Source organism: Mesorhizobium sp. WSM4976, from assembly GCF_029625685.1.
GTDB lineage: Bacteria > Pseudomonadota > Alphaproteobacteria > Rhizobiales > Rhizobiaceae > Mesorhizobium.
The window spans coordinates 1-56828 of sequence record NZ_JARTVT010000035.1 but is presented as its reverse complement, the minus strand read 5'-3'; the positions used below and the strand labels follow the sequence as shown (position 1 = coordinate 56828).

At 63.7% G+C, this 56828-nt stretch carries 50 protein-coding genes (1 of these 50 running past the window's edge); 24 read left to right on the top strand and 26 right to left on the bottom strand.

From position 1 onward, the window contains the following. The 5 genes from P9272_RS31300 to P9272_RS31280 form a co-directional block, all read right to left on the bottom strand. Positions 1-847 carry the 5' portion of a DUF2336 domain-containing protein gene (locus P9272_RS31300; RefSeq protein ID WP_278163857.1) on the bottom strand. 161 nt of this gene lie to the left of the window's left edge, so 847 of the gene's 1008 nt are visible here — the first part of the coding sequence; it begins with the start codon at positions 845-847; its stop codon lies beyond the left edge, outside the window. A 399-nt stretch (positions 848-1246) separates the two neighbouring features. Beyond that, the gene (locus P9272_RS31295) at positions 1247-1795 is read right to left on the bottom strand and encodes a DUF1254 domain-containing protein (RefSeq protein ID WP_278163855.1); all 549 of its coding nucleotides are present in this window, start codon (positions 1793-1795) and stop codon (positions 1247-1249) included. After that, positions 1788-2372 (bottom strand): DUF1214 domain-containing protein, encoded by a 585-nt coding sequence (locus P9272_RS31290; protein WP_278163853.1) that lies wholly within the window; start codon positions 2370-2372, stop codon positions 1788-1790. Before P9272_RS31290 ends, P9272_RS31295 begins: the two co-directional genes overlap by 8 nt. Positions 2373-2573: 201 nt before the next feature. Then, positions 2574-4730 carry a penicillin-binding protein 1A gene (locus P9272_RS31285; protein WP_128257560.1) on the bottom strand — a complete coding sequence of 719 codons (2157 nt, stop codon included), beginning with the start codon at positions 4728-4730 and terminating at the stop codon, positions 2574-2576. A gap of 215 nt (positions 4731-4945) precedes the next feature. Next, positions 4946-5584, bottom strand: a complete 639-nt coding sequence (locus tag P9272_RS31280) for a TetR/AcrR family transcriptional regulator (protein WP_278163851.1) — start codon at positions 5582-5584, stop codon at positions 4946-4948. A 111-nt stretch (positions 5585-5695) separates the two neighbouring features. On the opposite strand from P9272_RS31280, the gene P9272_RS31275 reads away from it, so the two are divergent. The 3 genes from P9272_RS31275 (at position 5696) to P9272_RS31265 (ending at position 10252) form a co-directional block, all read left to right on the top strand. Continuing rightward, a complete protein-coding gene (locus P9272_RS31275) occupies positions 5696-8107 on the top strand; it encodes an FAD-dependent oxidoreductase (protein WP_278163849.1) in 2412 nt (803 codons plus the stop codon). 12 nt (positions 8108-8119) lie between these two features. Then, positions 8120-9673: a trimethylamine methyltransferase family protein gene (locus P9272_RS31270; protein ID WP_278163847.1), complete on the top strand. Its 1554-nt coding sequence runs from the start codon at positions 8120-8122 to the stop codon at positions 9671-9673. Between the two features lie 138 nt (positions 9674-9811). Then, positions 9812-10252 (top strand): DUF3168 domain-containing protein, encoded by a 441-nt coding sequence (locus P9272_RS31265; RefSeq protein WP_278163844.1) that lies wholly within the window; start codon positions 9812-9814, stop codon positions 10250-10252. Between the two features lie 70 nt (positions 10253-10322). Here P9272_RS31265 and P9272_RS31260 read toward each other — a convergent pair whose 3' ends face one another. Then, a complete protein-coding gene (locus P9272_RS31260) occupies positions 10323-10709 on the bottom strand; it encodes an ester cyclase (protein WP_278163842.1) in 387 nt (128 codons plus the stop codon). 205 nt (positions 10710-10914) lie between these two features. Between P9272_RS31260 and P9272_RS31255 the strand changes: the two genes are divergently transcribed. The 13 genes from P9272_RS31255 (at position 10915) to P9272_RS31195 (ending at position 25298) form a co-directional block, all read left to right on the top strand. Then, positions 10915-11214 (top strand): hypothetical protein, encoded by a 300-nt coding sequence (locus P9272_RS31255; RefSeq protein WP_278163840.1) that lies wholly within the window; start codon positions 10915-10917, stop codon positions 11212-11214. Between the two features lie 64 nt (positions 11215-11278). Further along, positions 11279-11944, top strand: coding sequence for a response regulator transcription factor (locus P9272_RS31250; RefSeq protein WP_040991360.1), 666 nt, complete (start codon positions 11279-11281; stop codon positions 11942-11944). Between the two features lie 22 nt (positions 11945-11966). After that, a complete protein-coding gene (locus P9272_RS31245) occupies positions 11967-13355 on the top strand; it encodes an ATP-binding protein (protein ID WP_278163836.1) in 1389 nt (462 codons plus the stop codon). Beyond that, positions 13352-13522 carry a hypothetical protein gene (locus P9272_RS31240; protein ID WP_278163834.1) on the top strand — a complete coding sequence of 57 codons (171 nt, stop codon included), beginning with the start codon at positions 13352-13354 and terminating at the stop codon, positions 13520-13522. Before P9272_RS31245 ends, P9272_RS31240 begins: the two co-directional genes overlap by 4 nt. Then, positions 13519-13956: a hypothetical protein gene (locus tag P9272_RS31235; RefSeq protein ID WP_112125769.1), complete on the top strand. Its 438-nt coding sequence runs from the start codon at positions 13519-13521 to the stop codon at positions 13954-13956. Before P9272_RS31240 ends, P9272_RS31235 begins: the two co-directional genes overlap by 4 nt. Before the next feature lie 220 nt (positions 13957-14176). Continuing rightward, complete coding sequence (gene ccmI / locus P9272_RS31230) at positions 14177-15313, top strand: c-type cytochrome biogenesis protein CcmI (protein WP_278163831.1); 1137 nt, start codon at positions 14177-14179, stop codon at positions 15311-15313. A gap of 3 nt (positions 15314-15316) precedes the next feature. Then, positions 15317-15760, top strand: coding sequence for a cytochrome c maturation protein CcmE (gene ccmE / locus P9272_RS31225; protein WP_128257570.1), 444 nt, complete (start codon positions 15317-15319; stop codon positions 15758-15760). After that, complete coding sequence (locus P9272_RS31220) at positions 15760-17745, top strand: heme lyase CcmF/NrfE family subunit (protein WP_278163829.1); 1986 nt, start codon at positions 15760-15762, stop codon at positions 17743-17745. The genes ccmE and P9272_RS31220 overlap by 1 nt, the downstream gene beginning before the upstream one ends. Beyond that, positions 17742-18203, top strand: coding sequence for a cytochrome c-type biogenesis protein (locus P9272_RS31215; protein WP_278163827.1), 462 nt, complete (start codon positions 17742-17744; stop codon positions 18201-18203). The genes P9272_RS31220 and P9272_RS31215 overlap by 4 nt, the downstream gene beginning before the upstream one ends. Before the next feature lie 157 nt (positions 18204-18360). Then, complete coding sequence (locus tag P9272_RS31210; protein WP_128257573.1) at positions 18361-19914, top strand: Do family serine endopeptidase; 1554 nt, start codon at positions 18361-18363, stop codon at positions 19912-19914. 255 nt (positions 19915-20169) lie between these two features. Further along, positions 20170-20844, top strand: a complete 675-nt coding sequence (locus tag P9272_RS31205; protein ID WP_128257574.1) for a response regulator transcription factor — start codon at positions 20170-20172, stop codon at positions 20842-20844. Positions 20845-20852: 8 nt separating this feature from the next. Then, a complete protein-coding gene (locus P9272_RS31200) occupies positions 20853-22331 on the top strand; it encodes a HAMP domain-containing sensor histidine kinase (RefSeq protein WP_278163823.1) in 1479 nt (492 codons plus the stop codon). A 12-nt stretch (positions 22332-22343) separates the two neighbouring features. After that, positions 22344-25298: a bifunctional [glutamine synthetase] adenylyltransferase/[glutamine synthetase]-adenylyl-L-tyrosine phosphorylase gene (locus P9272_RS31195; protein WP_278163821.1), complete on the top strand. Its 2955-nt coding sequence runs from the start codon at positions 22344-22346 to the stop codon at positions 25296-25298. A 105-nt stretch (positions 25299-25403) separates the two neighbouring features. On the opposite strand, the gene P9272_RS31190 is transcribed toward P9272_RS31195, so the two are convergent. Together P9272_RS31190 and pepN are read right to left on the bottom strand one after the other, a co-directional pair. After that, positions 25404-27725: a PAS domain-containing sensor histidine kinase gene (locus P9272_RS31190; protein ID WP_278163819.1), complete on the bottom strand. Its 2322-nt coding sequence runs from the start codon at positions 27723-27725 to the stop codon at positions 25404-25406. Between the two features lie 179 nt (positions 27726-27904). Beyond that, the gene (gene pepN, locus P9272_RS31185) at positions 27905-30547 is read right to left on the bottom strand and encodes an aminopeptidase N (protein ID WP_278163817.1); all 2643 of its coding nucleotides are present in this window, start codon (positions 30545-30547) and stop codon (positions 27905-27907) included. A gap of 202 nt (positions 30548-30749) precedes the next feature. Between pepN and P9272_RS31180 the strand changes: the two genes are divergently transcribed. Next, positions 30750-31697 carry a DMT family transporter gene (locus P9272_RS31180; protein WP_278163815.1) on the top strand — a complete coding sequence of 316 codons (948 nt, stop codon included), beginning with the start codon at positions 30750-30752 and terminating at the stop codon, positions 31695-31697. A 1-nt stretch (position 31698) separates the two neighbouring features. On the opposite strand, the gene P9272_RS31175 is transcribed toward P9272_RS31180, so the two are convergent. From P9272_RS31175 to P9272_RS31165, 3 genes are all read right to left on the bottom strand, one after another. Continuing rightward, entirely contained in the window at positions 31699-32511 is an 813-nt protein-coding gene (locus P9272_RS31175; protein ID WP_278163813.1) for a helix-turn-helix transcriptional regulator, read from the bottom strand. A 91-nt stretch (positions 32512-32602) separates the two neighbouring features. After that, on the bottom strand, positions 32603-33526 hold the full coding sequence (locus P9272_RS31170; RefSeq protein WP_278163811.1) for a uracil-DNA glycosylase family protein: 924 nt from the start codon (positions 33524-33526) through the stop codon (positions 32603-32605). Between the two features lie 46 nt (positions 33527-33572). Continuing rightward, positions 33573-34229: a hypothetical protein gene (locus tag P9272_RS31165; protein ID WP_128257582.1), complete on the bottom strand. Its 657-nt coding sequence runs from the start codon at positions 34227-34229 to the stop codon at positions 33573-33575. Between the two features lie 226 nt (positions 34230-34455). Between P9272_RS31165 and P9272_RS31160 the strand changes: the two genes are divergently transcribed. Further along, entirely contained in the window at positions 34456-36159 is a 1704-nt protein-coding gene (locus P9272_RS31160; protein ID WP_278163808.1) for an electron transfer flavoprotein-ubiquinone oxidoreductase, read from the top strand. Positions 36160-36267: 108 nt separating this feature from the next. After that, a complete protein-coding gene (locus P9272_RS31155; RefSeq protein ID WP_128257584.1) occupies positions 36268-36870 on the top strand; it encodes a DUF922 domain-containing protein in 603 nt (200 codons plus the stop codon). Positions 36871-36901: 31 nt separating this feature from the next. Here the strand turns inward: P9272_RS31155 and P9272_RS31150 are convergent, their stop codons facing one another. The 6 genes from P9272_RS31150 to P9272_RS31125 form a co-directional block, all read right to left on the bottom strand. Then, a complete protein-coding gene (locus tag P9272_RS31150; protein ID WP_278163879.1) occupies positions 36902-37912 on the bottom strand; it encodes an endonuclease/exonuclease/phosphatase family protein in 1011 nt (336 codons plus the stop codon). Positions 37913-38117: 205 nt separating this feature from the next. Continuing rightward, entirely contained in the window at positions 38118-39575 is a 1458-nt protein-coding gene (locus tag P9272_RS31145; RefSeq protein ID WP_278163878.1) for an AMP nucleosidase, read from the bottom strand. 169 nt (positions 39576-39744) lie between these two features. Beyond that, the gene (locus P9272_RS31140; RefSeq protein WP_128257587.1) at positions 39745-39948 is read right to left on the bottom strand and encodes a hypothetical protein; all 204 of its coding nucleotides are present in this window, start codon (positions 39946-39948) and stop codon (positions 39745-39747) included. Positions 39949-40015: 67 nt separating this feature from the next. Further along, positions 40016-40150 (bottom strand): hypothetical protein, encoded by a 135-nt coding sequence (locus P9272_RS31135; protein ID WP_278163805.1) that lies wholly within the window; start codon positions 40148-40150, stop codon positions 40016-40018. A gap of 196 nt (positions 40151-40346) precedes the next feature. Beyond that, positions 40347-40688, bottom strand: coding sequence for a DUF2147 domain-containing protein (locus tag P9272_RS31130; RefSeq protein ID WP_128257588.1), 342 nt, complete (start codon positions 40686-40688; stop codon positions 40347-40349). Between the two features lie 71 nt (positions 40689-40759). After that, positions 40760-40948 carry a hypothetical protein gene (locus tag P9272_RS31125; protein ID WP_278163803.1) on the bottom strand — a complete coding sequence of 63 codons (189 nt, stop codon included), beginning with the start codon at positions 40946-40948 and terminating at the stop codon, positions 40760-40762. Between the two features lie 180 nt (positions 40949-41128). Here P9272_RS31125 and P9272_RS31120 point away from each other — a divergent pair, with 180 nt between their 5' ends. Together P9272_RS31120 and P9272_RS31115 are read left to right on the top strand one after the other, a co-directional pair. Beyond that, positions 41129-41395, top strand: a complete 267-nt coding sequence (locus P9272_RS31120) for a sel1 repeat family protein (protein WP_042639605.1) — start codon at positions 41129-41131, stop codon at positions 41393-41395. A gap of 370 nt (positions 41396-41765) precedes the next feature. Next, entirely contained in the window at positions 41766-42887 is a 1122-nt protein-coding gene (locus P9272_RS31115; RefSeq protein WP_278163798.1) for an ABC transporter substrate-binding protein, read from the top strand. 51 nt (positions 42888-42938) lie between these two features. On the opposite strand, the gene P9272_RS31110 is transcribed toward P9272_RS31115, so the two are convergent. The 4 genes from P9272_RS31110 to P9272_RS31095 form a co-directional block, all read right to left on the bottom strand. Then, positions 42939-44903: an acetyl/propionyl/methylcrotonyl-CoA carboxylase subunit alpha gene (locus tag P9272_RS31110; protein WP_278163796.1), complete on the bottom strand. Its 1965-nt coding sequence runs from the start codon at positions 44901-44903 to the stop codon at positions 42939-42941. Positions 44904-44952: 49 nt separating this feature from the next. After that, complete coding sequence (locus P9272_RS31105; RefSeq protein WP_128257592.1) at positions 44953-45330, bottom strand: hypothetical protein; 378 nt, start codon at positions 45328-45330, stop codon at positions 44953-44955. 119 nt (positions 45331-45449) lie between these two features. After that, complete coding sequence (locus tag P9272_RS31100) at positions 45450-45977, bottom strand: O-acetyl-ADP-ribose deacetylase (protein ID WP_278163794.1); 528 nt, start codon at positions 45975-45977, stop codon at positions 45450-45452. 2 nt (positions 45978-45979) lie between these two features. Beyond that, a complete protein-coding gene (locus tag P9272_RS31095; protein WP_278163792.1) occupies positions 45980-47587 on the bottom strand; it encodes a carboxyl transferase domain-containing protein in 1608 nt (535 codons plus the stop codon). A gap of 245 nt (positions 47588-47832) precedes the next feature. On the opposite strand from P9272_RS31095, the gene P9272_RS31090 reads away from it, so the two are divergent. Further along, complete coding sequence (locus tag P9272_RS31090; RefSeq protein WP_278163790.1) at positions 47833-48225, top strand: hypothetical protein; 393 nt, start codon at positions 47833-47835, stop codon at positions 48223-48225. Positions 48226-48242: 17 nt separating this feature from the next. On the opposite strand, the gene P9272_RS31085 is transcribed toward P9272_RS31090, so the two are convergent. The 4 genes from P9272_RS31085 to P9272_RS31070 all read right to left on the bottom strand — a co-directional run bounded on the left by P9272_RS31085 (position 48243) and on the right by P9272_RS31070 (position 51677). Further along, on the bottom strand, positions 48243-49406 hold the full coding sequence (locus P9272_RS31085; protein WP_278163788.1) for an isovaleryl-CoA dehydrogenase: 1164 nt from the start codon (positions 49404-49406) through the stop codon (positions 48243-48245). A 48-nt stretch (positions 49407-49454) separates the two neighbouring features. Continuing rightward, complete coding sequence (locus P9272_RS31080) at positions 49455-50102, bottom strand: TetR/AcrR family transcriptional regulator (protein WP_278163786.1); 648 nt, start codon at positions 50100-50102, stop codon at positions 49455-49457. A gap of 96 nt (positions 50103-50198) precedes the next feature. Continuing rightward, the gene (locus P9272_RS31075; RefSeq protein ID WP_128257598.1) at positions 50199-50480 is read right to left on the bottom strand and encodes an acylphosphatase; all 282 of its coding nucleotides are present in this window, start codon (positions 50478-50480) and stop codon (positions 50199-50201) included. A gap of 84 nt (positions 50481-50564) precedes the next feature. Next, positions 50565-51677 carry a pyridoxal phosphate-dependent aminotransferase gene (locus P9272_RS31070; RefSeq protein ID WP_278163784.1) on the bottom strand — a complete coding sequence of 371 codons (1113 nt, stop codon included), beginning with the start codon at positions 51675-51677 and terminating at the stop codon, positions 50565-50567. A gap of 116 nt (positions 51678-51793) precedes the next feature. Here P9272_RS31070 and P9272_RS31065 point away from each other — a divergent pair, with 116 nt between their 5' ends. Both P9272_RS31065 and P9272_RS31060 read left to right on the top strand, forming a co-directional pair. Further along, positions 51794-53467 carry a tetratricopeptide repeat-containing sulfotransferase family protein gene (locus P9272_RS31065; protein WP_278163782.1) on the top strand — a complete coding sequence of 558 codons (1674 nt, stop codon included), beginning with the start codon at positions 51794-51796 and terminating at the stop codon, positions 53465-53467. A 140-nt stretch (positions 53468-53607) separates the two neighbouring features. Further along, positions 53608-55287, top strand: coding sequence for a tetratricopeptide repeat-containing sulfotransferase family protein (locus P9272_RS31060; RefSeq protein ID WP_278163780.1), 1680 nt, complete (start codon positions 53608-53610; stop codon positions 55285-55287). A 410-nt stretch (positions 55288-55697) separates the two neighbouring features. Here P9272_RS31060 and P9272_RS31055 read toward each other — a convergent pair. Further along, positions 55698-56828: porin (locus tag P9272_RS31055; RefSeq protein WP_278163778.1), on the bottom strand; the 1131-nt coding region annotated here is incomplete at its 5' end.

Sequence of the window (56828 nt, the reverse complement as noted above, 5' to 3'; positions counted from 1 at the left end):
AGCGGTCGAGGAAAAGCCGGATCGCCCGCGGATGCGGAAACTCGCCGGGATAGACCGCGACCGCGATGAGAAAGGCCCTGTCCTCGCTGAGGTCCAGGGCGCGCAGTGCCGCAAGCAGTGCGGCATAACCCGACTGCCCGGTTACCGAGCGGGCCGTCGCGAAGTCGATCTCCAGCGCATCGGCAAGCGCGGTCTGGAAGAAGGCCGCGTTGCCGGTCAGCGCCGTCTCGCGCAGCCTCACATAGGCCGGCTGTCCGAGGAAGCTGTTGACATCGGCAGCGTCGCCGGCCGGACGCATCATCGACCGCAGGCGGCGCCGTGCGTTCTCCGCCCCTTCGCCGGACGCGGCACGGTCGGCGTCCTCCTTGGCCACGGGTTCCGGTTTCGGCGTGAGCTTCGTGACCGTTTCCGGCGGGCGCGTCTTGACCAGCGTCGGTCTTTCCAGCGCGCGGATCAGGTCGGCGATCGTGGGGTTGAGCTCCTTGCGGCGCGCGATGGCGCGCGCATGCGGCAGCCCGTGCCGGCCGATCAGCGCGATGAGGTCGACGTCGCTCAGCGCGTTGGAGCGGGTGAGCAGGGGGGCCGCGATCTCGACCGGCTCCTCGGCCAGTCGCCGCACCAATGCGGTCGGCGCATATTCGCATTCGGAGAGGGCGGCGGCGACATAGCGGCGCGACTCGACCGAGACCTCATCGAACAGCGGCAGCGTCAGGTCCTCGAGCTGGGCGATCTCGCGGCGCGACGGGCGCGTGAGCGAGCAGAAGGCCGACACCGCGGCGCGGAACAGCCTTTCGGCCTTTCCCGCTTCGGTCCGGATAGCGATTTGCCTGAAATCCGAAGATGACACGGTGGATACGCCCGACACTCGACACACGCCCGAACCGCGCAATCCGGCCGGGCCGGTTTCGCAACTTCAGGAAAAACAAACATCAAATTAGCCGCGATCCGTTAGCGCTCCGTTAACCCTCTACGCCCCTTAATCAACTTTGGAGGCGTTGCGTTGTGCTCCGGTCAAGCCGAGAGGAATGCGCGAACCATGGGCATGGTCCTGTCTTTTGTGCCGCGAACGGCACCTGTAAATAGAGCAAGTCACGACACCGCTAGGGCGGCGGCGGTCATCATTTTCCCCGGCGTCCGTTATGAATTGCATCCGCAGGCCGATGCGGGCCGGTCCGGCGACAGCGGTTCCGACAAACCGGGCTCCCCGCCACCCGCCAATCCGCATCACTGAACGGGCTGGTCTTTCTCAGTAGTCCTGCAAATCGCAGCTGCTCTGCTTGAGAAAGCGCGACACGATCGGCTTCCAGCTCTCGTCCGGCACGAAGGCGCGGACGACGAAGATGCCTTCCTCTATCGGCGCCTCGACAAAGATCGCGCCTTGCAGATCCTGCGGAAGGTCGCGCCGCACGTCGATCATCTGCGCCGGCGTCAGCACCACCGTATCGAGCTTCTCGCCATTGGCGTTGTGGTCGTTGAAGGAATAGATGTTGTGGCCACCGCGGTCATAGACCGAGGCCGACCAGAACGGCACGTCGCCCGGCGCCTTGATCCGCACAATGCCGTCGGCAAGGTCGAAGCGGCAGGCGGCGGCATAAAACAGCGGATCGACCGATTTCACCACCGGCGCGCCGCCGGCTTCGGCGTCAAGCCGCGTCATCTTGTAGAGGTCGGATGCCATCGCCAGCCGCGACCAGGCACCGCGTTCAGAAAATTCCGGCACCAGGAACAGCACAACGATATGCACGATGCCGGCGCCGAGCAGGCCGAGGATGAGGGCATGCAGCAGCCTACGCATTGCAGCCCGCCTTCAATATGCGCGGCAGCGTCACGTCGGAGAGGCCGGTGCTCGAGGCGATCGGCGTGTCGTAGAAGGTCAGCACGAAATACATCTTGCCGGATCCGCCGGTGAGCAGCCAGTTGCCGGGGGCCGGGCGATTGCCGACCGAAATGACGACGGAATTGTCGGGCCGGCGCAGCACTTCGTAGGATTGCAGGGCCGCCTGCCTCTGCTTGCCGGTGTCGATCACGCCAAGCGATTGGTCGGCGGCGTAGAGCGTCCAGAAGCGGGCTGTGGGATAACCGCCTTCGATCGTGTAGGCGCATTCGCGTTTCAGCGGCTGGCCGGCGTCGTCGCGCTCGGCGACGAAGGCCAGCCCCTCGGCCCGGCCGAGCGCCAGCACGCCCTCGCGCGCCACGCGCGCCTTGGAATAGGGGTCTGCGGCTAAAGTCCCGAGTTCGGGGAAGGCCGTCCATGGGCCGATGCGGATCGCCCCGACGCCATCCTGCGCGTTGAGCGCATACCAGACGCTGTAGCCGCCAAGCCCGATGGCTATTGCAAGCGAAAGCAGCGTCAGGATGGCGTTCTTGAGCATGAGAGCCGCAAACAGAGGAGGTTGCCCGGGATATCGCGGCGTGGGGTGCCGTGGCAAGCCGGCTTCACGCGATGTGCCGCTAGATCAGGACGACGTTTCAGCGAAACGTCGTCCTGATCTATTTTCTTGTTGGAGCATGATCTTATCCGAAAACCGGTTCCCACTTTTCGCTATCGCGGTCCTTCGGTTCGGGACCATGTTCTAAAGCGCCGAAAGCGTTTCCGGCAGGGCCGGCGCATCGAGCACGGGCGCGGCCTGGAACGCCTTGGTCATGTCCCTCAGCGTCTGGGTGGTGCGGCTGGAAAGCACCGGCGGGCGTTCGGCCTCGGGCTCTGCCGCCGCGGCATCGGCTTCCTTCTTCGCCGCTGCCTCTGCCTTGGCCGCGACCTCCGGGTCGACGAACGGATGGTCGAGACCGGGGATAGGCTTCAGGTCGATGTTCTGGTGCGCATAGACCATCAGGCGCTGCCACACCATCGCCGGCAGCGACCCGCCGGTCATCTTGTTGGTTGCGGTGAAGTCGTCATTGCCCAGCCAGACGGCCGCCGTGTAATTGCCGGTGAAGCCGACGAACCAGGCATCGCGGTAGGACTGCGTGGTGCCGGTCTTGCCGGCGACGACGATGTTCGGGAGCTGGGCGCGCCGTGCCGTCCCGATGACCGGCACCGCCGCCAGCATGGTGTTCATGTATTTCAGAGCCTTTTCCGACAGCACGCGGTGTGGCGGCGGCGCGTCCTTGGCCCAGTCATAGACCACCTCGCCGGTGCGGGTCACGAGCTGGGTGATGCCGTGACGCGAGCCGACGAAACCGTTCTGGGCAAAGACGCTGTAGCCGGTCGCCTGGTCCATCACCGTCATGCCGGATGTGCCGAGCACCATGGTCTTGTGCGATTCCAGCGGCGATTCGACACCCATCGATTCCGCCATCGCCTTGATCGGAGCGATGCCGAGGTAGTCCTTGGCGAGCCGCACAGGCACCGTGTTGATCGACTTGGCGATCGCCGTGAGCAGCGTCACGTTGCCGGCCGATCCGCCGCTGTAATTGTGCGGCGACCAGTTGCCCCAGCTGATGGCGCCGCCCGAAACCACCGAATCCGGCGTGAAGCCATGCTCCATCGCGGTGGCATAGACATAGGGCTTGAAAGATGAGCCGGTCTGACGCAACGCCTTGGTGGCGCGGTTGAACTGGCTTGCGCCGTAGTCGCGGCCGCCGACGATGGCGCGCACTGCGCCATTGGTCTCGATCACCACCACCGCGCCTTCGGTGACGTTGTATTCCTTGCCGAACTGCCTCAGATGGAACTCGACCGACTCCTCGGCCGCCTTCTGAATGTTGGCGTCGAAGGTCGTGTGGGCGACCAGCGAATGCTGGCCGGGCTTGGCGATCTTCTTGACCTCGTCGAAGGCCCAGTCGAGGAAGTAGTCCGGGCTCTTCTGCTCGCCGCGGTCGACGACGTCGGCCGGATGCAGCCGCGCCTGCAGCACCTGGCCTTCGGTCATGAAGCCGGCGTCGACGAGGTTGGACAGCACCACATTGGCACGGGCGCGCGCCGCCGGCAGGTTGATGTGCGGGGCGTATTTGGTCGGCGCCTTGAACAGGCCGGCCAGCATTGCCGCCTCGGCAAGGCTCAGATCCTTGACGCTCTTGCCGAAATAGAAATCCGCCGCCGCCTCGATGCCGAACGTGCCGCCGCCCATATAGGCGCGATCCAGATAGAGCTGCAGGATCTCCTTCTTGGAGAGGTTCGCTTCCAGCCACAGCGACAGGAAGGCTTCCTTGATCTTGCGCTCGAGGGTGCGCTCGTTGGACAGGAACAGGTTCTTGGCGAGCTGCTGCGTGATGCTGGAGCCGCCCTGGACCACCGAATTGGCGCGCATATTCTCGAAGAGCGCGCGCGACAGGCCCAGCACATCGATGCCGTAATGGTCGAAGAAACGCCGGTCCTCGGTCGCCAGCACTGCCTTGATGACGATGTCCGGCATCTCGTCGACCGGCACGGAATCGCGCTGGATGATGCCGCGCTGGCCGATCTCGTTGCCGTAGCGGTCGAGGAAGGTGACAGCGAAGTCGCCCTGGTTGCGCCAGTCGCCGGTGGTGATGTCGAAGGCGGGCATGGCGAGCGCAAGAAGCACCACGAAGCCGCCGGCGCCCATGGTGAAGCCCTCGCTCAGCACCTCGATGATGGCGCGGCGCCAGCCATGCACACGGAACCGGCGGGAAAAGATAGTCGCCGCTTCCCAGAATTCGCGTGCCTTGAAACCGATCTCGTAGAGCGAAGTATCGAGCCACGCGTCCACGGCGAGCAGCGCCGAAGCGATCCGGCCTCTTCTCCTGCGTGGTTTAGAGGGATTGTCCATTCCAGAATTCCACCCCGGCACTTCCGCCCGAAACAGCCGTGGCAGTTCCGGGGCGCCCCCCTGCCAGACTAATCAACCATTTTAGCACCACTCACAAGGGCAGCGAAGCCACACCCAGGCATTGTTGAACGCCATGGTTGATCGCGCCCGGAGCATTCAAGGAAAAGTGTGTAGCGGTTTTCCGTCCGGAATTGCGTAAAGCAGACATTGCGATATCACCGCGCCGCGATGAAGCGCATGAAATGCGCCACATCCGCCTCGCTCGGCTCCAGTCCGGTGAAGGAGCGCAGATAGGCGGCGAGATGGCTGACGCGCGCCTCGACCGGTTCCTTGAGGTCGAGCACGTAGTAGCCGATCTGCATGTAGTAAAGGACGCGGGCGCGGATGAAGGCGTCTTCGCTCTCATAGCCGTGCCGGCGGTACATGTCGCGAATGGCAAGCAGTCGCTCCTCATCGGCCTTGTCGATCATGCGCCGCACGTCGTCCGAGCGCCTTGCCCATTCGCGGACGGCGAAATCGAGCCTGGGATCGAACAGGCGCTCGTCGGCCCAGCATTCGAACACGTTCATGACACCCATGATGATGGTGTCGGCCGGCCGGCGCGCCCGATCGACGATCGCCGTGGTGTTTGTCTCGTGCCAATGCTTGAGGAGTTGGTCGAGCAGATCCTGCCGGCTTTCGAAATACCAGTAGAAGCTCGAACGCGAGACGCCGAGCTTCTGTCCCAGCGTCAGCACGCGCACGCTCTCGATACCGTCGGAAATCAGCGTCTGCAGCGCGAGATTGATCCAGTCCGCGCGGGTCACTTTGATATTGCCGAGCGTCGGCTCGTCCTGCGGGGCGGTTATGGTCATGAACCAACAAGTGGCACGGCGCGGAGCAGCGTGCAAGCTCTAGACAGAAGTGTCTAGACACATGTGTACGGGACGTATATCTTGAGAGCCTCCAACGAGAGGGAGAGGCTCGTGAAGTCGCATTACCGGGCGGTGGTCATCGGGGGAGGCGTGGTCGGCGCCTCGGTGCTCTATCACTTGACGCGTTTTGGCTGGAGCGATGTGGCGCTGATCGAGCGCGCCGAGCTGACGGCGGGCTCGACCTGGCATGCGGCGGCCGGGTTCCACGCGCTCAACGCCGATCCCAATGTCGCGGCGCTGCAGGACTACACGATCAAGCTCTACCGGGAGATCGAGGCCGAATCCGGCCAGAATGCCGGCCTGCACATGACCGGCGGCGTCAACATGGCGAGCGATCCGCAGCGCTGGGAGTGGCTGAAGTCGGCCTGGGCGGTGTTCCAGTCCGTCGGTATCGAGACGGCCCGCCTGGTGACGCCTGACGAGATCAAGGAGATCTGCCCGATCGTCGATGTCAGCGGCGTGCTGGGCGGTCTCTATGATTCCAACGAAGGCCATCTCGACCCTTATGGCACCACGCATGCCTATGCCGGCGCCGCCAGAAAGCGTGGCGCGGATGTCATCCTGCGCAACCGCGTCGTCGAGTTGAAGCAACGCGCCGACGGCGGCTGGGACGTCGTCACCGAGAAGGGCACGATCGTCGCCGAGCATATCGTCAATGCCGGCGGCCTCTGGGCCAAGCAGGTCGGGCTGATGGCCGGCGTCGACCTGCCGGTGACGCCGATGGAGCACCATTATCTCGTTACCGAGGACATTCCGGAGGTCGCTGCCCTCGACAAGGAGCTTGGCCTTGCCGTCGATCTCGACGGCTTCTCCTATCTTCGCCAGGAGCGCAGGGGCGTGCTGCTCGGCGTCTATGAGCAGAACCCGAAACACTGGAACATGGACGGCGCGCCCTGGGATTACGGCATTCAGCTGATCCCCGAGGATATCGATCGCATCAGCCCCGAGCTTGCCAAGGCCTATGAACGCTTTCCCTGCCTGGCCAAGGCCGGCATCCGCAAATGGGTGAACGGCGCCTTCACCTTCACGCCCGACGGCAATCCGCTGGTCGGCCCGCTGCGGGGCTTGAAGAACTACTGGGTCGCCTGCGGTGTGATGGCCGGCTTCAGCCAGGGCGGCGGCGTCGGCAAGTCGCTGGCCGAATGGATGATCCATGGCGAGCCGGAAGCCGACATCTTCGGCATGGACATCGCCCGCTATGGCGCCTTCGCCGCCAACCGCGAGTATCTCAGGCAAACGACGCGCCAGTTCTATGCCCGCCGCTTCGTCATGACCTTCCCCAACGAGCGCCTGCCTGCCGGCCGGCCCTTGAAGCGGCCCGGCGCCTACGACGGAATGAGCGCCGCCGGCGCCGAATGGACGGCGTCGTGGGGCTTGGAGATACCGGCCTATTTTGCGCCGATGGGATTCCGTGAGGAGACGACGCTGAAGCGCTCCAACGCCTTCGACATCGTCGGCGACGAGGTGCTGCAGGTTCGCCGCGCCGCCGGCCTCGTCGATACCACGGCCTTCTCGCGCTATGCCGTATCCGGCCCGGGCGCCGAGGCCTGGCTCGACAAGCTGCTCGCCTGCCGGCTGCCGAAGCCCTGCCGCGCCAAGCTGGCGCCGATGCTTGGGCCCAACGGCAGGCTGAAGGGCGATCTCACCGTGCTCAACTGGGGCGGCGGCGAACACTGGATCATGGGTTCCTATTACCTGCGTGAATTTCATATGCGCTGGTTCGAGGTGCATCTGACGGATGGCGTTAAGGTCACCGACATTTCCGATGCCACATCCGGTTTCCTGGTCACTGGACCGAACGCACGAAAAATTCTCGAACGCACCACGCATCAGGACGTTTCCGCCGAAGCGATGCCCTTCATGGCTTGCGGCGTGTTCGACATCGGCATGGTGCGTGCCTGGGTGGCACGGCTGTCCATCGCCGGCGAGCTCGGCTTCGAGATCAATTGCGCGGCCACCCTGCATTCGACGCTGCGCGAGACGCTGCTTGCCGCCGGCGAAGACCTCGGCCTTGCCGAGATCGGCTATTACGCGCTGAATTCGCTCAGGCTCGAAAAGAGTTTCGGCATCTGGTCGCGCGAATTCACGCAAGGCTACACACCCGGCCAGACCGGCCTCGACCGCTTCATCGCTTTCGACAAGGGCGAATTCATCGGCCGCGACGCGGCGCTGAAAGAGCGCGAGGCCGGTGTCTCGCGGCGCATCGTGACGCTGGAGGTGGATGCCGTGGACGCCGATGCCAGCGGCTTCGAACCGGTCTGGCATCAAGGCCGCCGCGTCGGCTTCGTGACCTCCGGCGGCTACGGCTACTCGATCGGCAAGAGCGTCGCCCTGGCGTTGCTCGATGACGATTTCACCGGGGAGGGCACCGAGCTTTCCGTCCACATTGTCGGGGTCGAACGGCCGGCGCGCGTCGTCGCGGCCTCGCCCTACGACCCTGAAGGCAAGGCGATGCGGCAATGAGGAGGAACCGCCATGATTGACGAGGCCGCACGTGATCTCAGGCGCGAGCGCCGCCGGGGACGCACCGGCGAGGCGGGTAGCGAGTCGAGCCGGCACCCGAACTACCGGTCGCTGAAGAATCCCTTCCTGCCGCAGCCGATCTTTTCCGACGACCAGGTCGCCGCCATCCACGCTACCGCCCTTCGCGTGCTGGAGGAGCTCGGCATCAAGGTGCTGCTGCCCGAGGCCCGCGCGGTCTACGCCAAGGCCGGCGCCTTGGTCGACGAAGACGGCCAGATGGTCAGGATCGGCCGAGACATGGTCGAGGCAGCACTTGCCTCGGTGCCGCGCTCCATTCCGGCACTTGGCGGCCACCGCTCGCGCGACCTGACGCTCGAACTCGGCTCGATGGCCTTTCTGGCCGGCTCCGGCGCCCCCAATGTCACCGATCTCGAGCGCGGCCGCCGGCCGGGCACGCTCGCCGCCTTCGAGGAGTTCGTCAAGCTGATCCAGCATTTCGACGTGCTGCACATGCTTGGCCCCTGCGTCGAGCCGCAGGACATCGACAACCGCTTCCGTCACTATGCGGTCAACCGGGCGCAACTGACGCTGTCGGATAAGTTTCCCTTCATCTTCGCGCGCGGCACGCCGCAGGTAGAGGACGGTTTCGAGATGATCCGCCTCGCGCGCGGCCTTTCACAGGACGAGTTCCGCGCCGGCGCTCATTGCTACACCGTCATCAACACCAACTCGCCGCGCCAGTTGGATATCCCGATGGCGCAAGGCATCATCGACTTCGCCAAGGCCGGCCAGGTCCTGGTCATCACGCCCTTCTGCCTGGCCGGCGCGATGGCGCCGATCACAGTTGCCGGCGCGCTGACCTTGCAGCATGCCGAGGCGCTGGCGGGCCTGACGCTCGCCCAGATCGTGCGGCCCGGCGCGCCGGTGGTCTATGGCTCCTTCTCATCCAATGTCGATATGAAGTCGGGCGCCCCGGCCTTCGGCACGCCGGAACATATCAAGGCGACGCTTGGCGCGGGGCAACTCGCCCGCTACACCGGCCTGCCATGGCGCTCCGGCGGCGGCAGCGCCGCCAATATCTCCGACGCGCAGGCCGCACACGAGACGCAGTTCGCGCTATGGGGCTCGGTGCTGGCCGGCGCCACCATGTGCATCCACGCCGCCGGTTGGCTGGAAGGCGGCCTCAGCGTCTCCCTGGAAAAGCTGATCACCGACGTCGAGGCGCTGCAGACGGTCGCGGAGCTTTGCGCCACCACGCCTGGCGACGAGGATGCCATCGGCTTCGAGGCCATCGCCGAGGTGCAGCCCGGCGGACATTTCTTCTCGGCGGCCCACACCATGACGCGCTACCGCACCGCCTTCTATGAGCCGCTGGTCGCCGATTGGTCGAATTTCGGCAACTGGACGCAATCCGGTTCGAAGACGGCGACCGAGCGCGCCACCGGCATCTGGAAGCGCATTCTTTCCGACTTCCAGCCACCGGCCTCCGTTGCGGCCACGACGGGCGTGCTCGACGAGTTCATTGCTCGGCGCACCGAAGAAGGCGGCGCCGCGCCGGTCTCCTGATTTGACGAAAACGTAATAAATTCGAGACCTTCCCCATTCACGTTATAGTCAAACCGATTCGCGATCTGGCATCGGATCGCGAGCGCGGCTACGTTGCCGGGCAGCGTGAGGAGATAATGTATTGGCGATGGACGGTAGATGACGGCGCCTGGCAATTTGATGCAGGCCTTGTTCCTGAGGCTGAAGACCGATGCGTCGCTGTCGGCGCTGCTTGGCGGCGCCGGCCTGCTCGAGCAGGCGAGCGACAAAGCGGCCTTTCCGAACGTGACTTACGGCCGCACCAGCGCCTTCGACCTCGAGACCGGCGCCGACAATGACAACGACCAACTGGTCACCTTGCATATCTGGTCGAAAGCCCAGGGCGAGGCCGAGACACGCCGTATCATGGACAGCATCAGGGCGCGGCTCGATGGCGCGGCATTCTCGATCGGTTCGCGCGGCCAGACGCGCCTGTCGCTGGAATTCGCCGAGGCCCGCTATGACGAGGATCTGGCCGTTCATCATGGATTGCTGCGCTTCCGCGCGCTGACGCAGGAAGCTGCCTCACAGACTGCGCCGACGCATGTCGCCCAGGAGTAAACTGGCTCCGGAATATACATCAAAACAACGGCTTAAGCGCGCCGTTTGAATCTGTTTCGCGCGAAGTGCTCTACAGCTGCGCCTGGATGGCGGCCTTGTCGATGACCGACCAGACCTCGCGAATCCGCCCGTCATGAAACTCGTAAAAGACGTTCTCGGCAAAGGAAACGCGCTTGCCGTGGACGGGCAGGCCGAACAGCACGCCCTTGGGCCGGCAGTCGAAATGGAGACGCGCCGCCACGCGCGGCGGCTCCGAGATCAGAAGCTCGATGTTGAAGCGCAGGTCGGGAATGGCCTCGAAATCGCCTTCCAGCATGCGGCGGTAACCCGAAAGCCCAATCGTTTCGCCATTATACTGGACCTCCTCGCCGACGAAGCGGCCGAGATTGTCCCAACCCTGCTCGTTCAGGCAGGCGATGTAGCCCCGATAGAGACCAGCAATATCCTCGCGCGTCATCGCTTCCTCCATGGCCGTCCGGCGTTTCTACACTAGCTAGCGCAGTGCGCGGTGAAGGCAGGCCAAAAAGCGTAGCGGATCAAGTGCTTTTCCGGCTATGAATTGAGCCTTGGCGCCGCCACGCGCGCAGGGGGAATGGCGGGCATGATTTTCGATCGTTCACCGTTCATTTCACGTTCAGCCCATATGCGTTAGAACCGTGATCATGAAAAACCTTGGCTCGCATCTCCGCAAAGCAGTGCTGGCGCTTGCCGCGGCCGGGCTTCTTGCGTCGCAGGCGATCGCCCTGCCGATCATTGAGCCGTCGGCCGATCAGCCGGTGGTGCTCGCCGCCAGCGACTGCTACGCCATAGGCCAGCAGGTCGCCGCGCAAAACGGAGGGACGCTGGCCAAGGCATCTCAGGCGACGCGGGGCGGCCAGCAGGTCTGCGTCATCGTCGTGCTTGTCCCCGGCAAGGACGGCCAGCGGCCGCGGCGCTCGGAAATCGTTGTGCCGATGGGCTGACCTCACTCGTTTCCCAGGCCAGCGGAATCGGCCTATACGTTTACCCAGCAACAGGCTTCAATCCATGCGCGTGCTCGTCGTCGAGGATGACAAGGATCTCAACCGGCAACTGGCAGAGGCGCTGGTCGATGCCGGCTATGTTGTCGACCGGGCCTATGACGGCGAGGAGGGGCATTTCCTCGGCGACACCGAGCCTTACGATGCCGTGGTCCTCGACATCGGCCTGCCGCAGATGGACGGCATCAGCGTCGTGGAGCGCTGGCGTCGCGGCGGGCGCAAGATGCCGGTGCTTATCCTGACAGCGCGCGACCGCTGGAGCGACAAGGTGGCCGGCATCGACGCCGGCGCCGACGATTATGTCACCAAGCCTTTCCACATCGAGGAGGTGCTGGCGCGGGTGCGGGCCCTGATCCGCCGCGCGGCCGGTCATGCATCATCGGAGCTCACCTGCGGGCCGCTGCGCCTGGACACCAAGGCGTCCAAGGCCGATGTCAATGGCGTGCCGCTGAAGCTAACCTCGCATGAGTTCCGGCTGCTCGCCTATCTGATGCATCATATGGGGGAGGTGGTGTCGCGCACGGAGCTGGTCGAGCATCTCTACGACCAGGACTTCGACCGCGATTCCAACACCATCGAGGTGTTTGTCGGCAGGCTTCGCAAGAAGATGGGCATCGATATGATCGAAACCGTGCGTGGCATGGGCTATCGCATGCGAGAGCCGGAGGCGTGACGCGGAACCGCTGAAGCCAGCGATGGGAACGTGGATTTCAAGGCTGCGGCTGTGGCCGCGCTCGCTGACCTTCCGCGTCATCGCTTTCTCGACCATCTGGGCGATCCTGACGCTGGTCGTCATCTTCACCCTCATCACCACGCTTTACCGCCAGGCCAGCGAGCGCGGTTTCGAAAGCCTGCTTTCGGCGCATCTGTTCAACCTGATCGGCTCTGTCGGCATTTCCGACAATGGCGCGCTGACCGGCTCGCCGGATCTTGGCGATTTGCGCTTTTCCGAGCCGAATTCCGGCTGGTATTGGTCGGTGGAGCCGGCCTCCGAAGGCGTGCATGGCGAAATCCATTCCTCCTCGATGACGACGTCGCTCCTCTCGCCAAGCGTCGCGGAAGTGCCCTTCAACGCGAACTTCCAGCGTAGCTACTCGATGGAAGGCATAAAGGGCGAGCAGCTCGAAGTGTTCGAGAGCGAGTTCGTTCTGGACGCCAAGAACCGTGCCGCCCGCTTCCGCGTCATGGGCAATCACAGCGAGCTCGAGCAGGAGATCGCCAGCTTCCAGCGCCGCCTGCTCACCTATCTCTCGCTGTTCGGCGTCGGCATGATCGCCATCAACGCCATCGCCATCCTGTTGGGTCTCCAGCCTTTGCGCAGGGTCCGCAACGCGCTCGCCATGGTGCGCGAAGGCGCGGCGCAAAGGCTCGACGGCAGCTTCCCTGCCGAGATTGAGCCGCTGGCCAACGAGACCAACGCGCTGATCGAGAACAACCGGCGCATCGTCGAGCGCTCGCGTACCCAGGTCGGCAACCTCGCCCATTCGCTGAAGACGCCTTTAGCCGTGCTGATCAACGAGGGCCGCGCGCTCGGCGGCGCCAAGGGCCAGCTGATCGCCGACCAGGCGGCTTCCATGCAGAAGCAGGTCGATCATTACCTGCAGCGCGCGCGCGTCGCCGCGCAGCGTGACAGCGTCGTCTTCCGCACGCCGGTCTCGCCGCTGGTCGAGCGTATGGTGCGCGTGCTGCGGAAACTCAACCCGCAAACGCGGCTGACGCTGTCGCTGCCGTCGGCGGAGATTGTCTTTGCGGGCGAGCGCGAGGACCTCGAGGAACTGCTGGGCAATCTGCTCGACAACGCGATGAAATGGGCCAAGAGCGCCGTCGCTGTGACGATCGCCACTATTTCGGGAAGCGGCAACCTGTTTGAAATCGTTATAGAGGATGACGGCCCGGGCATTCCCGAGGACAGCGCGCGAGAGGTCTTGAAGCGTGGCAAGAGACTGGACGAGACGAAGCCGGGAACCGGGCTTGGCCTTGCCATTGTCGCCGACCTCGTCAACGAGTATGGAGGCTCGCTGGCGCTGGAACGGTCCGGCTTGGGCGGCTTGAGGGCGGTGGTGAGATTGCGGAGCCTTCAATGATATTTGTTGTCGATTTGCGAGCAGTGGGTGACGGCCAAATTTCCGACAAATATCAACACTATGGCCGGGCTGCTTCCCTGATGGCGCGGCCGCCTATCCATCTCTGTCAAGAAGTCCATTTCGCTCAAGAAGCTCATCCCGCTCAAGAGAACCGGTTGTTGGCATGAAGATCCGCGTCGCGCTCGTTTCCGCCCTGCTCGCCGTTTCCGGCTGCACGACACTCAGCAGGGGCGGTCCAACCTCTCCGGTCACGCCTGTTTCGACGCCGCCCTCCGGCGGCAAGGTGTCGACCAGCATCGTCTCGGCGATGAATGGCGGGCTTATCGGCGGATCGATCGGCTCGGGCCTGAGCGATGCCGAAAAGCGCAAGGGGCTGGAGGCGGAGTACAAGGCGCTGGAGTACAACACCAGCGGCCAGAAGGTGACATGGAAGGGCGACAACGCCTCCCATTATGGCGAGGTGGTCGCGGCTCAGCCTTATCGGGTCGGCTCCCAGGATTGCCGCCAGTACACTCACACCGTCTTCACCGGCGGCGCGGGCGTCACCGCGCGCGGCACCGCCTGCCGCAACGCCGACGGCAGCTGGACGCCGCTGACCTAGCGCATTCCAGGAAAAGTGTGAGTGGTTTTCCGTCCGGAATTGCGCCAAAACAAGGCGGTAAGCGCTATTTCCGCGAAGCTGAAGCACGCCGGAAGGATACCGGGCCAGCCCATTATTCGGTCTGGTTGACGTCGATCAAGGTGAGGCGGTTGATCCCCCGTCAAAGCGTCGCAGTATGCTTATGTTGGCAGGGCAAGGCTCTGCCTTTATTGGAAGAGCCATGCTGTTTTGGGTCATAGCCGCAATCCTCACGCTGGGCGCCAGCCTGGCGGTGCTTTTGCCGCTTACCGGCGGCGTGAAAGGCGCGTCGCCAGCCGGCGATCATGACCTGGAAGTCTATCGCGACCAGCTTTCCGAGCTCGATCGCGACGTGGCGCGCGGCCTGATCCAGCCGGGCGAGGCCGAGGAGGCGCGCGCCGAGATCGGCCGCCGCATCCTGCGTCTCGGTGCGGCCGACCGGCCGGGCTCCGCCAATCCAGGCTCCTCCCGCGGCATCAAATTGGTCGCCAGCTTGGCCGTGCTTGCTGTTCCGCTGCTGAGCTGGGGGCTATATGGCATGCTCGGCTCTCCCGAGCTGCCTTCACAGCCTCTGGCCGAGCGTCTCGCCAAGAATCCCGCCGATTCCTCGGTCGACGAGCTGGTCGCACGCGCCGAAGCGCATCTTGCCGCCAATCCGTCGGACGGCAAGGGCTGGGACGTGCTGGCGCCGATCTATCTTCGCCTGCAGCGCTTTCCCGACGCGATTAGCGCCTACCGCAACGCCATCCGCCTCGACGGCGACAGCGCCGTGCGCCAGTCGGGCCTCGGCGAGGCGATCGCAAGTGCTGCCGGCGGCATCGTTTCGGCGGACGCTCAAAAGGCCTTCGAAGCGGCCCTGAAGCTCGATCCGGCCAACGCCAAGGCGAATTTCTACTTGGGCGTAGGCCTTGCCCAGGAAGGCAGGAAGGACGAGGCTGTCGCCGCTTGGCAAAAGATGCTCGGGCAGCTTCCGCCGGATTCGCCCTGGCGCAGCGCAATCCAGCAGGCGCTTGCCGAGGCTGGCCAGCCGGCGGTCAGTGCGGCCGCGCCGGCAAGCGGGCCGGATGCCCAGCAGATGGAAGCCGCGCAGCAGATGTCGCCGCAGGACCGGCAGGCGATGATCGAAACCATGGTCGCGGGCCTAGCCGACAAATTGAAGCAGAATCCCCGTGACGAGGAAGGATGGATGCGCCTCATTCGTTCCTATGCCGTGCTCGGCAAGCCCGATCAGGCGCGCGAGGCGCTCGGCCGCGCTGTCGCCGCCTTCGGCGCCGACAGCGAGCAGGCCAAGAAGTTCACCGCCTTCGCCGCTTCCCTCGGCGTGACGGCGACGGAGTAAGAGATGACGCGCAAGCAGAAGCGATTGTCGGTAATCGTGGCGGGGCTGGCCTTCCTCGCCGCGGCCGCCGGACTCACCTTCTACGCGCTCGGCCAGAAGGCCTCCTATTTCTACATGCCGGCAGAGCTGGCGACGGCAAGCGTCCAGCCTGGACAGCGCATCCGCCTTGGCGGCCTCGTCGAGAGCGGCACCGTCGTGCGCGGTAGTGGGGCAACCGTGGCCTTCTCGGTTACCGACACGCAGAAATCGATCAAGGTGACCTACACCGGCATCCTGCCCGATCTCTTCCGCGAGGGGCAGGGCGTCATAACCGAGGGCGCTTTCGGTTCGGATGGGGTTTTCGTCGCCGACAGCGTCTTGGCCAAGCATGACGAGCGCTATATGCCGAAGGAAGTCGCCGACGGCCTGAAGGCCAAGGGCGTCTGGGTGGAAAGCAAGAGCCAATAATGGTTGAGACCGGACATTTCGCCCTCGTGCTCGCCTTCGCGCTGTCACTGGTGCAGATGCTGGTGCCGCTGGTCGGCGCCCGCACCGGCAACCAGCGGCTGATGGCGGTAGGCGGCCCGGTGACCGTCACCGGCTTCGCGCTGACCGCGCTGTCCTTCACGGCCCTTGCGAGCGCCTATGCCGGCTCGGACTTCTCGGTGGCGAACGTGTGGGAGAATTCCCATTCGCTGCAGCCGATGATCTACAAGATCACCGGCACCTGGGGAAACCACGAAGGCTCGATGCTGCTGTGGGTGCTGATACTGACCTTCTTCGGGGCGCTCGTCGCCGTCTTCGGCAACAATCTGCCAGCGACGCTCAAGGCCAATGTGCTGGCCGTGCAAGGCATGATCGGCGCGGCCTTCTTCCTGTTCATCCTGACCACCTCCAACCCGTTCATCCGCCTCAATCCGGCGCCGGTCGAGGGGCGCGACCTCAACCCGGTCCTGCAGGACCTCGGCCTCGCCATCCATCCGCCGCTGCTCTATCTCGGCTATGTCGGCTTCTCGGTCTGCTTTTCCTTCTCGGTCGCGGCGCTGATCGAGGGCCGCATCGACGCCTCCTGGGCGCGCTGGGTGCGGCCGTGGACGCTGGTCGCTTGGATGTTCCTCACCGGCGGGATCGCCATGGGCTCCTACTGGGCCTATTACGAGCTCGGATGGGGCGGCTTCTGGTTCTGGGATCCGGTCGAGAACGCCTCCTTCATGCCCTGGCTTGCCGGCACAGCGCTGCTCCATTCGGCCATCGTCATGGAGAAGCGCTCGGCGCTGAAGATCTGGACGCTGCTGCTTGCCATTCTCACCTTCTCACTGTCGCTGCTCGGCACTTTCCTGGTGCGTTCGGGCGTGCTGACCTCCGTGCACGCCTTCGCCACCGACCCGGCGCGCGGCGTCTTCATCCTGTGCATCCTGACGCTGTTCATCGGTGGCTCGTTGGCGCTGTTTGCGCTGCGCGCATCCAGCCTGACCGCCGGCGGTCTGTTCCATCCGATCTCGCGCGAGGGCGCGCTGGTCCTCAACAATCTCTTTCTCACCACCGCCGCCGCGACGGTGCTGGTCGGCACGCTTTACCCGCTGGCGCTCGAGGCGCTCACCGGCGGCAAGATCTCGGTCGGCGCGCCATTCTTCGATCTCACCTTCGGCCCGCTGATGGTGCCGCTGCTGGTGATCGTGCCGTTCGGCCCGCTGCTCGCCTGGAAGCGCGGTGACGTGATTGCCGCCTCGCAGCGCCTGGTCGCGGCCTTCGCCCTGGCGCTCGCCGCGATGTTGGTCACCGGCCTCTTCATCGACGGCGCCTCGGTTTTCGCAGCGCTCGGCGTCGGCCTCGCTGTCTGGCTCGTCGCCGGCGCGCTGACCGACCTTGCCGTCAAATCCGGCGCCGGCTCGGTGGCGCCGGCGGTCATGCTTCGCCGTTTCGCTGGCCTGCCGCGCTCGGTCTTCGGCACGGCACTGGCCCATCTCGGCCTTGGGCTGACCTTGCTCGGCATTGTCGGCACGCTCTGCTTCGGCACCGAGAAGATCCTCACCATGCGGCCCGGTGAGACGGTGGACCTCTCCGGCCACACGCTGCGCTTCGAAGGGCTTTTTCCTCAGAAAGGTCCGAACTTCACCGAGGATCGCGCCCGCTTCCTGCTGATCGGCGCAGACGGAAATACCAACGGCGAGATATCTTCGGCAAAACGCTTCTTTCAGGCCCGGCAGATGGCAACGACCGAGTCCGGCATCAGGACCCTCGGTTTGAGCCAGCTCTATCTGTCGCTCGGTGACGAGGGTAATGACGGCTCCGTCGTCGTGCGCCTCTGGTGGAAACCGCTGGTGACGCTGATCTGGGGCGGCGGGCTGGTGATGATGGCGGGCGCGGCCATGTCGCTGGCCGACCGCCGCTTGCGTGTCGGCGCACCCGCGAGGCGCCGCAAGCCGGCCGCCGCGTTGACGAGCCCGACATGAGGGCAAGGTTTTCGCTCCCCTCGCTGATCCTTCTGCTCGCCCTGGCGTTTACAGGCGCCGCACAGGCGGTGAAGCCTGATGAAGTGCTGCAGGACCCGGCATTAGAGGCGAGGGCGCGTGCGCTGTCGGAAGGCCTGCGCTGCATGGTCTGCCAGAACCAGTCGATCGACGAATCCGACGCCGATCTGGCCCGCGATCTGCGCATTCTTGTGCGCCAGCGCCTCGTGGCCGGCGACACCGACCAGCAGGTGATGGACTACATCGTCTCGCGCTATGGCGAGTTCGTGCTGCTCAAGCCACGTTTCAACCCGCGCAACGCGCTTTTGTGGGGCACGCCGGTGCTCCTGCTTCTGGCCGGCGGCCTGTTCATTGTGCTCAGCGCCCGCTCGCGCCGTCCGGTATCGTCGGCGCTTTCGGCCGAGGAGCAGGCAGCCCTGGATAAGATGCTGCGCGACTGAGCGCCATCACCGATTGGCTTCAACTGCTTCCGTGGTCGGCCAACATTACAAAACTTTCATGTACCGGAAATGGCCCCGTAATGTGCGGCTCTCTAATCCTCTTGCCCGAGGATGCTTCGCCTGAGCGCATCCGCTTCGATAGAGGATAAGAAACCCCATGAATAATGCCCCCAATTCATATTCCCGCACCCGAAAGCGCCTGATGGCCGCCGTCGCTTCCCTGGCCGTCGTCGGCACGGTTGGCGCGGGTATGCTCGCGACTGGCACTGCCCCCGTGCTGGCCGATGCCGTGCGCGTCGAAGCCCCCCAGATGCCGAGTTTTGCCGATGTCGTCGAGCATGTTTCGCCGGCGGTGGTCAGCGTCAAGGTCAAGGCCAAGATCCAGCCCACGGCTGATGACGGCTCCGACAATCAAGACGGCTTTGACAATCTTCCCGACAATCCGCAACTGCGCCGCTTCTTCAAGGAGTTCCGCGGCTTCGGCGACCAGGGCGGCCAGCAGTTCGGCATGCGCCCGTTCAACCACCGCAACCACGGCAATGGCGAGCCACGCCCGGTTGCCCAGGGCTCGGGTTTCTTCATCTCGGAGGACGGCTATCTCGTCACCAACAACCATGTCGTGTCGGAAGGTTCGGACTTCACCGTCGTCACCAACGACGGCAAGGAACTCGACGCCAAGCTGATCGGCACCGATCCGCGCACCGATCTTGCCGTGCTGAAAGTCGATGGCGGCGGCAACAAGTTCACCTATGTCGACTTCGCCGACGATTCCAAGATCCGCATCGGTGACTGGGTGGTTGCCGTAGGTAATCCGTTCGGCCTCGGCGGCACCGTTACCGCCGGCATCGTCTCGGCCCGCGGCCGCGACATCGGCGCCGGCCCTTATGACGACTTCATCCAGATCGACGCATCGGTCAACCGCGGCAATTCGGGCGGTCCGACCTTCAACCTCAACGGCCAGGTGATCGGCATCAACACCGCCATCTTCTCGCCGTCGGGCGGCAGCGTCGGCATTGCCTTCGACATCCCGGCCTCAACCGCCAAGCAGGTCGTCCAGGACCTTATGAAGAGCGGCTCTGTCCAGCGCGGCTGGCTCGGCGTCGAGATCCAGCCGGTCACTTCCGACATCGCCGAGTCGCTCGGCCTGAAATCGGACAAGGGCGCGCTGGTCTCGAGCGCCCAGGACGCAGGCCCGGGCAAGAAGGCGGGCATCGCCGCCGGTGACGTCATCACCCAGGTCGACGGCAAGGACGTCGCCTCGCCGAAGGACCTCGCCCGCATGATCGGTGCGTTCGCGCCGGGCAAATCGGTCGACGTTACTGTCTGGCGCAACGGCAAGAACGAGACGGTCAAGGTCGATCTCGGCACGCTGCCTTCGAGCGACAAGCAGGCCTCGAACGAGGACAACAGCAAGCAGACGGCGCCCGCCGCCAAGGCCGACACGCTGGCCGATCTCGGCCTGACCGTCACCAAGGCGGAAAAGGGCAAGGGCCTCGTGGTCACCGATGTCGATCCCGACAGCGACGCGGCCGACCGCGGCATTCAACCCGGCGACGTCATCACCTCGATCAATTCGAACGAGGTCAACACCACCGACGACGTCTCCAAGGCGATGACCGATGCCGCCAAGGCCGGCCGCAAGGCCGTTCTGATGCAGATCACCCGCGACGACTCGAACCGCTTCGTCGCGCTGCCGGTCGGCAAGGGCTGACGTCAACTTTCAGCTTTCCCCGTGGCGGTATCAACACCCCCGAGCCGCCGTGGGGAAACATGGGGCCGAGCACGTAAGTCAGTCACCGTGTTTCGCTCCTGGCGGCAGCGGGTTTCCCATCACCCGCTGCCGCTTTATCGCATGTCGCCCAAAAGTGGTCGCCGGTTTTGGGAAGAAGACATGCGACCAATGAAGGCAAGGCAAGAAGATATGGCTGCCCCTCAATCTTCCAATGAAATCGCGTATAACGGCTCCATGAAGATTCTCGTCATGGAAGACGATCGCGAGGCGGCGGATTACTTGCAGAAAGCCTTTGCCGAAGCGGGTCACACCGCCCATGTCGCCGGCGACGGCGAGACCGGCTTCGCGCTTGCCGATGCCGGCGATTATGACGTGATGGTGGTAGACCGGCTGATGCCGCGCCGCGACGGCCTGTCGGTGATCGCCGCCCTTCGCTCGCGCGGCAACACAACGCCGGTGCTGATCCTGTCGGCGCTGGGTGAGGTCGACGATCGGGTCACGGGCCTGCGCGCCGGCGGCGATGACTATCTCACCAAGCCCTACGCCTTTTCCGAATTGCTCGCCCGCGTCGAGGTGCTGAACCGCCGGGCCAGCGCGCGCGAGTCCGAGACCCTCTACCGCGTCGGCGATCTCGAGCTCGACCGGCTGTCGCATTCGGTCAAGCGAGCCGGGCGCGAGATCACGCTGCAGCCGCGCGAGTTCCGCCTGCTCGAATATCTGATGCGCCATGCCGGCCAGGTGGTGACGCGCACCATGCTTCTGGAAAATGTCTGGGACTATCATTTCGACCCGCAGACCAATGTCATCGACGTCCATGTCTCGCGCCTGCGCGGCAAGATCGAAAAAGGCTTCGACAAACCGATCCTGCATACGATCCGCGGCGCCGGCTACATGCTGAAAGGCGGCTAGAACCCGTCATGGCATTGTCCCTGCCGGCCATCATGAAGACGACGGCGGCCCGGCTCTCGGCGCTCTATCTTCTGCTTTTCGCGCTCTGCGCGGTGCTGCTTGTCTTCTACATGACGTCGCTGTCGGCGCGCATGCTGACAGCGCAGACGCAGGAGACCATCAACGACGAGGTGCTGGGCCTGGCCCGCGCCTATCAGCGCGGCGGCCTGCCGGTGCTGGTGCGCGTTGTCGAAAACCGTTCGCGCCAGCCCGGCGCCAATCTCTATCTCATCGCCGACGCCAACGGCCAGATCCTGACCGGCAACGTGCAGAGCCTGGAGCCTGGGGTCATCGAGACGGAGGGCTGGACGACGGAGCCCTTTTCCTACCAGCGCTTCGGCGAGGGTGGGCTCGACCGGCTGCGCAGTGGGACTGCGGACCAGCCCGCTCCTCAAGCCGGCGACAGCGGCACTCCCCAGTCGACCGGAGCCAAGGGCCACAACGCCATCGCACTGGTGCTGAGGCTGCCAAATCAGATGATCATGCTGGTCGGTCGCGACCTTGGCGAACCCGAGCGGTTCCGCGCGGTCATCAGCCGCGCCCTGACCTTGGCGCTGGGCATGATGGGGTTGGGCGGTATCCTGATCTGGTTCTTTGTCGGGCGTGCCGCGCTGAAGCGCATCGACAGCGTGTCGGACGCCAGCCGACGCATCATGGGCGGCGACTTGTCCGGGCGGCTGCCGGTGACCGGCGCCGGCGACGAATTCGACCGCCTGTCGGAAAACCTCAACTCGATGCTGGCGAGGATAGCCATGCTGAACGAAGGGCTGAAGCAGGTCTCCGACAACATCGCCCACGACCTGAAGACGCCGCTGACCAGGCTGCGCAACCGCGCCGAGGCGACCCTTGCAGGCACGCAAAAGACGGAAGACTATCGCCAGGCGCTGGAAGGCACGATCGCCGAATCCGACCAGCTCATCAAGACGTTCAACGCCATACTGATGATCTCACGCCTGGAGGCCGGCTATTCCTCGGAGCAGACCGGCCCCGTCGATCTTGCCGCCACGGTGAGCGACGTGGTCGAGCTCTACGAGCCGGTAGCGGAGGAGGCCGGCGTGGTGCTTGAAGCAACCGTCCCCGAGACTTTCACGATCAACGGCAACCGCGAGCTGATTGGCCAGGCCCTGTCCAACATAGTCGACAACGCCATCAAATACTCGACCGATGCCGCCAAGGCGCCGAAGGTGCGTGTGGCATTGGAGCGCGCCGGAAGCGAAATCAAGCTTGCCGTGACCGACAATGGCCACGGCATTCCCGACGACGCCGATCGCGCCCGCGCCACCGAGCGTTTCGTGCGCCTGGAAAAGAGCCGCTCGCAGCCAGGCTCGGGCCTGGGCCTCAGCCTCGCCAAGGCGATCGTGACTTTCCACAACGGCAGGCTTGATCTTTTGCCCGCCAATCCCGGATTGTCCGTGGTCATGAGTTTCCCGTGGCGGGAGACGCCTTGATGGCGCGGATAAATGGCGAAGAAGAAGATCGAATCCGAGTTGCGGCTTAGCCCGACATTGGCGCTCCAGCCTCTCGACGCTAAACACGCCCGGCGTGAACTGTCGGAAATCGCCGATGCGGCCAAGGAAGAGGGGCTTGCCCGTCTCGCTGCATCCCTGGCGGGGGAGGGGCCGCTGCAGAACCTGCTGGCGGCCATCTTCGATCTCTCACCCTTCCTGCGTGATGTGGCGCGCCGGCGGCCGGTAATCCTCGACACGCTGTTCGGCCAGACGATCGAGGCCCGGCTCGGCGCCATTGGAGAAGCGATCGCCGGCGCGGCCAAGGCCGACGATGCCTCTGAGCCGGGCCTGATGATGGCGCTGCGGCAATGGAAGAGCGAAGCGCATTTCCTGATAGCGCTGGCCGATCTTTCGGGTGAGGCGGAGACCTCGGTGACGGTGCGTCGCCTCAGCGATCTCGCGGGCGCCTGTACAAACGCCGCCGTCGATTTCCTGCTGCTGGACGCGCACCGCCAAGGCAAGCTCAAGCTGCCGAAACCGGCGGTGCCAGCCAAGGATTCAGGCTGGATCCTGCTCGGCATGGGCAAGCTCGGCGCGCACGAGCTGAATTTCTCCTCCGATATCGACCTCGTCGTCTTCTTCGATCCGGAAGCGCCGGCCGTCATCGATCCGCTAGACGCGACCGAGCTGTTCTCCAGGCTCACCCGCCGTCTCGTGCGAATCCTCCAGGACCGCACTGAGCACGGCTACGTCTTCCGCACCGATCTCAGGCTCCGTCCCGATCCTGGCTCGACGCCGCTGGCGATCCCGGTCGAGGCCGCGCTTCGCTACTACGAGGCGCGCGGCCAGAACTGGGAGCGCGCCGCCATGATCAAGGCGCGGCCGGTTGCCGGCGACCTTGCCGCGGGCGCGACCTTCCTCAAGGAATTGCAGCCCTATGTCTGGCGCAAATACATGGATTATGCCGCGATCGCCGACGTCCATTCGATCAAGCGCCAGATCCATGCCCATAAGGGCCATGGCGAGATCGCCGTGAAGGGCCACAACGTCAAGCTCGGCCGCGGCGGCATTCGCGAGATCGAGTTCTTCGTCCAGACCCAGCAGCTCATCGCTGGCGGCCGCTTCCCGGAATTGCGCGGCCGTGAGACGGTGCCGATGCTCGCAGCGCTTGCCGCGCGCGGCTGGATCACCGCCGATGCCCGCGATGCGCTCACTCGGCAATACTGGTTCCTGCGCCGTGTCGAGCACGCCATCCAGATGGTTGCGGATGAGCAGACGCATCTCCTGCCGGAAGAAGACGAGGAGTTGAAACGCATCGCGCTGATGCTGGGCTTTGCCGGCGAGGCGGAATTCACCCAGGCCTTCCGCGCCTCGCTGCAGCAGGTAGAGCGCCATTATGCGGCGCTGTTCGAGACAGCGCCCGAACTGTCGGCCGGCGTCGGCAACCTCGTCTTCACCGGCGATGTCGATGATCCCGACACACTGCAGACCTTGCACCGGCTCGGTTTCCAGCGGCCGAGCGACATCTGTCGCGTCATCCGGGGCTGGCATTTCGGCCGCTACCGCGTCACACAGTCGGCCGAAGCGCGCGAGCGGCTGACGGAATTGACGCCTGCGCTGCTTAAAGCATTCGGTCAGACGCGGCGCGCCGACGAGGCGCTGATGCGTTTTGACGAGTTCCTCGCCGGCCTGCCGGCGGGCATCCAGCTATTCTCGCTGCTGCAGTCGAACCCGGCGCTGCTCAAGCTGATGGCGACGATCATGGGAGCGGCCCCGCGGCTGGCGGCGATCATCACGCGTCGACCGCATGTCTTTGACGGCTTGCTTGACCCGGCGCTTCTCACCGAATTGCCGGACCGCGCCTATCTTTCGGCGCGGCTTGCCGCCTTCATCGAGGGCGACCGCGTCTATGAGGATGTGCTCGACCGCCTGCGTATTTTCGCGTCCGAGCAGAAATTCCTGATCGGCGTGCGCCTGCTTGCCGGCTCGATTGATCCGGCGCGGGCCGGGCGCGCCTTCTCCGATCTCGCCGACCTCACCATCGAGGCCGCACTTCAAGCAGTGATCGCCGAATTCGCGCTGCGCCACGGCAGCATCGCCGGGGGCAGGGTGGCGCTGCTCGGCATGGGTAAGCTTGGTAGCCGCGAGCTCACCGCCGGCTCCGATGTCGACCTCATTCTGCTCTACGATCATGATGCCGACGCAGAGGATTCCGACGGCGAGAAGCCGCTGGCGCCGTCGCATTACTATACGCGCATGACGCAGCGCCTGATCGCCGCCGTCTCGGCGCCGACCGCCGAAGGCGTGCTTTATGAACTCGACCTGCGCCTGCGCCCCTCCGGCAACAAAGGACCGGTCGCCACTCATATCGACGCGTTCAAGAAGTACCAGCGCCAGGACGCGTGGACCTGGGAGCACATGGCGCTCGCAAGGGCCCGCGCCATCGGCGGCGACGACGAACTCTGCGCCGAGCTCGAGACGGAAGTGGCAGGGGTGCTGGCGCAGCCGCGCGATGCCGCCAAGGTGAAAGCCGAGGCCTCGGACATGCGCGCGCTGATCGAGAAGGAAAAGCCGCCGCGCGACCTCTGGGACATCAAGCTGATCCCCGGCGGGCTCATCGATCTGGAGTTCATCGCCCAGGTCGCGACCATCACCGGCAATGTCGAGCCCGGCCGCCGGGTCACGGCGACGGCCGACATTCTGGCCCGCCTTGGCCCCGGTTTCGCGGCCGCCGATATCCGGAATGAGCTTGGCGAGGCCTACCGGCTCTATTTGGCGCTGACCCAGATGATCAGGCTTTGCCTCACCGGCGAGTTCCACCGCGACGATGTCCCGCCGGGGCTTTCGGACCTGCTTCTTGCGGTCACCGACCTGCCGGATTTCGCTGTGCTGGAGGCACATCTCAAGGATACGTCGCGGAAGGTCAGGCAGGATTTCGACCGTCTGCTTCGCGCGGGCGGGGGATGAATTAAGGCATGTCTCCCGAAAGTGGGAACCGGTTTCGGAATAAAGACATGCGTAAAATTAGAAACCTAAAGCGTATGGACCGAATCTGAAACATCGGGACGCGCTTTAGGCCGCAGCCTTCACCGCCGTCGGCGCTTTCTTCAGCGGAATGCGCACCGACACGATGGTGCCGACACCTTCGGTCGAGCGGATCTTCAGCGCGCCGCCCTGCAGCTCGGCCAGCGAGCGGGAGATGGCGAGGCCAAGACCCGAGCCGGTGTGGTTCTTGGAGAACTGGTTCTGCACCTGCTCGAACGGCCGGCCGAGCTTGCTCAACGCATGCTTTGGGATGCCGCAGCCATTGTCCTCGATGGTGAGCAGCAGCGCTCCCGACGTGCTGCGTGCCCTGACCGTGATCTTGCCGCCCTGCCCGGTGAATTTCACCGCGTTGGAGAGAAGGTTGATGGCTATCTGCTTGATGGCGCGCCGGTCGGCGTAGACCCGCATCGCATCGGCGATGCGCGTCTCGACATTGATCGACTTTTCCGCTGCCTGCAGCGAGATCACCCGCACCGTTTCCTTGATCAGCGGACAGAGGTCGATCTCCTCGCGGTCGAGCGAGAACTGGCCCGCCTCGATCTTCGACATGTCGAGGATGTCGTTGATGACGCCGAGCAGGTATTTGCCGCTGCCGTTGATGTCGGTGGCGTATTCCTCGTAGCGCTCGGAGCCGAGCGGCCCGAACAGGCCCTGCTGCATCAGCTCGGAGAAGCCGATGATGGCGTTGAGCGGCGTGCGCAATTCATGCGACATATTGGCGAGGAATTCCGATTTGGCGCGATTGGCCGCCTCGGCGCGCTCGGTCTCCTTCATGTATTTGCGGTTGAGCTCGACCAGTTCGCTGGAGCGTTCCTCCTCGGCGCGGCGGGCGAGGCTGAGATCGTGGATCGTCGCCATCAGGCGCCGCTCGCTGTCGACCAGCTTCTCCTGGTGCAGCTTGATCTGGGTGATGTCGGAGCCGACCGAGACGATGCCGCCGTCGCGGGTCCTGAGCTCGTTCACCTGCAGCCAGCGCCCATCGGCAAGTTGGCGCTCCAGGGTAACGCCGCCATGCGGTCCGTTGGCGTTGGCGAGCCTGCGCTCCGAGGCGAAGGCCAGCATCCGCTCCTCCAGCGCGTCGCGACCGACGCCCGGCACGACATCGCGGTCCGAGAGCCCATTGTCCTTCTGGAACTTGGAATTGCACATGATCAGCCGCTCTGAGGCATCCCACAGCACGAAGGATTCGTTGATGTTCTCGATCGCGGTTCTCAGCCGCATGTCGGCTGCTTCCGAGCGCAGCGCCAGGTGCCGCTGCTCGGTGACGTCGACGGCGATGCCGATCAGCTGGATCTCCGGCGCTTCCGGGTCGATCACCTGTGCGCGCGCTCGCATCCACACCCATTGCCCGTTGGCGTGGCGCATGCGGAAGACTTGGTCGATATGGTCGATCTCGCGTTCGACAATGCGGTTGGCGAGCTCGAACAGGTCGCCGTCATCGGGATGGATGATTTCGTCGACCTCGCCGAAGGAGAGCATCGCGTCGCAGGGTTCATAGCCCAGCATGTCGTACATCGAGCGCGACCAGTACATCTTGCCGCGAACCATGTCCCAGTCCCACAGCCCGCAGCGGCCGCGCACCAGCGCCATGTCGATGCGTTGATGGGCCTCCAGATAGATGCGGTCCGCCGCCTGGGCGCGCGCCGCCTGGCCGAAATAGGCGTAGAGGATGACGATCAGCACACCAGCCGTCAGCACGAACAGCGTGACGTTGAGCGACATCGACTTGCGCCAGCTTTCGAACACCGCTTCCTGCGGCACCAGCACGGCCGATGCATGTTTGTGGTCGCCTGTAAGGCTGACGGCGGCGAACCAATCCTTTCCGGCGATGCTGACATCCATCACGCCGGCGCGCTCGCCGAACATGAACAGCGGCTGACCGCCCAGGACCAGACTGTCCAGCGTGCGACCCTGCCAGCCCGTCGACAGCGGCGAGACTGCAATGACCTTGAAGGCGCCGTCGGTGATGGCCAGCACATGGGCGCGGCTCATGGCGCCCTGCCGGCTGGTGCTTTCCAGGAGGCTGCTGGCGTTGGCGCCGGCGGCGTTGGGGTCCGCGGTGATCGTCTGCGCCATCTGGCCGGCGGCTAAAGCCAGCACCGCCTTGGCGTCGCGCTCGATTTCGTCATGCTCGTTCATCAGCGACAGGAAGCGCAGCGCCGCGATGACAATGAGGAAGATGACGATCAGTGCCGGGATCGACCGGCGCAGAAACGGCTCGGCGGCCAAGAGCCGCTGATAGGTGGGTTCGGCGATCAGGCGCGTATTGCCGGCAAGTCCGTCGCTCCTTGCCTTGCGACGCGCAAAAGCCTTCCCTCCGGGCGCGCCCCACGCGTCCGCCTTGGCCATAAATGGCACTCCCCGATCTGCCGTATACTGGATGACCCGGATACGCCGCACGCCCGAATCGTCATTAAAGAATCAAACGTGATTCGCGTTGTCCAGAGGCGCGGACGAAAAAGATTAAAAGTTGATTGAAATTCGTCATTTTGCCTCCTGCCCGGAGGAAGAAGGCAAGTGCGCTGGCGCTACGCCAGCGTCCTCTCCACGATATCGCGCAAATCAGCCGACAGGTTTTCGACCTGAGCCATCTCGAGCAGCGCCTGCTTGGCCTTGGCCTGGCGTCCGGGTTCCAGCGAGCGCCAGGAGCGCAGGGCCGTCGCGAGGCGCGCCGCCACCTGGGGGTTGCGCTTCTCGACCTCCAATACCGTCTCGGCGAACAGTCGGTACCCTTCGCCGTCCGCGCGGTGAAAGCCGGTCTGGTTGGCGCTGGCGAAGGTGCCGATCAGCGAGCGCACGCGGTTCGGATTGGCGATCGAAAAGGCAGGGTGCCGCATCAGCACGCGCACCTTGTCGACGGTGCGCTCGCCGGGCACGCCGGCCTGGATCTGGAACCATTTGTCCAGCACCAGCGCGTCGCCGCGATAGCGAGCTTCGAAGGCCGCCAGCGCTTCTTCGGCCTCGGCTGTGCCGGAATGGCGAAGTGCCAGCACGGCAAGCGCCGCGGCGCGGTCGGTCATGTTGCTGGCGGCGTTGAAGTGCCGCGCGGCGAGGCTCGCGCCGCCCGGTAGCAGCGAAAGATAATCGAGCACGGTGTTGCGGAGCGCCCTGCGCCCTGCGCTCGCCGCGTCCGGGCTGAACGGACCCTTGTCGGCGAGGCTGTCGTAGAGCGCCGAAAAGGCATCGCGGTTTGCCTCCGCGATCGTCCGCGCCAGCGCCTCGCGCGCGGCGAAGATGGCGTCGGGGTCGATGCCCTTGCCGATGTCGCGAGCAATGTCGGCCTCACCGGGGAGCGTGAGTGCCAGCGCCCGGTAGGCTGGCTCCAGTGCCTCGTCGCCGGCGATCCTGCCGGCAAGCTCGGCCAGCCGTGCCGCGAAGACCGCCTGCTTGCCGCCGAGGATCTGGCGGAAGGCGGCGATCAGTGCGTCGGTCAAAAGGGTGTTGAATGCCTGCCAGCGCGAAAAGGCGTCGCTGTCATGCGCGGCGAGGAAGAACTGGTCGTCGGCCTTCTGCTGCACCGAGAGCGTGATCGGCGCGGAAAAGCCGCGGTTGAGCGACACCGAAGGCCGCTCCGAAACGCCCGAAAAGCGCACCGTGTGCCGGCGCCTGCGGATATGAATGATGCCGTCATCGACCGTCGCGCCCTCGACGGCCGTCCAGGTGACAGGCTTGCCATCAGCGCCGACCAGGCCGAACGCCAGGGGAATATGCATCAGCCGCTTGCGGCTTTCGGACGGCGTCGGCGGCACCGACTGCTCGATCTCCAGGGTGAATTCCCTGGCGGCGGCATTGTGCGCGGAGCTCACCGTCAGGTTCGGCGTGCCGGCCTGATGATACCAGAGCGCGAATTGCGCGAGATCCCGTCCCGAGACGTCCTCGAACACTTTGAGGAAATCCTCGATCGTCGCGGCCTCGCCGTCATGCCGCTCGAAATAGAGGTCCATGCCGGCGCGGAAGGCTTCCGGGCCGAGGATGGTGCAGATCATGCGCACCACTTCCGAACCTTTCTCGTAGACGGTCGCCGTGTAGAAATTGTTGATCTCGCGGTAGCGGCGCGGCCTGACCGGATGCGCCAGCGGTCCTTGGTCTTCCGGGAACTGATGCGCGCGCAGCGTGCGCACCTCCGCGATTCGCTTCACCGCCCGCGACCGCTGGTCGGCGGAGAATTCGTGGTCGCGGTAAACCGTCAGCCCTTCCTTCAGGCAGAGCTGGAACCAGTCGCGGCAAGTGATTCTGTTGCCTGTCCAATTATGGAAATACTCATGCGCGATGATCGCCTCGATATTGGCGAAGTCGGCATCGGTCGCGGTCTCCTCGTCTGCCAGCACATATTTGTCGTTGAAGACGTTCAGGCCCTTGTTCTCCATGGCCCCCATGTTGAAGTCCGACACGGCGACGATGTTGAAGACGTCGAGGTCGTATTCGCGGCCGAATGCGTCCTCGTCCCATTTCATCGAGCGCTTCAGCGCGTCCATCGCATAGCCGGCAAGTCGCTCCTTGCCAGGCTCCACATAGATGCCGAGCTCGACCTCACGGCCGGACATCGTGGTGAAGCTGCCCGCGACCTTGCCGAGCGCGCCCGCCACCAGCGCGAAAAGGTAGGAGGGTTTGGGGAAGGGGTCGTGCCAGACCGCGTAGTGCCGGCCATTGGCGAGCGCGCCGCGTTCCACGGGATTGCCGTTGGAAAGCAGCAGCGGCGCCTCGTTGTGCGGGGCTTCGACGCGTACGGTATAGACCGACAGGATATCGGGACGATCGAGGAAATAGGTGATGCGGCGAAAGCCCTCGGCCTCGCATTGCGTGCAATAGACGTTGTTGGAGCGATAGAGCCCCATCAGCGCCTCGTTGCGCGAAGGCGCGATCTCGGTCTCCAAGCGAAGCTCGAAACGCTGCGCCGGCGGCTTCAGGATCATCAGCCGGTCCGGCGTCGCCTCGTAATCGCCGGCAGCGAGAGCGTGCCCGTCGATGGCGACGCCAAGCAGCGTCAGCCCGTCGCCTTCGAGCACCAGCGGCGCCGTCGCCGCGACTCCCTCGCGCCGTTCGATCGTGAGCAGCGCTGTGACGTGGGTCGCATCCGGCGACAGCCGGAAGTCGAGGCTGGTCGCGGGGATGAGATAGTCGCTGGGGCGATAGTCTTCGAGCTTGAAGACTTGGCCGGTATCGGTGCGCATTCCCTGGGCTTTTCCTGTCGATGTCTGTCGGGGCCCAGCTTGGCTGGTCCAAGAATTTTTGAGGTGCGCGCTCTTTACACGAAACCGCCGCGCGACAAAACCGCGGGATAGGGTGTTTTCGCATTTCCGGTTACACCCTTTTCCTGGAATTGCTCTTAGGCTATTTGGCGGCTTCGTTTTCCGACCATCCTGACGAGGCAAGATGACCGTCGATCATGCCGTCGGCCACAGCACGCTGCGCGGCATCACACTGAAGATCGTCTCGGTGACGGTTTTCGTCGGCATGCAGACCTGCATCAAGGCGGCCGGCGACGTGCCCGCCGGGCAGATCGTCTTCTTCCGTTCCTTCTTCGCCATCTTCCCGATCATTGCCTTCCTGGCCTTCAAGGGCGAGCTGTCCACCGCCTTCACGACCAGGCGGCCGTTCAACCATATCGCGCGCGGCCTGGTCGGCGTCGGCGCCATGGGGCTCGGCTTCTTCGCGCTGACCAGATTGCCGCTTCCCGAGGCCATCACGCTGAACTACGCCCAGCCGCTGCTGGTCGTCGTGTTCTCCTCGATCTTCCTCGGCGAGACGATCCGCGTCTATCGCTGGAGCGCGGTCGCCGTCGGTCTTGCCGGCGTGCTGGTCATCTCCTGGCCTGAACTGACGCTGCTCAATTCGGATCAAAGCCTCGATGACCAGGAGGTGCTCGGCGTCATGGCCGCATTGATCGCCGCCGCGATTTCGGCCGTCGCCATGCTCCTGGTGCGCAATCTCGTGCAGACGGAGAAGACGGCGACCATCGTTCTATGGTTCTCCTCGACGGCTTCGGTGCTGTCGCTTTTCACGCTGCCTTTCGGCTGGCAGGCACTGACGCCGCTGCAGGCAGGACTCCTTGTCTTTGCCGGCTTCTGCGGCGGGCTCGGCCAGATCCTGATGACGGCGGCCTACCGCCACGCAGAAGCCTCGGTCGTGGCGCCCTTCGAATACACCTCGATGATTTTGGGCGTCGTCGTCGGCTACTTCGTCTTCGGCGACGTGACCTCGCTCAACACGCTGATCGGCGGCGTGATCGTGGTCGCCGCCGGCATCTTCATCATCTGGCGCGAGCGGCAACTCGGCCTGGAGCGTACCCGCACCAGGACGGCCGCGCCGCCGCAGGGGTGAGCTACGAAGCTGCTGTGCGCTCTTTCGCCAGCCGCACCAGCACCGCGCGTGTCTGCTCATCGGCCGGGAAAAAGGATTCGATCGCCAGTTCCGACAGCGTGACGTCCAGCGGCGTGCCGAAGACGGTGATGGTGCTGATGAAGGAGAGCACAGTATCACCATGCGCGAGCCTGAGCGGATGCACGATCCCGCTCGGCTCGACCGGCGCGGGGCGGCTGCTCCTTAGACCGGACGGATAGGCGCGGAGCTCGCGCTCCAGTTCGATCAGCACCGGATCACCGGTGGCGTCGTTCTGGTGCTTCAGCCGCTCCAACAAATGCGCGCGCCACTCCGCCAGGTTGACGATGCGCGGCGCCACGCCGCCCGGATGCAGGCTAAGCCGCAGCACATTGACCGGCGGCGCGAGCAGGGACGGTTCGGAAATATCGGCAAGGAACGGAGCGATCGCGGCATTGGCTGAAACGAGGTTCCAGTGCCGGTCCACCGCCAGCGCCGGATAGGGCTCGTGGCCTTTTAGCACGGTCTCGACGGCGGCCATTGCTGGTGCCAGCGTAGCGTCAGTGAGCTGCTTTTCGCTGAAGCTCGGCGCGAAGCCTGCCGCCAGCAGCAGCTGATTGCGCTGCCTCAGCGGGATAGACAACTGCTCTGCCAGATGCAGCACCATGTCGCGCGAAGGCTGCGCGCGGCCGCTCTCGACGAAGGAGAGGTGCCGCTGCGAGATATCGGCCTCCATGGCAAGATCGAGCTGGCTCATGCGCCGCCGCGTGCGCCACTCGCGGATCAGGCTGCCGGCAGAAGTGTCGGATGTGGTCATGGGATATGAGTAGGGCGGTGGGCAGCGTAATTCAATTACCTGGGAGGTTATAGCTCCCCTTCTCCCACAAGGAGAGAAGGGGAAGGGCGCTTTACCCCAACGCCTTCAGCTTCGCCTTCACCTCGAGAAAATCCCGCCACGCCAGCTTCTTATGCGCGGGTGTCCTGAGCAGATATGCCGGGTGCAGCGTCGGCATCGCCGGAATGGCGATGCCCGATGCCGTCGTATGCACCCGCCAGTTGCCGCGCAGGCGCAGGATGCCTTCGGTCGTATTGAGCAGCGTCTTGGCCGACGGTCCGCCGAGATTGATCAGCACCTTGGGGTTGACCAGCTCGATCTGCCTTTCGATGAAGGGGCGGCAGATTTCGGTCTCGTGCGGCGTCGGCGTGCGGTTGCCGGGCGGCCGCCAGGGAATGACATTGGCGATATAGGCCGAGTTGCGGTCGAGGCCGATCGCCGCCAGCATGCGGTCGAGCAGCCGGCCGGAGCGGCCGACGAAGGGCAGGCCTTCGAGGTCCTCGTCGCGGCCCGGCGCCTCGCCGACCAGCATCAGGTCGGCGTTGGGGTTGCCGTCGGCGAAGACCAGGTTCTTGGCGGTGAATTTGAGATTGCAACCGTCGAAGGCGGCCATGTGCTGGCGCAGCTCATCGAGCGTCGTCGCTCGCGCCGCAAGCTGCCGCGCCGCGGCCGCCTGCGCCTCGTCGGGGACGGCCGCGGCCGCCGGCATCCGCGCGGGCGCGTCCGGAATATTGCTGGTGTCGAGGCCGGACAGGGGCGCTGGCGGGTTCTCAGCTCGTTCCGGAACCTGCTCGGGTGCCGGTCGGCTCTCGGGCCCGGCTTCGCGGCGCGGTGCGGCTGGCGCCCGCTCGGCAGGCCTGCGTTCGGCCGGTTTCGCCGCCGCTTCGGCAAACCGGTTGATCGGCGTGTCTTCGAGCGCGTCATCGACGCCGGCGCTGGCATAGAAGGCGAGCAGTTCGGCGATCTCGGCTGGTGTTCTAGGGGAGGCGGCAGTCATGGCGCCACCATCGTCCGCGCGGCGAGGTTTTGCAACCGTGGAGAGATCAGCCGGTTGGAATCCTTGGATCCTGCACGATGTAAAACGTCCAGCGCGGCGTGTAGTCGGTGATCAGGAAATCGAAGGTCGCCGTCTTCAGCGGGTCGACCTTGCCGTTTTTGAACAGCAATTGGTCGTACGGTTCGAACTTGCGATCGAAATCGGCAAAATTGCTCGACCAGATGTTGTCGGGCGTCTTGTTGCGCTGGTCGAAGGACAGGCCGTCGCCGAACACGCTCGGCTGGTCGAGGATCTCCTGGAGCTCGAACTGGAACTCAACCCAAGGGAGCGCGCTGTTGTTGAGCACATCGATGCGCATATACATCACGCCGTTGGCGACCTCTCCGGCCTTGCCGAAGGGTTCGATGGGCTTGGTCGCTCGGATGGTCAGCGTCACCGGCGTCGCCGTGTTCAGCTCCTCCCTGATGAGCAGCGGGTCTTCCTTGGTGCCGATCCCGGAAACGCCGGTGATGCGGAAGCCGCCCAGCTCGTCGGAGAAGGAATAGGCGCCGGTGGGCCAGACCTTCACCGGATCGGCCCGGACTGGCGTAGCAAAAGATGCCGGCACGCTCAAAAAGAGGAGCGGAAGAACCGCGCGCCAGGCCAGACCTGGCGTGAAGAGTAAGCGCTTCGATGGAAAGCCGGGCGGCCCTGGACTGCGCATGGCGCGAAGTATTGCCGATAACCAAGCCGTCGAACAATTAAAAACATGCCGGCGCCGCCTGGCCTGCCAACCTGCCGGGTCTGGCCTATGCTTGTCCATGGCCTGTGCTGCTGCCGTTTCGTAGGAAAACCGCGACTTTTTGTCGAAATCGGCGTTGTCACGTCAGCGCCGGTTTCGCGTCGCGAATTGATGCGCTATGCAGCGCGTGAGCCAGCACAATGCGAGAATGCGGCAAGCTATAGAGGGGTCGATGAGCGATATCGAACGCGAAAGCATGGAATTCGACGTGGTCATCGTCGGCGCCGGTCCCGCCGGCCTTGCCGCGGCTATCCGTCTGAAGCAGCTCAACCCGGAACTCTCCGTCGTCGTCCTGGAGAAGGGCGGCGAGGTCGGCGCCCATATCCTGTCCGGCGCTGTGGTCGACCCGATCGGCATCGACCGGCTGCTCCCCGGCTGGCGCGAGGAGGGCGATCATCCGTTCAAGACGCCTGTCACGGCGGACCATTTCCTGGTCCTTGGCCCTGCCGGCTCGTTCCGCCTGCCGAACGTCCTGATGCCGCCGCTGATGAACAACCACGGCAATTACATCGTCTCGCTCGGCAATGTCTGCCGCTGGCTGGCGACAAAGGCCGAGGCGTTGGGCGTCGAGATCTATCCGGGCTTCGCCGCGGCAAGCCTGGTCTACAGCGATGCCGGCGCCGTCACCGGCATCATCACCGGCGACATGGGCGTCGAGAAGGACGGCACGCACGGCCCGGCTTACGCGCCCGGCATGGCGCTGATGGGCAAATATGTGCTGATCGGCGAAGGCGCGCGCGGCTCCTTGGCCAAGCAGCTCATCGCCAAATACCAGCTTGCCGACGGCCGCGAGCCGGGCAAGTTCGGCATTGGTCTCAAGGAACTGTGGCAGGTCAAGCCGGAGAACCATAAGCCGGGTCTGGTGCAGCACTCTTTCGGCTGGCCGCTCGACATGAAGACCGGCGGCGGCTCCTTTCTCTACCATCTCGAGGACAACCAGGTGGCGGTCGGCTTCGTCGTCCACCTGAACTACAAGAACCCTTATCTGTCGCCCTTCGAGGAATTCCAGCGCTTCAAGACGCATCCGGCGATCGCCGGCACCTTCGAGGGCGCCAAGCGCATCGGTTATGGCGCGCGCGCCATCACCGAGGGCGGCTGGCAATCCGTGCCGAAGCTTTCTTTCCCCGGTGGCGTGCTGATGGGTTGCGCTGCCGGTTTCGTCAACGTGCCGCGCATCAAGGGTTCGCACAATGCGGTGCTCTCCGGCATGCTGGCGGCCGAGCATGTGGCTGAGGCGATCGCGGAGGGCCGCGCCAATGACGAGCTTGCGTCCTACGAGGAGGCTTGGCGCGGCAGCGACATCGGGAAAGACCTGAAGAAGGTTCGCAACGTCAAGCCGCTCTGGTCGCGCTTCGGCACCATCGTCGGCGTCGGCATCGGCGGCCTCGATATGTGGCTGAACACGCTGTTCGGCTTTTCGCCCTTCGGCACTCTGAAGCACGGCAAGGCCGACTATGCGACCCTCGAGCCGGCCTCCAAGCATCAGAAGATCGCCTATCCGAAGCCGGATGGCGTCTTGACCTTCGACCGGCTCTCCTCGGTGTTCCTGTCGAACACCAACCATGAGGAAAACGAGCCGGTGCATCTGGTCGTCGGCGACATGGCGCTGCAGCAGCGTTCGGAGCACGACGTCTTCGCCGGTCCCTCGACCCGCTACTGCCCGGCCGGCGTCTATGAATGGGTGGATAAGGACGGCAACGCCGCCGCCGATCCGTCGGCCAAGGACGTGCGCTTCGTCATCAACGCGCAGAACTGCGTCCACTGCAAGACCTGCGACATCAAGGATCCGAACCAGAATATCAACTGGGTGCCGCCACAAGGCGGCGAAGGCCCGGTCTACCAAGGCATGTGAGCCGCTTCGTCGACCGGCAACCGTTTGCGGTTCCGGTTGGCGGGTTCCTTACGCTTGAAATTGGAGGCGGCTTATAGTTCCTTCTCTGCGGATAGGGAGCATATGGCCATGCGCCTAGCGGTTCTTACATGCCTTGTCATGCTGGGCGGCCTGTGTGCCGCCGCCCCCGAGGCCCTGGCCGGCACCAAGGTTCTGGTCACGACGCGCAGCTATGACATCGCCGGCCCTACGGGTGCTGCCCTGGTTGAAGCGATGAACCGCAAAGGTCCCAAGCACGGCTTCATGACCCGCGCCATCGCCGACACCAGCTATGTGGTGAACTGGAAGCTGGATGTGCACCGCGCCGGCGGGGTCTGCAGGTTGCAGGGCGCCGACGGAACGATGGAACTCACCTACACTTTTCCTCGTCTGGCTTCACCGCCAAACCCCGGGCTTGAGCGACGCTGGCGGCGGTTCCTTGCCGGCGTCCACTCCCACGAGCAGCAGCACGGTCGCATCGCCAAGGCCATGATGCGCGCTACCGATAAGTCCATTGCCGGCCTTAAGCTGGCCGACAATTGGTTCTGCACCGCCACCCATCGCGAGGCCAGGCGCCGGATCGATGCCGTCTACGCGCAATATGAAGCGAGACAGAACGCGTTCGATGCGCGTGAGCATCGCGACGGCGGCCATGTCGACCGGCTGGTAAATGCATTGACCGGGAAGAACTGAAGCTTCGGTTGTTCGCAAAAGACGCGGAGCGTCAGCTCCGCGGTCTGTCCGGCACCTCATTTGCCGCCAGCGCCGACTTGTGCTCGTCCTGGGGCGGGTTGCTTTCGGGCGGAACCGTGAATTCGACCAGCACCGGCAGATGGTCGGAGCCTGTATCCTCCAGCCGGGTCGACGAGAGGACCGTCACCCCGCCCTTGCTGAACACCTGGTCGATCGGGAGGCCGGCATAGCGGCGCAGAACGTCAGGTAGTGTGCGGTGGATCCAGGTCGGGCCGGCCGACGGCATCAGCGTCATGCCGCTGAGCCGCGCCACCCGCCGCACCGCTGCGCTCCACGGCACGGCATTGCAGTCGCCTGCCATGATCGCGGTTTCGCCGAGCGCTGCCAGCGGTTCCGCCAGCTCACCGATCTGCCAGTACTGCTCCTTCGGCCACGGCCAGCTCAGATGGATCGCGGCAACATCGACCGAAACGCCGTTGAAATCGATCGTGGCGGTCGCCATCGCCCCACGCGGCTCGCAGCGCGGCGCGGTGCCGGCGGCGAACGGTCGGCGCGATAGCAGCGCCACGCCGAATATGCCATTGGGATAGTCGCACAGGATGCGATAGGGGTAGGCGCTGGCAATATAGCCCAGCTCTTTCGCCCACATGCCGGACACCTCGTCCAGCGTGATGACGTCCGGATTGGTCCGGCCGATCAGCGACAGCACCTTCTTCGGCGTCGGATTGTTGAAGCGCAGGTTCATCTGCAGCAGGCTGTAGACGATCCGGTCGGCCGGCTTGGCGACCGCCTGCTGCGTCGACAACCTGGGCAACGCGCTCGTGGTCGTGGCGAGGCATACAATGGCGAAGACCAGTGCCGCCACCGCCTGCAACCGGTAGGAACTGGCAAGCAGCGGCAGCGCGAGCAGCACCGTCAGCACGCTCAGATGCATGCGGAAATGCGAGAAGGAATCGAAGGCCGGATGCAGCGCGCCGAAGAACCCGGCCAGCAGCGCGGCCGAGAATGCCGTCATTGCCAGGAATGTCAGCTGAGCCATCATGCTCAAGCGCGCGCCGCCCGTAGTCATCTGCTCCGACCGCCCAGGACACCGTTCACGGAAACACCGAAATGTCCTGTCTTCTTCCTCTGACGCATCCCTTCGGACCGCTTATCGGCCAAATTGCGGCCCAGGCAAGACGATTGATTGCCTCGGCCCGGTATCGTTGGCGCAACGTTCCGACCCGACTTGTTTCAAGCCAAGGCGACTACTGGAACGCCGTCTCGGAAAAGCTCCTGAGCTTGCGCGAATGCAGCCGCTCCATCGGCATTTCGGCCAGCTTCTCCATCGCCCGGATGCCGATGGTGAGATGCTGCGCCACCTGCCGCTTGTAGAACTCGGTCGCCATGCCGGGCAGCTTCAACTCGCCATGCAGCGGCTTGTCGGAAACGCACAGCAGCGTGCCGTAGGGCACGCGGAAGCGGAAGCCGTTGGCGGCGATCGTCGCCGATTCCATGTCGAGCGCGATGGCGCGCGACTGCGACAGGCGCTGCACCGGCCCGCGTTGGTCGCGCAGCTCCCAGTTGCGGTTGTCGATGGTGGCGACGGTGCCGGTGCGCATGATGCGCTTGAGGTCGTAGCCGGAAAGTCCAGTGACTTCGGCGACCGCTTCCTGCAGCGCCACCTGGATTTCGGCCAGCGGCGGGATCGGCACCCAGACCGGCAAATCGTCGTCCAGCACATGGTCCTCGCGCACATAGGCATGCGCCAGCACATAGTCGCCAAGCGCCTGCGTGTTGCGCAGGCCCGCGCAATGGCCGAGCATGACCCAGGCATGCGGCCTCAGCACCGCGATATGGTCGGTGATCGTCTTGGCGTTGGAAGGCCCGACGCCGATATTGACCATGGTGATGCCGCCATGGCCGGGCTTCTTCAAGTGATAGGCCGGCATCTGCGGCAGGCGCTGCGGCGGGGTGCCTTCCGAGCCCGTTGCGCCATTGGCGGTCACGACATTGCCGGGCTCGACGAACTCGACATAGCCGCTGTCGCCCTTGGCCATCAATTCGCGGGCCCGGGCGACGAACTCGTCGATGTAGAACTGGTAGTTGGTGAACAGCACGAAATTCTGGAAGTGCTGCGGGCTGGTCGCCGTGTAATGGGTCATGCGGTGCAGCGAATAGTCGATGCGCTGCGCGGTGAACGGCGCGAGCGGCCTCGGCTCGCCGAACGCAACCTCGAAAGTGCCGTTGGCGATCTGGTCGTCGGTGCCGTCGAGGTCCGGCACGTCGAACAGGTCGCGGATCGGCCGCTTGATGCGCTCGGCGGCCGCGCCGTCGACATAGGTGCCTTCCAGGAAAGCGAAATGCAGCGGAATTGGCGTCGTCGATTCCGAGACCGTTACCTGGACACCATGATTGCGCATGATCAACCGAAGCTGCTCGATGAGATAGTTCTCGAACAGTTGCGGCTGGGTGATGGTGGTGGCGAAATGACCAGGCGTCGGCATATGGCCATAGGCCTGGCGCGAGTCGACCTGGCTGAACGAGGTCGTGGTGACGCCGATCTGCGGATAGAAGGCCCGGTAGCGCTTGCTCTCGTCGGCGCCCGCGGCAAGGGCGGCGAAGGACTCGCGCAGGAATTTGGTGTTGCGGTCATAGAGCGCCTGCAGCGCCGCGACAGCCTTTTTGGCGTCATGGAAGCTCTGCGCGCCGAAGGGCTCCGGCATCACGACCGATTCGATGGCTTGGGGGTAGATTCGCTTTTCCATGTCTCAATATAGAGACTCAGGATGGCGCTTGGGAGGGGGAAGCGGGGCCGCGAAAGCCGACAGCGTCGATTTTCTTCGGATGTGTTCAAGGCGCGCTGGCTACGAGCCAGTCGCGCCGTCCGACACTCTATAGAGCTTGCCCGCGTTGCAGGCTGATCAGCAGCACGAAACCGACGCTCCTGTTCTTATTCGCCGGCGCCTCGATCCTATGCCCCGTGTCGGCGCGCATCATCGGCACCGCCAGCACCGGGGCGGCGAGCAGCATCAGGATGAGCATTGCCCGCGGCAGCAGCCGGAGGATCTTTGTGGCGTTATCGGCGATGCGGTTCATCTTCGTGGTGCCCTGTTTGCAGCTTCTTGGTCGATGTTCAGTTTGTCGTTTCAGCGCTCGAATTGGTTCACCGGGCTGGGAATGAAGCCGCCGGCCCTTCCCATGCACGGGCAGGATGGCCGGTCTCCGCGACCAGGATCGCGAAGAGCATGCCGAACAGGCTCATCAGCAGGCAGACGATGGTGAAGCGACGGGCAAGCATTTCTCTCTCCTTCAATGCGGGAGAGAATGCCGGAATGCCTCTGAACCGGTTCTGAGACCGGTATTCATCTGCGGTTCAAAATGATTGACGGGCTCTTGAAGAGTTGTCGGCGGGCCTGGACCGGGTCAGGCAGAGCGCCGCCGCCGAAAAAAACGGGGCCGCTCGGGCCCCGTCTCGGATGAAATCGGAAGGTCTGTTACAGCTTGTGCCAGGTCTGGCTCTTGCAGATCAGGCCGCCGAGCACGCAGCCGCTCATCTTGAGCGAGGTGCCGGACAGCGTCGCTTTGCCGGAATAGGTCTTGTCTGTTTCCGGGTCAGTTATGGTGCCGGTGTATTTGTTGTCGCCAGCCGCCTTGAAGGAGCCGATCGTCTTGCCGGAGTACTTGCCGGACTTCAGGGTGATGGAGAACGCATCGCTGCCGGCGATCGCCGCTGTGGAGCCGGCCTGCGTCTTCCAATTGCCTTCGATCGGGTCGGCCCACGCGGCGCCCGCCATGATCAAGGTGGCCGCCAGGGCCAGGCTCATCTTGCGAAACATATTGTCGTATCCTCCCAATGAGCATGCGTCGGGCTCCGGTCCGCATTCCAGTCCCTTACGCAAAGGTAAAGCTAATCCAGCTCCCGCCAAAACAAAAGCGGTGCCGCGACGGAAGGTTGCAAGGTTTTCACCTCGCGCATGGCCGAAAATGAACGCGGCGGGAAAAACGCTTCGATTCCCGTGGTTAGCGAAGTCTTGATTCCATCCCCGCCAATTTTCATCGAATTTGACGCAAAACCGCGCAAACGCTGGATTTCCATGCTTAACAATTTCCCGCGTTTACCTCTTGTTTTGGCTTTGTTTTCCTCAAATTAAGCAAGCCATTTAACGACGGATTCAAGGCCAGGCTTCATCCTCGAAAGCATCGAAAGAGCGGCCCGCCCCGAGGGAAATCAAGGGACAGAAGGAGGCAGCTCTCGGGAGCCAGACAGGGGATTGCAATGGCACGTTTTGAAATGCTTGAAGACGGCTTCGGCGCCATGGGGGCGACCGCCCAGGCCGACATTCTTTTCGAACTGGGCATGATGTATGCGACTGGCCGCGATTGCGAGACCGACGTCGTCGCTGCCCACAAATGGTTCAACATCGCCGCGATCAAGGGGTCGGTCCGTGCCGCCGAGCTGCGCTCGGAACTGTCTGCCACCATGTCGAAGGTGGAGATCGCCATGGCGCTGCGCGAAGCCCGCGAATGGATGACGATGCACTGATCCTGCGCTTGGCGCCCGGACGTTGATTTTGACAAGGCCGCGAAAAGACGGCCGGCCTACAAGACCAAGAACGCGGCAGGCCAACAAGGCAAAGTCGCGCGACCAAACAGGGAAGCGAGCGGGTTTCAGGCGCGGGGGCGTCTAGGGAGCTCGACTGCAAAAGCCGTGACCGACCGAAACAAGGTCGGCACGGCTTTTTGCATTACGCATGGTAATCACGCGGGCGCGTGGCCCAAGAAATCCTCGCCGGAATGAACCAAATCCCTTTGCATTGTCCTCTCGACAGTTCCGGCGAAGGATGAAATTGTCCCGGCTCTGTGGAAGAAGCGCGGCCATGCCGCCGCGCATGAGTGGAGGAGTTCTTATAGTCATGAAAAGATTGGGTATTTTGAGCGCGGCCGCATTCGGCCTGATGATGAGCGCCCCGGTTGCCTTCGCCGACGACATCACCATTTCGGTGGTCGGCCCGATGACGGGCCAGCTTGCCACCATCGGTGACCAGTTCAAGCAGGGCGCGCAGGCTGCCGCCGACGCCATCAACGCCGCCGGCGGCGTCAACGGCTCCAAGATCAAGCTCGACATCGAGGACGACCAGTGCGACCCCAAGCAGGCGGTCTCGGTGGCCAACCGCATCGTCGCCAATGGCGTCAAGTTCGTCGACGGCCATGCCTGCTCGGGCTCGAGCATCCCGGCTTCCGCCGTCTATGCCGAAGCCGGCACGCTGATGATGAGCCCGGCCTCGTCGAACCCGGTGCTGACCGACGCCGCCGCCAAGTCCGGCTGGCCGACAATCATGCGCCTCTACACGCGCGACGACGCGCAGGGCGCCTTCATCGGCCCGTGGATCGCCAAGAAATATGCCGGCAAGAACGTCGTTATCCTTCACGACAAGAGCGCTTACGGCCAAGGCGTTGCCGACGCCGTCAAGGCGACGATGAATGCCGGGGGTCTCAAGGAGGTCGATTATGAAGGCATCAATGCCGGCGAGAAGGACTATTCGGCCCTCGTCACCAAGCTGAAGGAACTCAAGGCCGATGTGGTCTATTTCGGCGGCTACCACCCGGAGGCTGGCCTCATCCTGCGCCAGTCGGCGGAGCAGAACGTCAAGTTCCAGCTGATCATGCCGGACTCGATCGCCTCGCCGGAATTCTGGCAGGTCGCCGGCCCTGCCGGTGAAGGCACGCTGTTTGTCTTCCCGTCGGACCCGCAAGCCAAGCCCGAGGCAAAGGACGCGGTCGCCAAGATCAAGGCTGGCGGCTTCACCCCGGAAGGCTTCACGCTGTTCTCCTATGCCGTGATCCAGGCCGTCGCCGAAGGCGTCAAGCGTGCCGGCACCGACGACCCGGCCAAGGTCGCCGAGGCGCTGAAGAACGGCAAGCCGATCAGCACAGTTGTCGGCGACGTCATCTTCGATGAGAAGGGCGACCTGAAGAACGCCAGCTACGACATCAACCAGTGGCACGACGGCAAATACGCGCCGATCAAGCCGTAAGTCGGTTCTGTTTGTGCGAAGGTGGCCGGGTTCCTCCCGGCCATTTTCGTTTTAGCCGCGGCTGTCGTCCGCGAATCGCACGAGCACGGTGCCGTCGCTGACCTGCGCACCCTCGGCCGCGATCTCGGCGATCAACCCGTCATGCGGGGCGGCGATCATGTGTTCCATTTTCATCGCCTCGAGGATCAGAAGCGGCTGGCCCTTGATCACCGCATCGCCAGCCGCGGCCCGCACCAGCTTGACCAGTCCCGGCATCGGCGCGCGCAGGCTGCCCGAGGCGCCACCCGCCTCGTCGGCTTTGGCCAGCGGATCGGGAACCGTGAAGGTGTAACCCACCGCGCCTTCGAAGACGGTGACATGGCCTGGCCAGCGGACCGCGCGCGGCATGGTCCTCAGATCATGCGTGTTCACCGCATCATGCGGCGCTTCCAGCGCCACCCGGAAACGGCCGTCCGGCCGTGCCGACACCCGCGCCAGGATATTCTCCTCGCCATGGCGCAGGCGGATGCGGCGCGCGAGCGTGTGGAAATGCGCATAGCCTGAAAGCGTCGACCAAGGATCGGCGGCCGCACCTGGCGCGCCGGCGTCGGTCGCGGTCAGCGCCGCGGCGGCGATCGTCTCGTCGTTCGGCGCGGGGATCTCGGTGAGCGCCTCTCGATGCCTGCCGATCAGTCCGGTATCGACATCGCCTGCCGTGAAATCGGCGTCGGCCGCGAGCGCCGCCAGGAAGGCGGTGTTGACGGTGGAGCCGGCCACTTCCGTCCGCGCCAGCGTCTCGCGCAGCGCGCCCAGCGCCGTGGTCCGGTCCTTGCCGTGCACCACCAGCTTGGCGATCATCGGGTCATAGTAGGGCGAGATCGCGTCGCCGGCGCGCACGCCGGTCTCGATGCGCATCGCGGCGCCATCCGGGGCTGACTCGGGGAATTTGAGGTGATGCAGCGTGCCGGTTGCCGGGAGGAAGCCTTTTGCGGCGTCCTCGGCATAGAGGCGAGCCTCGAAAGCGTGGCCGGAAAGGGCGATCTCTCCTTGCGTCTTCGGCAGCTTTTCACCGGACGCGACACGCAACTGCCATTCGACAAGGTCGACGCCGGTGACCATTTCGGTGACCGGGTGCTCGACCTGCAGCCGGGTGTTCATCTCCATGAACCAGAAGCGGTCGGCCTTCAGACCTTCGGAAGCATCGACGATGAACTCGATTGTACCGGCGCCCGAATAGTTGATCGCCTTGGCGGCCTTTACGGCTGCCTCCGTCATCGCCTTGCGCAGCACGGGCGTCATGCCGGGGGCAGGCGCCTCTTCGATCACCTTCTGGTGGCGGCGCTGTGCAGAGCAGTCGCGTTCGAAAAGATGCACGGCATTGCCGAAATTGTCGCCGAACACTTGGCACTCGATATGGCGCGGCTTGTCGACGTATTTTTCGACGAGCACGCGATCGTCGCCGAAGGCCGCTTTCGCTTCGCGCCGCGCGCCCGACAGCGCTTCGGAGAAATCGTCGGGATGGTCGACGCGGCGCATGCCTTTGCCGCCGCCGCCGGCGCGCGCCTTGATCAGAACGGGGTAACCGATCTCGCGCGCCTTGGAGGCAAGCAGCACGATCTCCTGGGCCTCGCCATGATAACCCGGTACCACCGGCACGCCGGCCGCCTCCATCAGCCGCTTGGCGGCGTCCTTCAATCCCATGGCGCGGATCGAGGCGGCGCCCGGACCGATGAAGACGAGGCCTGCCGCCGTCACCTGGTCGACGAAGTCCGGATTCTCCGACAGGAAGCCGTAACCGGGATGGATCGCCTCGGCACCGGTCGCGAGCGCCGCTGCAACTATGTTGTCGCCGCGCAGATAGCTTTCACCGACAGGCGAGGGGCCGATATGCACTGCCTCGTCTGCCATCTCGACATGCAAGGCGCGGGCGTCGGCGTCGGAATAGACGGCCATGGTGCGTACGCCGAGCCTGCGGGCGGTTCGGATGACGCGACAGGCGATCTCGCCGCGATTGGCGATCAGGATCTTGCCGAACATGGAGCCTCCCGGTTTTGCGTCGGGCGGCGCCAGTCCAGTAGGCGCCGATTTACTTCGAAACCGCGATCGCGCAGCCGCCGCTCGCAGTTTTGACCTTCCACCTTTTGAAGCCGCTCTGACAGGCGCGCAAGGCAATATCCTCTGCTGCCTTCTGCGAAGGGGCGTTCAGCTTTACGCTGCAGAAAATGTGCAGATCCACGACGCGCGAATAGAACGTCGTGGCGTAAGCCGAATGGCCGCTCGCCCCGATATAGGCAAGGTAGGATTTGTAACAGGCTTCCTTCGGATCGAGCGAGAGAGTTGGGGCAAAGCGTTTGTCGCCGATCTTTCCAGCCAGCGATTCCGCCGAGCCCACACTGGGCGCGACAATCATAAGCAATCCCGAAAGTATCGAGGCGATCGCTTGTCGTGAGTATTTCAATCCCATTTTGAGCCCATCCCCATTTGAAAATGCAGGATGAGCAGTACCGAATATTTTTCGCCTGAGCTAGCCATTCAGACATGGTTCGCCTTTGTCTGCACCAGGGAATCTTTTGATCCATAAGTTCAGCCCTCTCCAAGAACAGCAACGGCTTGCCCGTAAAGTTCAGCCGTCTGTTCGTCGAAGCAGCAGAAAGTAACGGTCTCTAGAAGCGTGTCTTGTCGCAGGAAGTCGGTTACGGTGTCGACGGCAATGCCGGTCGCTTCGATCTTCGGATAGCCGTAGATGCCGGTCGAGATTGCTGGGAACGCGATCGTTAGACAGCCTTGGTCGGTGGCGATTTCGAGCGAGCGCCGATAGCACGAGGCAAGCAGGCCGGCCTCGCCCTCGCCGCCGCCCTGCCAGACCGGACCGACCGTGTGGATGATGAAACGCGCCGGCAGGCGGTAGCCTCTGGTCAGTTTGGCGTCGCCGGTCTTGCAGCCGTTCAGCATCCGGCACTCGGCGACCAGATCCGGTCCGGCCGCGCGGTGGATGGCGCCGTCGACGCCGCCGCCGCCGAGCAGCGAGGAATTGGCGGCATTGACGATCGCGTCGACCGAAAGCCTGGTGATGTCGCCGGTGTGGATGCGGATCCGATCGCTGATGCTCATCGTCACATCCTGAACACGCCGAACTTCGTCTTCTCGATGCCGGCGTTGAGCGCCGCCGAAAGGCTGAGCGTCAGCACCTCGCGGGTTCTGGCCGGATCGATGATGCCATCGTCCCAGAGCCGCGCCGAGGAATAGAGGGGGTGGCCTTCATGCTCGTATTTCATCAGGATCGGTTTCCTGAACTTCGCTTCCTCCTCGGCGCTCCATTCACCGCCCTTACGCTCGATGCCTTCCCGCTTGACCATGGCCAGCACGGTCGCCGCCTGCTCGCCGCCCATCACCGAGATGCGCGCGTTCGGCCACATCCATAGGAAGCGGGGCGAATAGGCGCGGCCGCACATGCCGTAATTACCGGCGCCGAACGAGCCGCCGATGATCACGGTGAGCTTCGGCACCTTTGCGGTGGCGACCGCCATCACCAGCTTGGCGCCGTCCTTGGCGATGCCACCGGACTCGTATTTGCGCCCGACCATGAATCCGGTGATGTTTTGCAGGAAGATCAGCGGAATGCGGCGCTGGCAGCAGAGCTCGATGAAATGCGCGCCCTTCAGCGCGCTTTCCGAGAAGAGCACGCTATTGTTGCCGAGAATGCCGACCGGCATGCCGTGCAAGTGCGCGAAGCCGGTGACCAGTGTCGTGCCGTAATTCTGCTTGAACTCGTCGAACTCCGAACCGTCGACAAGGCGCGCAATCACCTCGCGCACGTCGTAGGGCTGGCGCAGGTCGGTCGGCACGACGCCGTAGAGTTCCCGCGGGTCGTAAAGCGGTTGAATCGGTTCCCGCAGATTGAGGCTTACGGCCTTGTTCCGATTGAGGTTTCTGATGATACGCCGGCAAATGGCCAAGGCGTGTTCGTCGTCCATGGCGTAGTGGTCGGCGACGCCGGAAAGCCTGGTATGGACATCCGCGCCGCCAAGCTCCTCGGCGCTGACGTCTTCGCCCGTGGCCGCCTTCACCAGCGGCGGCCCCCCGAGGAAGATCGTCGCCTGGTTGCGCACCATGATCGTCTCGTCCGACATCGCCGGCACATAGGCGCCGCCCGCCGTGCAGGAACCCATCACGCAGGCGATCTGCGGGATGCCGGCCGCCGACATGTTGGCCTGGTTGTAGAAGATGCGGCCGAAATGCTCGCGGTCGGGGAAGACTTCGTCCTGGTTGGGCAGATTGGCGCCGCCGCTGTCGACGAGGTAAACACAGGGCAGATTGTTCTGCAGCGCGATCTCCTGCGCTCTGAGATGCTTCTTCACCGTCAGCGGATAATAGGTGCCGCCCTTCACCGTCGCGTCGTTGACGACGACCATCACCTCCGTGCCCTCGACCCGGCCGACGCCGGTGATGATGCCGGCCGACGGAATGTCCTCGCCATACATCGACCAAGCCGCGAACTGGCCGACCTCGAGGAAGGGCGAGCCGGTGTCGAGCAGCTGCGCCAGCCGCTCGCGCGGCAATAGCTTGCCGCGCGCGACGTGGCGTTCGCGCGCCTCGTCGGAGCCGCCGCGCTCGATGCCTGCCGCCTTCTCGGAAATGTCAGCGACCATTTCCCGCATGCGCTCGGCATTGGCGCGGAAGGTGTCGGAGGAGGGAGAAACCTGGGTTTGCAGTGTGGCCAATTTGTTCCTCACACCTCTTGATGCCGTAGCGGAACCAGTGTAACAGCCCGCGCCCGGATGCCGCGTGCCAAGCGTGGCATCTTTTGTACGTATGACACCCTCAGGAGGCGACGATGGAAAGCATGGATATGCGTTTCACCAGATGTCTCCCTTCGGCAATGGCCTGACGCCGCCGAAGGGCGGCCTTCCACGTCCCGAATCGGAGCAAGAGGAACACGGCGCACGCTGGCGCTGTGGGTGTCATCATGTATTTGCGGTTTGTAACGCCGCTGATCCATCCGAACAGCCGGGTGGAGACCGGCTTTTTCCACGCGTCCTGGTACCTGTACCGCAACGGATGCCCGGACTGGATCCATGACGAATTGGACGATCAGTTCGACTGGTTCAACCGGCATCTGCCCATTCCAGGCCGGGTTGGCCGGCATTTCAAGCGACGGAATTCGATCTGGGGCATCTGCTGGTTCCATCCGGACGCCAGGGAAGCGATCAGTCGTGCGCGTTATTGTGCCTGGCTGATCGAGGAAGGCGGTTTGCCGGTGCGGCCGATCACGTCGGCGCATCAGCGCGAGGTCCTGTGGCGCGACGCGCATCAGATCGTCGCCAAGCCAACCGACGACCTGCCCAAGGCGTTCGGTTGAGATGGCGGAGAGGGGCATCACACCCCCTCCGCCATGATTTCGCGGCCGATCAGCCAGCGGCGGATCTCGCTGGTGCCGGCGCCGATCTCGTAGAGCTTGGCGTCGCGCAGCAGCCGTCCCGCCGGGTAATCGTTGATATAGCCGTTGCCACCGAGAAGCTGGATGGCGTCGAGCGCCATCTGCGTCGCCTTTTCGGCCGCGAAGAGCACGCAGCCGGCGGCGTCCTTGCGCGTGGTCTCGCCGCGGTCGCAGGCGGCGGCAACCGCATAGACGTAAGCCCGCGCGGCGTTCATCGTCGTGTACATGTCGGCGAGCTTGCCCTGCACCAGCTGGAACATGCCGATCGGCTGGCCGAACTGCTTGCGCTCATGGACGTAAGGCACAGCCACGTCGAGGCAGGCCGCCATCAGCCCGATCGGTCCTCCGGAAAGCACCGCACGCTCATAGTCGAGCCCCGACATCAGCACCTCGACACCGCGCCCTTCCTCATGCAGCACATTCTCGAACGGCACCTCGACATCCTCGAAGACGAGCTCACCGGTGTTGGAGCCGCGCATGCCGAGCTTGTCGAGCTTTTGAGCGACCGAAAAGCCGGCAAAAGTCTTTTCAACGATGAAAGCGGTGATGCCGCGCGAATGCCGCTCCGGATCGGTCTTGGCGTAGACCACCATCGTTCCGGCGTCGGGGCCGTTGGTGATCCACATTTTCGAGCCGTTGAGCACATAGCGGTCGTTGCGCTTTTCGGCGCGCAGCCTCAGCGACACCACGTCGGAGCCGGCTCCGTGCTCCGACATCGCCAGCGCGCCGACGGTTTCGCCCGAGCAGAGGGCCGGCAGGTACTTCTCCTTCTGCGCCGGCGTGGCCCAGCGATTGATCTGGTTGACGCAGAGATTCGAGTGCGCGCCGTAGGAGAGGCCGACGGAGGCCGAAGCCCGCGAAATCTCCTCCATGGCCACGACATGCGCGAGGTAGTTCATGCCGGTTCCGCCGAAATCAGGGTCGGCGGTGATGCCGAGCAGGCCGAGCGCGCCGAGCTCGCCCCACAGATGCGCGGGAAATTCGTTGCAGCGGTCGATCTCCGCCGCGATCGGCGCGATCCTGTCCTGGGCGAAGCGCCGCACGGTGTCGCGCAGCGCCTCGATGTCGGGATCAAGTCCGAAACTGAGCGTGTTCGTGTACATGCCGTTCCTCCCTGCGCACGCCCCGGTCTTCGCGGGATCATGCCTGTATCAGAGTGCCGCGGCGTTCCCGGCGCGCCTGGAAGGACGCGCGGTGCCATGGCTGATTGTCGCGCCGACCAGGCGCATTGTCATCGAAAGATATGATGCGGTGACCTCGGCGATCGACAGCCGCTCGTCCGGCCGGAACCAGACGATGACGCCCGTCATCATCTGGATCAGCGCCATGGCAGTCAGGCCTGTATCGTCGATCTCGAAAGCGCCGGCCTCGACGCCGTCGCGCAGGATCGTGCGCAGCTCCTTCTCATAGGCCGTGCGCATCTTCAGTATCTGCGTCAGTCTTTCATGCGACAGGCTGCGCAACTCCATGTTGGAGACATGGGTGGCGTGGCGCCGCTCGATGTGAAAGGCGATGTGGTTCTCGACATAGGCGGCAAGCCGGGTGACCGGATCGGCGCTCGCCGGCCGCGCCGCGTCCCAGGCCCTGAGCAGACCTTCCATATGCTCTCGCATCAAGGTGAAAAGCAGATATTCCTTGGTCGGAAAGTAGCGGTAGAGCGCAGCCGCCTGCACGCCGACCTCCGCCGCCAGCTGCCGCATCGACATCGCCTCATAACCCAGGCGCGCGATCAGGCTGACAGCCGCCTCGCGGACTGCCGCCTCGGTCTTTTCCCCGTCTGAGCCTGTGGTACGCGCCATGTTCGCCTCTCGGGATGAATTAATAAAACGAACGTTTAATTAATTCAACCCTTTATTGACGGAAGCTGCCAACGGCAGGCGACGCGCCCGTTGAAGCTAGATGACGATCTTGAAGTCCGCCGGCGCATCGGCAGCGCTATCCACTATCTCGACTTTCGAGACAGCCGCGCCCCGCGGCCCTTGCCACAGACGTTCGATCATCGCGCCGACGGCGCTGTCGGCGCCGGCGATCAACGCCGATACCGAACCATCGCTTTCGTTTCGGACCCAACCAGTCAAGCCGAGGCGCACGGCTTCGCCGCGTGTCCACATTCTATAGCTGACACCCTGCACCCTGCCGGAAATACGCGCCTGAACTGCTCGTTGCTGGCCCCGCATCGTTCATGCTCCGTGCGTCAAGCCGGAATCTGGCACAGGACCAGCTAAAGGCAACAGGCCGGACGCTGCCGGATGCGACCGAGGCTAATTACCCCGCGCCGCCGCCAGCGCGCCTGGCAGTTCCTCGCCCAAGATGTCGAGCTCGTGGTCGAGGCCGACGCTGATCCTTATGCAGCGATCGAGCCGTGGTGCCATCGGCTTGCGGATGAAGACGTCGCGCGACAAGAGATTCTGCATCACCTTCAGCGCGAAGGCGCCGTCGCGGCCGCAGTCGATGGTGACGAAATTGGTCGCCGACGCCAAAGGTTTCAGGTCATTCTGCCTGGCGATGGCTGAGATGCGCTCGCGGCCCGCGGCCACGCGGGCCACCACGGAGCGCAAATAGTCCTGATCGGCAAGCGCCTCGAGACCTGCGATCTGCGCCATGCGGCTGACGCCGTAGTGGTTGCGGATCTTTTCGAAGTCGCGGATCACCTCGGCCTCCGCCACGGCATAGCCGCAGCGTATGCCGGCCAGCCCGTAGGCCTTGGAGAAGGTGCGCATGCGGATGACGTTCGGCCGCGCGACATCGATCGCCGGCAGCGCCGAGGCTGGGCCTAGCTCACCATAAGCTTCGTCCAGCACCAGCATGGTGGTTTCCGGCAGCGCTTCGATGAAGCGGACGACATCCGGCGCCTCCCACCAGCTTCCCATCGGATTGTCGGGATTGGAGAGATAGACCAGCGGCGCCTTTTCGCTGGCGACCTTGGCGAGGAGCCCGTCCAGGTCTTCCTTGTCGTTGGCATAAGGCACCGTCACCAGGCGGCCGCCGACGCCGGCGATGTGGAAGTTGAAGGTGGGGTAAGCGCCGAGCGAGGTCACCACCGCGTCGCCCGGGGCGACATACATGCGAGCCACCAGGCCGAGCAGGCCGTCAATACCTTCGCCGACGACCACGTTCTCGACGGCCACGCCGTGATGCGCCGCCGCCGCAACCTTCAGGTCGTAATTGTCGGGATCGCAATACATCCACTGGTCGCGCGCGACGCTCTCCATCCGGGCGATGACGCGCGGCGAGGGCCCGAAACTGCTCTCATTGGCGCCGATGCGGGCGCGAAACGGCCGTCCGCGCTCGCGCTCCTGCGCCTCCGGACCGACGAACGGCACCGTGGTGGGAAGCGCGCCGATGATCGGCGTGAGGGAAGGGCGACGAAGCATGGCACAGGCTCGCGTGGTGAAGGGGTGTTCTTGCTAGCGTGGGAGACACAGGGGCGCAAGTTGCGGAAATGCGTTCAAGGCTGGATTCTGCAGGCCCGTTTTGCTAGCGAGACAGGATGAACAATCGATTGCCGCCCGCTTGGGCAAAGCACCTGAAAACTCAACCGGCCGCGAAGACAGCGTCGTCGAAAGCTGCACCACCAACAATCAAACCGCAGCCCGGTCCATCGCGAGCGCAGGCCGACGACATGCTGTTGAGGCAGGCATATGAGTTGCAGAAAGCAGAACGGCTGCCGGAGGCTGAGGAACTTTGCTTCAGGGTTCTGGCAAGAACGCCAAACCATCCGTTGGCTTACTACATCCTGGGGACGCTCGGGGTCGGACACGACGACGAGAAAGCCTTGCGATATCTTGCTCGGGCAGTTGGAGAAGAGCCGCAAAATCCTTACTACCATCTTACCCTCGGCGAAGTGTATCTGAAGCTCAGCGAATTTACGCCGGCAATCAGCCACATTCAGCACGCCCTGGAATTGAAGCCGGACCTGGTGGAAGCGCTTTGCGCCTTGGGTGACGCGTACAATGCGTTTGATAAGGGGGAAATGGCGCTGCCGCTTTTCGAGAAGGCGCTCAAGATCAATCCAGATCATCCTCTGGCTCGGATGGGGCTGCCCCACGCGCTCACAAGCCTCGGTCGTATGGACGAAGCCGCGGTTCATTTGAAGGAGGCAATAGATCAGCGCATCTCGGTGCCGGTTGCCTACAACGCACTTGTACACACGCGCAAATTCACGGAAGAGCCACCCGAACTCGCGGCTATCCTGACGGAGCTTCGAAAACAAGAACACGGGTCGGAGGGAGCACAGCAGCTCCATCATGCTGCTGGAAAGGTATTCAATGACCTCCGTCGCCACAAGGAAGCGATGGACCACTTCAAAGCAGGAAATCAAGCCGGCCGCAAATTCGATCTGGAGAATTACCGTCTCTGGGTTGACGCCATGATCGAAACCTTCACACCCGAACTGGTTGCCTCGAAGGCTGCTCATGGAAATCCCTCAGAGCTGCCGGTGTTCGTCGTCGGAATGCCGCGCTCTGGCACGACACTGGCGGAGCAGATCTGCGCCAGCCATCCCAATGTTCATGGCGCGGGCGAACTGAGCAAACTCAGGCGGATAGCGAACGGAATCGGCCTTGGATACGCTTCTAGTGAGAATCTGCATGAAGCAATCACCTCGACTACGGCTGAGCTGTCCGGAATGCTGGCGGCGGAGCACCTTGCTTATCTTCGAGAGCGGGCTCCGAATGCGCTTCGAGTTGTCGACAAGATGCCTCACAATTTCGAGTTGATCGGACTAATCGGTATTCTCTTTCCCAACGCACGGATTATTCATTGCCGGCGCGATGCCATCGACAATTGCATTTCCTGCTTCATCCTGAAATTTACTGACGCGCATAGCTACAGCACTGATCTTGAAACACTGGGTCTTTACTACCGGGAATATGACCGCCTAATTCGACACTGGAACAAGGTTCTACCGGGCCGCATCTTCGAAAATCGGTATGAGACTTTGATTGAAAATCAGGAGGAGCAATCGCGCCGCCTGATAGATTATCTCGGGCTGCCCTGGGACGATGCCTGTCTGCGCTTTTTTGACAGGGATGGCCCGGTAAATACCTACAGCAAGTGGCAGGTTCGCCAGCCGATTTACAAATCGTCCGTCAAACGGTGGAAGAATTATGAAAGCGAGATCCAGCCGTTGATCGAAGCGTTAGGCGATCTGGCCGAGATATAAGCCGGATCGAGTTGCGCGAAAGACTTCGCCAATATTCGCCATCAATGGCACCGATCGCGCGGTTTGATTCTGCCGACAATGTGATGACGCTCGGCGCGGCGCGGCTGGATTTGAGCGGTTGTTTTTGCTAGCGAAAGTCAATGAGCAACCGTTTGTCGCCCGCCTGGTCCAAGCACCTGAAGTCCGGCCCTGCGCCGAAGCACAGATGGCCACAGGCAAGCCCACCACAGCCCAGCCTCCAGAAAGCGAATTCGCTTGCCCGCGTGCAGGCCGATGACGCGTTGCTGATGAACGCCTATGAGCATCAGCAAGCCAAACGGCTCAGTGAAGCCCAGGACTTGTGTTTGCAGGTGCTGGCCCGGACGCCAAACCATCCGCTGGCCCTGTACATCATGGGCACCCTCTGCCTAGGCTACGACGACGAAGCGGCTCTGCGCTATTTCGGACGTGCGATTGCTGAGGAGCCCAAGAATCCTTATTACCATCTCAGCCTCGGCGAGGCCTACGGCAAGCTGAGTGAATATTCGGCAGCGATCAACCATATCCAATATGCCCTGGAAGTGCAGCCTGATCTCGTGGAGGCCCTTTGTGCCTTGGGGCGCATTTACACCCAGTTCGACAAACCCGATCTGGCTTTGCCACTTTATGAAAAAGCGCTGAAGGTCAACCGCGATCATCCTAAGGCGCGGATCGGAATAGCGGCTGCGCTCACCGGCCTTGGGCGTATGGATGAGGCCGCCTCCTATCTCAAGGAAGCGATCGAACGTCGCGTCGACGTGGCGGCCGCCTACTACGACCTTGTGCAGACCCGAAAGTTCGATGAGGAGCCCGCCGAACTGCAGTCGATCCTTCGCGATCTGGCCAGTCCGGGACTTACGCCGGAGGCCAGAGCGAGTTTGAACTATGCCGCCGGCAAGGTGGAGAATGACCTCAAGCGCTTTGCGGAGGCCTTCGGCCATTTCAAGAAGGCGAAGCAAGCGGAAGGCTACAAGTTCGACATCGACCAGTATCGTCGTTTCGTAGACTTGACGATTGAAACCTTCACGCCGGACTTGTTTGCGGCAAGGTCTGGTTACGGTAATCCTTCCGAAGCACCTGTGTTCGTGGTGGGCATGCCGCGCTCGGGTACTACGCTGACCGAACAGATATGCGCCAGTCATCCCGAGGTCCACGGGGCGGGCGAGCTCAGCAAGCTGAGGCGGGTGGCGAATGCGATCGGCCTGAACGCCTCCGCCTCCGATTTGAACAAACCGATCGCGACGATCACCGAAGACTTGTCCAAGACGTTGGCCGAGGAGCACCTTTCCTATCTGCGGGAGCGTGCTCCGGCCGCGCAGCGTATCATCGACAAGATGCCGCATAATTTCGAATTGATCGGCCTGCTTACGCTTCTGTTCCCAAATGCGCGCATCATTCACTGTCGCCGCGATGCCATCGACAATTGCGTGTCATGCTATGTCCTGCCCTTCAGCTCGGCGCACAGCTATAATACGGACCTGCAGGCGCTCGGCCTCTACTATCGCGAATACGACCGCTTGATGCGTCACTGGAACGAGGTGTTCCCGGGCCGCATTTTCGAGAACCGCTACGAGACACTTGTGGAGGACCAGGAGGCGCAGTCGCGCCGTCTCATCGATTATCTCGGGCTGCCGTGGGACGATGCGTGCTTGCGCTTCTTTGACAGGGAAGGGGCCGTCACAACGCCAAGCCGGTGGCAGGTCCGTCAGCCGATCTACAAATCCTCCGTGAAGCGCTGGAAGAATTACGAAAGTGAGATTCAGCCCCTTGTCGAAGCCTTGGGGGATCTTGCGGACACCTGACCGCCAGTGAAGTTCAGGCAAGCGCATGGTGGCGCTGGTCCAGCATCAATAAAGCAACGACTTGGAAGCGCGTCGCTTGCGTCCGGTCTTCGTGTACTTTGAGGGTCGTCATCCCATGAAGCCGGTCCGAGCAAACACAATCGGCAGCGCCTGACCGATTCGCAATCACTCTTAGAAAATATCGGGCACCAATTTGGTGTCGCACCGCCGCGATGTCCGAACGGACGCGCGGCGTGATACAGCAGGTCACGATCTCCGCCCGTTTTGGCCGGAACTGCGCCAAAGGCAGAGCGGTTCCTCGAACGTGATGGGTCGTCATAGCGCGGCGGCAAGCTCGCTCCGACGAGCGCGTTCAATGAAAAAACCCGGCAGTCGCCCGCCGGGTTTTTCGTCTCTTACAGATATCGACCTTAGAAGTCGCGCTGGAAGCGGAGGATACCGCCGACGCTGTTCTTCTTGGTGGCATTGGTCCAAGTGAAGTTCTCGCCGAGCGGGTTCGCGTCGCCGAACTTGCCAGCATGGAGGTAGTCCACTTCGGCCGTGACCGTGAAGCCCGGAACCAGCGTGTAGGCAACGTTAGCCGCAACGCCAAGATTCTTCCACTGGTCAGCAGAAATCTGCGCGTTGAACGAGGCCTTCTCGTTGAACTTGTAGGTGCCGCCGCCCCACACTGCCCAGCTGCCGCCCCACGGCTTGTAGAAGCCGCGACCGCCAGCGAAGTCAACGTAGGTTGAATCCTCGAGGTGGCTCTTGGAACCAAAGCCGCCCATGATGAACAGCGAGATCGCATCGTTCACGTTCACGTCCAAGCGAACCTTGCCGGACACCGATTCGTAGTTGCTGTCATAAGCAACGACACCGGTGATGGCGCCCCAACCCTGCGTCCACTTCACGCCGCCGACGATGTGCGGGACATAAGAGTCGATCGTGCCAACGCCGTAATAATGGCCAAAGGTCTGATTGCCACCGCCCGAACCTTCTTCGAGCGAGACCACAGCCGAGAAGCCGTTGCCGGCGTCGAAGTAGTACTGGATCTTGTTAGTCTGGAAGCCGCCGTAGGGGACCAGCGTATCGTTGATGACGTTGCCCGCGTAGCCGACGAACGTGTCGAAGGCCGATTCGTCGAGACCAACGCGCAGGCCACCGAGCTGGATGTAGGCGAAGTGCAGATCAAAGGACTTATTTTCAGCCGAGTTGATGGCATAGTCGGCGTTGTGATTACCGAAATTCATGCGCATTTCGGTATAGGTCTTCAACGTGCCGAGCTCGGTTTCCTGGCCTGTCCAGGTCTTCAGCGTGAAGCGGGTGTTCTTCAGCCAAGTACCCTGGTCCTTGCCGTCCTTGACGTCGCCGCTGCGAGCGCCATCGAACGAACCTATGTCGCCGCCGGCGGCATCATAGCGAACGTAGCCGCCGATGCGCAGGCAGGTCTCGGTGCCCGGGATGTAGAAGTAGCCGGCGCCGTAGACGTCGCAGATCTTGACGTATTCGGCCGGTTCCGGCTCGGCGACGGTCACCGCGTCGGCGGCGCGAGCACCGGA

Excerpts from the sequence above, each read along its gene's own strand:
- P9272_RS31295 (WP_278163855.1), bottom strand. The coding sequence starts at position 1,795 with ATGCGTAGGCTGCTGCATGCCCTCATCCTCGGCCTGCTCGGCGCCGGC.
- P9272_RS31290 (WP_278163853.1), bottom strand. The coding sequence starts at position 2,372 with ATGCTCAAGAACGCCATCCTGACGCTGCTTTCGCTTGCAATAGCCATC.
- P9272_RS31285 (WP_128257560.1), bottom strand. The coding sequence starts at position 4,730 with ATGGACAATCCCTCTAAACCACGCAGGAGAAGAGGCCGGATCGCTTCG.
- P9272_RS31280 (WP_278163851.1), bottom strand. The coding sequence starts at position 5,584 with ATGACCATAACCGCCCCGCAGGACGAGCCGACGCTCGGCAATATCAAA.
- P9272_RS31270 (WP_278163847.1), top strand. The coding sequence starts at position 8,120 with ATGATTGACGAGGCCGCACGTGATCTCAGGCGCGAGCGCCGCCGGGGA.
- P9272_RS31265 (WP_278163844.1), top strand. The coding sequence starts at position 9,812 with ATGACGGCGCCTGGCAATTTGATGCAGGCCTTGTTCCTGAGGCTGAAG.
- P9272_RS31260 (WP_278163842.1), bottom strand. The coding sequence starts at position 10,709 with ATGACGCGCGAGGATATTGCTGGTCTCTATCGGGGCTACATCGCCTGC.
- P9272_RS31255 (WP_278163840.1), top strand. The coding sequence starts at position 10,915 with ATGAAAAACCTTGGCTCGCATCTCCGCAAAGCAGTGCTGGCGCTTGCC.
- P9272_RS31250 (WP_040991360.1), top strand. The coding sequence starts at position 11,279 with ATGCGCGTGCTCGTCGTCGAGGATGACAAGGATCTCAACCGGCAACTG.
- P9272_RS31245 (WP_278163836.1), top strand. The coding sequence starts at position 11,967 with ATGGGAACGTGGATTTCAAGGCTGCGGCTGTGGCCGCGCTCGCTGACC.
- P9272_RS31240 (WP_278163834.1), top strand. The coding sequence starts at position 13,352 with ATGATATTTGTTGTCGATTTGCGAGCAGTGGGTGACGGCCAAATTTCC.
- P9272_RS31235 (WP_112125769.1), top strand. The coding sequence starts at position 13,519 with ATGAAGATCCGCGTCGCGCTCGTTTCCGCCCTGCTCGCCGTTTCCGGC.
- ccmI (WP_278163831.1), top strand. The coding sequence starts at position 14,177 with ATGCTGTTTTGGGTCATAGCCGCAATCCTCACGCTGGGCGCCAGCCTG.
- ccmE (WP_128257570.1), top strand. The coding sequence starts at position 15,317 with ATGACGCGCAAGCAGAAGCGATTGTCGGTAATCGTGGCGGGGCTGGCC.
- P9272_RS31220 (WP_278163829.1), top strand. The coding sequence starts at position 15,760 with ATGGTTGAGACCGGACATTTCGCCCTCGTGCTCGCCTTCGCGCTGTCA.
- P9272_RS31215 (WP_278163827.1), top strand. The coding sequence starts at position 17,742 with ATGAGGGCAAGGTTTTCGCTCCCCTCGCTGATCCTTCTGCTCGCCCTG.
- P9272_RS31210 (WP_128257573.1), top strand. The coding sequence starts at position 18,361 with ATGAATAATGCCCCCAATTCATATTCCCGCACCCGAAAGCGCCTGATG.
- P9272_RS31205 (WP_128257574.1), top strand. The coding sequence starts at position 20,170 with ATGAAGATTCTCGTCATGGAAGACGATCGCGAGGCGGCGGATTACTTG.
- P9272_RS31200 (WP_278163823.1), top strand. The coding sequence starts at position 20,853 with ATGGCATTGTCCCTGCCGGCCATCATGAAGACGACGGCGGCCCGGCTC.
- P9272_RS31195 (WP_278163821.1), top strand. The coding sequence starts at position 22,344 with ATGGCGAAGAAGAAGATCGAATCCGAGTTGCGGCTTAGCCCGACATTG.
- P9272_RS31190 (WP_278163819.1), bottom strand. The coding sequence starts at position 27,725 with ATGGCCAAGGCGGACGCGTGGGGCGCGCCCGGAGGGAAGGCTTTTGCG.
- pepN (WP_278163817.1), bottom strand. The coding sequence starts at position 30,547 with ATGCGCACCGATACCGGCCAAGTCTTCAAGCTCGAAGACTATCGCCCC.
- P9272_RS31180 (WP_278163815.1), top strand. The coding sequence starts at position 30,750 with ATGACCGTCGATCATGCCGTCGGCCACAGCACGCTGCGCGGCATCACA.
- P9272_RS31175 (WP_278163813.1), bottom strand. The coding sequence starts at position 32,511 with ATGACCACATCCGACACTTCTGCCGGCAGCCTGATCCGCGAGTGGCGC.
- P9272_RS31170 (WP_278163811.1), bottom strand. The coding sequence starts at position 33,526 with ATGACTGCCGCCTCCCCTAGAACACCAGCCGAGATCGCCGAACTGCTC.
- P9272_RS31165 (WP_128257582.1), bottom strand. The coding sequence starts at position 34,229 with ATGCGCAGTCCAGGGCCGCCCGGCTTTCCATCGAAGCGCTTACTCTTC.
- P9272_RS31160 (WP_278163808.1), top strand. The coding sequence starts at position 34,456 with ATGCGGCAAGCTATAGAGGGGTCGATGAGCGATATCGAACGCGAAAGC.
- P9272_RS31155 (WP_128257584.1), top strand. The coding sequence starts at position 36,268 with ATGCGCCTAGCGGTTCTTACATGCCTTGTCATGCTGGGCGGCCTGTGT.
- P9272_RS31150 (WP_278163879.1), bottom strand. The coding sequence starts at position 37,912 with ATGATGGCTCAGCTGACATTCCTGGCAATGACGGCATTCTCGGCCGCG.
- P9272_RS31145 (WP_278163878.1), bottom strand. The coding sequence starts at position 39,575 with ATGCCGGAGCCCTTCGGCGCGCAGAGCTTCCATGACGCCAAAAAGGCT.
- P9272_RS31140 (WP_128257587.1), bottom strand. The coding sequence starts at position 39,948 with ATGAACCGCATCGCCGATAACGCCACAAAGATCCTCCGGCTGCTGCCG.
- P9272_RS31135 (WP_278163805.1), bottom strand. The coding sequence starts at position 40,150 with ATGCTTGCCCGTCGCTTCACCATCGTCTGCCTGCTGATGAGCCTGTTC.
- P9272_RS31130 (WP_128257588.1), bottom strand. The coding sequence starts at position 40,688 with ATGTTTCGCAAGATGAGCCTGGCCCTGGCGGCCACCTTGATCATGGCG.
- P9272_RS31125 (WP_278163803.1), bottom strand. The coding sequence starts at position 40,948 with ATGGAAATCCAGCGTTTGCGCGGTTTTGCGTCAAATTCGATGAAAATT.
- P9272_RS31120 (WP_042639605.1), top strand. The coding sequence starts at position 41,129 with ATGGCACGTTTTGAAATGCTTGAAGACGGCTTCGGCGCCATGGGGGCG.
- P9272_RS31115 (WP_278163798.1), top strand. The coding sequence starts at position 41,766 with ATGAAAAGATTGGGTATTTTGAGCGCGGCCGCATTCGGCCTGATGATG.
- P9272_RS31110 (WP_278163796.1), bottom strand. The coding sequence starts at position 44,903 with ATGTTCGGCAAGATCCTGATCGCCAATCGCGGCGAGATCGCCTGTCGC.
- P9272_RS31105 (WP_128257592.1), bottom strand. The coding sequence starts at position 45,330 with ATGGGATTGAAATACTCACGACAAGCGATCGCCTCGATACTTTCGGGA.
- P9272_RS31100 (WP_278163794.1), bottom strand. The coding sequence starts at position 45,977 with ATGAGCATCAGCGATCGGATCCGCATCCACACCGGCGACATCACCAGG.
- P9272_RS31090 (WP_278163790.1), top strand. The coding sequence starts at position 47,833 with ATGTATTTGCGGTTTGTAACGCCGCTGATCCATCCGAACAGCCGGGTG.
- P9272_RS31085 (WP_278163788.1), bottom strand. The coding sequence starts at position 49,406 with ATGTACACGAACACGCTCAGTTTCGGACTTGATCCCGACATCGAGGCG.
- P9272_RS31080 (WP_278163786.1), bottom strand. The coding sequence starts at position 50,102 with ATGGCGCGTACCACAGGCTCAGACGGGGAAAAGACCGAGGCGGCAGTC.
- P9272_RS31075 (WP_128257598.1), bottom strand. The coding sequence starts at position 50,480 with ATGCGGGGCCAGCAACGAGCAGTTCAGGCGCGTATTTCCGGCAGGGTG.
- P9272_RS31070 (WP_278163784.1), bottom strand. The coding sequence starts at position 51,677 with ATGCTTCGTCGCCCTTCCCTCACGCCGATCATCGGCGCGCTTCCCACC.
- P9272_RS31065 (WP_278163782.1), top strand. The coding sequence starts at position 51,794 with ATGAACAATCGATTGCCGCCCGCTTGGGCAAAGCACCTGAAAACTCAA.
- P9272_RS31060 (WP_278163780.1), top strand. The coding sequence starts at position 53,608 with ATGAGCAACCGTTTGTCGCCCGCCTGGTCCAAGCACCTGAAGTCCGGC.